At 39.1% G+C, this 57,671-nt stretch carries 46 protein-coding genes (2 of these 46 cut by a window edge); 22 read left to right on the top strand and 24 right to left on the bottom strand.

Annotated features, from left to right (window positions below):
- The 5 genes from ABS766_RS00480 to ABS766_RS00460 form a co-directional block, all read right to left on the bottom strand.
- Positions 1-1,106 carry the beginning of an efflux RND transporter permease subunit gene (locus tag ABS766_RS00480; protein WP_408083107.1) on the bottom strand. The gene continues 2,092 nt to the left of window position 1, outside the view, so 1,106 of the gene's 3,198 nt are visible here — the first part of the coding sequence; it begins with the start codon at positions 1,104-1,106; its stop codon lies off the left edge, out of view.
- A 23-nt stretch (positions 1,107-1,129) separates the two neighbouring features.
- Complete coding sequence (locus ABS766_RS00475; protein WP_408083106.1) at positions 1,130-2,212, bottom strand: efflux RND transporter periplasmic adaptor subunit; 1,083 nt, start codon at positions 2,210-2,212, stop codon at positions 1,130-1,132.
- A 162-nt stretch (positions 2,213-2,374) separates the two neighbouring features.
- Entirely contained in the window at positions 2,375-2,782 is a 408-nt protein-coding gene (locus ABS766_RS00470) for a hypothetical protein (protein WP_408083105.1), read from the bottom strand.
- Positions 2,783-3,056: 274 nt separating this feature from the next.
- Positions 3,057-4,526: a carboxypeptidase-like regulatory domain-containing protein gene (locus ABS766_RS00465; RefSeq protein ID WP_408083104.1), complete on the bottom strand. Its 1,470-nt coding sequence runs from the start codon at positions 4,524-4,526 to the stop codon at positions 3,057-3,059.
- A gap of 211 nt (positions 4,527-4,737) precedes the next feature.
- Complete coding sequence (locus ABS766_RS00460; protein WP_408083103.1) at positions 4,738-5,484, bottom strand: DeoR/GlpR family DNA-binding transcription regulator; 747 nt, start codon at positions 5,482-5,484, stop codon at positions 4,738-4,740.
- Between the two features lie 262 nt (positions 5,485-5,746).
- Between ABS766_RS00460 and ABS766_RS00455 the strand changes: the two genes are divergently transcribed.
- Positions 5,747-6,160, top strand: a complete 414-nt coding sequence (locus ABS766_RS00455) for a 5' nucleotidase, NT5C type (protein WP_408083102.1) — start codon at positions 5,747-5,749, stop codon at positions 6,158-6,160.
- A gap of 15 nt (positions 6,161-6,175) precedes the next feature.
- Here the strand turns inward: ABS766_RS00455 and ABS766_RS00450 are convergent, their stop codons facing one another.
- A complete protein-coding gene (locus ABS766_RS00450) occupies positions 6,176-7,174 on the bottom strand; it encodes a GntR family transcriptional regulator (RefSeq protein WP_408083101.1) in 999 nt (332 codons plus the stop codon).
- 103 nt (positions 7,175-7,277) lie between these two features.
- Between ABS766_RS00450 and galK the strand changes: the two genes are divergently transcribed.
- Together galK and ABS766_RS00440 are read left to right on the top strand one after the other, a co-directional pair.
- Positions 7,278-8,462: a galactokinase gene (galK, locus tag ABS766_RS00445; RefSeq protein ID WP_408083100.1), complete on the top strand. Its 1,185-nt coding sequence runs from the start codon at positions 7,278-7,280 to the stop codon at positions 8,460-8,462.
- Positions 8,449-9,504, top strand: a complete 1,056-nt coding sequence (locus ABS766_RS00440; RefSeq protein ID WP_408083099.1) for a UDP-glucose--hexose-1-phosphate uridylyltransferase — start codon at positions 8,449-8,451, stop codon at positions 9,502-9,504. Before galK ends, ABS766_RS00440 begins: the two co-directional genes overlap by 14 nt.
- 75 nt (positions 9,505-9,579) lie before the next feature.
- Here the strand turns inward: ABS766_RS00440 and ABS766_RS00435 are convergent, their stop codons facing one another.
- From ABS766_RS00435 to ABS766_RS00380, 12 genes are all read right to left on the bottom strand, one after another.
- Positions 9,580-10,980 (bottom strand): efflux transporter outer membrane subunit, encoded by a 1,401-nt coding sequence (locus ABS766_RS00435; protein WP_408083098.1) that lies wholly within the window; start codon positions 10,978-10,980, stop codon positions 9,580-9,582.
- A 5-nt stretch (positions 10,981-10,985) separates the two neighbouring features.
- Positions 10,986-14,156 (bottom strand): efflux RND transporter permease subunit, encoded by a 3,171-nt coding sequence (locus ABS766_RS00430; protein ID WP_408083097.1) that lies wholly within the window; start codon positions 14,154-14,156, stop codon positions 10,986-10,988.
- Positions 14,157-14,187: 31 nt separating this feature from the next.
- Positions 14,188-15,327 (bottom strand): efflux RND transporter periplasmic adaptor subunit, encoded by a 1,140-nt coding sequence (locus tag ABS766_RS00425; RefSeq protein WP_408083096.1) that lies wholly within the window; start codon positions 15,325-15,327, stop codon positions 14,188-14,190.
- 171 nt (positions 15,328-15,498) lie between these two features.
- Positions 15,499-16,086 carry a TetR/AcrR family transcriptional regulator gene (locus ABS766_RS00420; protein ID WP_408083095.1) on the bottom strand — a complete coding sequence of 196 codons (588 nt, stop codon included), beginning with the start codon at positions 16,084-16,086 and terminating at the stop codon, positions 15,499-15,501.
- A gap of 103 nt (positions 16,087-16,189) precedes the next feature.
- Positions 16,190-17,095, bottom strand: coding sequence for a leucine-rich repeat domain-containing protein (locus ABS766_RS00415; protein WP_408083094.1), 906 nt, complete (start codon positions 17,093-17,095; stop codon positions 16,190-16,192).
- Between the two features lie 60 nt (positions 17,096-17,155).
- Positions 17,156-25,276 carry a LamG-like jellyroll fold domain-containing protein gene (locus ABS766_RS00410; protein ID WP_408083093.1) on the bottom strand — a complete coding sequence of 2,707 codons (8,121 nt, stop codon included), beginning with the start codon at positions 25,274-25,276 and terminating at the stop codon, positions 17,156-17,158.
- A 358-nt stretch (positions 25,277-25,634) separates the two neighbouring features.
- Positions 25,635-27,596 carry a cytochrome-c peroxidase gene (locus ABS766_RS00405; RefSeq protein ID WP_408083092.1) on the bottom strand — a complete coding sequence of 654 codons (1,962 nt, stop codon included), beginning with the start codon at positions 27,594-27,596 and terminating at the stop codon, positions 25,635-25,637.
- Positions 27,597-27,598: 2 nt separating this feature from the next.
- Entirely contained in the window at positions 27,599-29,431 is a 1,833-nt protein-coding gene (locus ABS766_RS00400; protein WP_408083091.1) for a cytochrome-c peroxidase, read from the bottom strand.
- Positions 29,432-29,595: 164 nt separating this feature from the next.
- Entirely contained in the window at positions 29,596-30,210 is a 615-nt protein-coding gene (locus ABS766_RS00395; protein ID WP_408083090.1) for an alpha/beta hydrolase, read from the bottom strand.
- A 5-nt stretch (positions 30,211-30,215) separates the two neighbouring features.
- Positions 30,216-30,509 carry a GNAT family N-acetyltransferase gene (locus ABS766_RS00390; protein WP_408083089.1) on the bottom strand — a complete coding sequence of 98 codons (294 nt, stop codon included), beginning with the start codon at positions 30,507-30,509 and terminating at the stop codon, positions 30,216-30,218.
- 168 nt (positions 30,510-30,677) lie between these two features.
- Positions 30,678-32,840: a catalase gene (locus ABS766_RS00385; RefSeq protein ID WP_408083088.1), complete on the bottom strand. Its 2,163-nt coding sequence runs from the start codon at positions 32,838-32,840 to the stop codon at positions 30,678-30,680.
- Between the two features lie 34 nt (positions 32,841-32,874).
- Complete coding sequence (locus ABS766_RS00380) at positions 32,875-33,351, bottom strand: ankyrin repeat domain-containing protein (protein ID WP_408083087.1); 477 nt, start codon at positions 33,349-33,351, stop codon at positions 32,875-32,877.
- A gap of 191 nt (positions 33,352-33,542) precedes the next feature.
- Between ABS766_RS00380 and ABS766_RS00375 the strand changes: the two genes are divergently transcribed.
- Both ABS766_RS00375 and ABS766_RS00370 read left to right on the top strand, forming a co-directional pair.
- Positions 33,543-35,075, top strand: a complete 1,533-nt coding sequence (locus ABS766_RS00375; protein WP_408083086.1) for a DEAD/DEAH box helicase — start codon at positions 33,543-33,545, stop codon at positions 35,073-35,075.
- 50 nt (positions 35,076-35,125) lie between these two features.
- A complete protein-coding gene (locus ABS766_RS00370) occupies positions 35,126-36,499 on the top strand; it encodes a DUF2252 domain-containing protein (RefSeq protein ID WP_408083085.1) in 1,374 nt (457 codons plus the stop codon).
- Positions 36,500-36,612: 113 nt separating this feature from the next.
- On the opposite strand, the gene ABS766_RS00365 is transcribed toward ABS766_RS00370, so the two are convergent.
- Both ABS766_RS00365 and ABS766_RS00360 read right to left on the bottom strand, forming a co-directional pair.
- Positions 36,613-36,882, bottom strand: a complete 270-nt coding sequence (locus ABS766_RS00365) for a hypothetical protein (protein ID WP_408083084.1) — start codon at positions 36,880-36,882, stop codon at positions 36,613-36,615.
- Between the two features lie 163 nt (positions 36,883-37,045).
- Positions 37,046-37,342, bottom strand: coding sequence for a hypothetical protein (locus ABS766_RS00360; protein ID WP_408083083.1), 297 nt, complete (start codon positions 37,340-37,342; stop codon positions 37,046-37,048).
- 142 nt (positions 37,343-37,484) lie between these two features.
- Between ABS766_RS00360 and ABS766_RS00355 the strand changes: the two genes are divergently transcribed.
- Genes ABS766_RS00355 through ABS766_RS00340 form a run of 4 tightly spaced genes read left to right on the top strand, consistent with a single transcriptional unit; the run spans position 37,485 to position 38,582 of the window.
- A complete protein-coding gene (locus ABS766_RS00355; protein ID WP_408083082.1) occupies positions 37,485-37,709 on the top strand; it encodes a hypothetical protein in 225 nt (74 codons plus the stop codon).
- Positions 37,710-37,726: 17 nt separating this feature from the next.
- Positions 37,727-38,095 (top strand): SpoIIAA family protein, encoded by a 369-nt coding sequence (locus ABS766_RS00350; protein ID WP_408083081.1) that lies wholly within the window; start codon positions 37,727-37,729, stop codon positions 38,093-38,095.
- Position 38,096: 1 nt separating this feature from the next.
- Complete coding sequence (locus ABS766_RS00345) at positions 38,097-38,372, top strand: SemiSWEET family sugar transporter (RefSeq protein ID WP_408083080.1); 276 nt, start codon at positions 38,097-38,099, stop codon at positions 38,370-38,372.
- 60 nt (positions 38,373-38,432) lie between these two features.
- Positions 38,433-38,582: a hypothetical protein gene (locus ABS766_RS00340; protein WP_408083079.1), complete on the top strand. Its 150-nt coding sequence runs from the start codon at positions 38,433-38,435 to the stop codon at positions 38,580-38,582.
- Positions 38,583-38,606: 24 nt separating this feature from the next.
- On the opposite strand, the gene ABS766_RS00335 is transcribed toward ABS766_RS00340, so the two are convergent.
- The 3 genes from ABS766_RS00335 to ABS766_RS00325 form a co-directional block, all read right to left on the bottom strand.
- The gene (locus ABS766_RS00335) at positions 38,607-39,323 is read right to left on the bottom strand and encodes an SRPBCC family protein (protein WP_408083078.1); all 717 of its coding nucleotides are present in this window, start codon (positions 39,321-39,323) and stop codon (positions 38,607-38,609) included.
- 127 nt (positions 39,324-39,450) lie between these two features.
- Positions 39,451-39,627, bottom strand: a complete 177-nt coding sequence (locus tag ABS766_RS00330) for a hypothetical protein (protein ID WP_408083077.1) — start codon at positions 39,625-39,627, stop codon at positions 39,451-39,453.
- A gap of 104 nt (positions 39,628-39,731) precedes the next feature.
- Entirely contained in the window at positions 39,732-40,094 is a 363-nt protein-coding gene (locus ABS766_RS00325; RefSeq protein WP_408083076.1) for a hypothetical protein, read from the bottom strand.
- A gap of 352 nt (positions 40,095-40,446) precedes the next feature.
- On the opposite strand from ABS766_RS00325, the gene ABS766_RS00320 reads away from it, so the two are divergent.
- The 7 genes from ABS766_RS00320 to lipB all read left to right on the top strand — a co-directional run bounded on the left by ABS766_RS00320 (position 40,447) and on the right by lipB (position 46,022).
- The gene (locus ABS766_RS00320; RefSeq protein ID WP_408083075.1) at positions 40,447-41,064 is read left to right on the top strand and encodes a hypothetical protein; all 618 of its coding nucleotides are present in this window, start codon (positions 40,447-40,449) and stop codon (positions 41,062-41,064) included.
- A 3-nt stretch (positions 41,065-41,067) separates the two neighbouring features.
- Positions 41,068-41,718 (top strand): hypothetical protein, encoded by a 651-nt coding sequence (locus ABS766_RS00315; RefSeq protein ID WP_408083074.1) that lies wholly within the window; start codon positions 41,068-41,070, stop codon positions 41,716-41,718.
- Positions 41,719-41,917: 199 nt separating this feature from the next.
- Positions 41,918-42,604, top strand: coding sequence for a hypothetical protein (locus ABS766_RS00310; protein WP_408083073.1), 687 nt, complete (start codon positions 41,918-41,920; stop codon positions 42,602-42,604).
- 186 nt (positions 42,605-42,790) lie between these two features.
- On the top strand, positions 42,791-43,543 hold the full coding sequence (locus ABS766_RS00305; RefSeq protein ID WP_408083072.1) for a sensor histidine kinase: 753 nt from the start codon (positions 42,791-42,793) through the stop codon (positions 43,541-43,543).
- The gene (locus tag ABS766_RS00300; protein ID WP_408083071.1) at positions 43,540-44,208 is read left to right on the top strand and encodes a response regulator transcription factor; all 669 of its coding nucleotides are present in this window, start codon (positions 43,540-43,542) and stop codon (positions 44,206-44,208) included. Before ABS766_RS00305 ends, ABS766_RS00300 begins: the two co-directional genes overlap by 4 nt.
- 391 nt (positions 44,209-44,599) lie before the next feature.
- The gene (locus tag ABS766_RS00295) at positions 44,600-45,193 is read left to right on the top strand and encodes a hypothetical protein (protein ID WP_408083070.1); all 594 of its coding nucleotides are present in this window, start codon (positions 44,600-44,602) and stop codon (positions 45,191-45,193) included.
- Positions 45,194-45,308: 115 nt separating this feature from the next.
- Positions 45,309-46,022, top strand: coding sequence for a lipoyl(octanoyl) transferase LipB (gene lipB / locus ABS766_RS00290; RefSeq protein WP_408083069.1), 714 nt, complete (start codon positions 45,309-45,311; stop codon positions 46,020-46,022).
- A 14-nt stretch (positions 46,023-46,036) separates the two neighbouring features.
- On the opposite strand, the gene ABS766_RS00285 is transcribed toward lipB, so the two are convergent.
- Positions 46,037-46,651 (bottom strand): ribonuclease HII, encoded by a 615-nt coding sequence (locus ABS766_RS00285; RefSeq protein WP_408083068.1) that lies wholly within the window; start codon positions 46,649-46,651, stop codon positions 46,037-46,039.
- Positions 46,652-46,837: 186 nt separating this feature from the next.
- On the opposite strand from ABS766_RS00285, the gene ABS766_RS00280 reads away from it, so the two are divergent.
- From ABS766_RS00280 to ABS766_RS00255, 6 genes are all read left to right on the top strand, one after another.
- On the top strand, positions 46,838-48,730 hold the full coding sequence (locus ABS766_RS00280; RefSeq protein ID WP_408083067.1) for a S8 family serine peptidase: 1,893 nt from the start codon (positions 46,838-46,840) through the stop codon (positions 48,728-48,730).
- 271 nt (positions 48,731-49,001) lie between these two features.
- Entirely contained in the window at positions 49,002-52,085 is a 3,084-nt protein-coding gene (locus ABS766_RS00275; RefSeq protein ID WP_408083066.1) for a SusC/RagA family TonB-linked outer membrane protein, read from the top strand.
- A gap of 11 nt (positions 52,086-52,096) precedes the next feature.
- Positions 52,097-53,587: a RagB/SusD family nutrient uptake outer membrane protein gene (locus ABS766_RS00270; RefSeq protein ID WP_408083065.1), complete on the top strand. Its 1,491-nt coding sequence runs from the start codon at positions 52,097-52,099 to the stop codon at positions 53,585-53,587.
- 18 nt (positions 53,588-53,605) lie between these two features.
- Entirely contained in the window at positions 53,606-54,451 is an 846-nt protein-coding gene (locus tag ABS766_RS00265) for a hypothetical protein (protein ID WP_408083064.1), read from the top strand.
- Positions 54,452-54,577: 126 nt separating this feature from the next.
- On the top strand, positions 54,578-56,539 hold the full coding sequence (locus tag ABS766_RS00260) for a putative porin (protein ID WP_408083063.1): 1,962 nt from the start codon (positions 54,578-54,580) through the stop codon (positions 56,537-56,539).
- An 81-nt stretch (positions 56,540-56,620) separates the two neighbouring features.
- Positions 56,621-57,671 carry the 5' portion of a pyridoxal-phosphate dependent enzyme gene (locus ABS766_RS00255; protein ID WP_408083062.1) on the top strand. 311 nt of this gene lie beyond the right edge of the window, so the window shows 1,051 of its 1,362 coding nt (coding positions 1-1,051); the start codon lies at positions 56,621-56,623; the stop codon falls past the right edge of the window.

Here is a 57,671-nt window from a genome sequence, read left to right as displayed (position 1 = left end):
GGAATAAGCGTAGAGCGCCAGTCTCCCAAAAATATGAATACCACAAGGGCAACCAGTATAAAGGCATCCCGTAGCGTATCAATTACCTGCTCTATAGAGGCATCAAGAAACTTAGATACGTCATAACTTATTTTATAATCAAGCCCCGGAGGGAACGATTCTTTAAGCTCATTAAGCTTTTCTTTTACGTTTTCAATTACCTCGGTTGCGTTACTACCGTAATTTTGTTTTAATACAATAGAGGCAGAAGGGTGTCCGTCAAGGTTAGAGTAAATATCAAAAAATTCACTACCCAGCTCTGCGCGGCCTATATCTTTAAGGCGTATGCGCTCCCCTTCGGCATTTGCGCGTATAATTATGTTATCATACTCTTCAGGCTCGCTGTAACGGCCTTTATAGGTAAGCACATATTCTAATGACTGCGCCTCTATACCGGAACTCTGGCCAATACGCCCCGGACGCCCAACAATACTCTGCTCGGCAAGGGCATCCATAACCTCGTCTACCGATACGTTGTAGGCACGCATACGTTCCGGGTTTAACCATATACGCATGGCGTAGGTACGGCTACCCAATATCTGGGTACGGGCCACACCGGGTATACGGTTAATTTCGGGTATCATTTTTACGTTGGCATAGTTATACAGAAATTTTTCATCCATATTCTTGCCCTTTGCGTACAGGTTAACGTACATAAGCATACTGGGCTGTATAGGGGTAATAATAACCCCTTCACGCTGCACCAGTTCGGGCAATAGCGGCATAACCTGGTCTACCCGGGTTTTTACCCTGATAACCGCCTGGTTTGGGTCGGTACCCGGTTCAAAAATAAGCCTTAAAGTGGCCTCACCCGCACTGGTTGCATCGGTAGCCATATACCTCATACCCTGTGTACCATTTATGGAGTTTTCCAGGGTTATAAGGGTAGACTTAACCAATACATCGGCGCTGGCTCCCGGATAGGCTATAAATACATTGACCGTTGTTGGCGCAATGTCCGGGAATTGCGATGTTGGCAATGTTGTGATTGCCAGTGAACCCATAAACACAATTATAACAGATATTACAATTGCAAATACAGGTCTGTGTATAAACTTAGTAAACATTTTTTCTCTTTTTAGTTATCAGACTATTCTGCATACAACCCTAAGTTCGATAATACTTTTTCAGGTTTTTCGAGCTTATATTTAATTTTTTCATTTTCCCTCACAAGGCGTAAACCTTCAAGCAGTACCTTATCGCCTGTAGATAAACCGCTTTTAATAATAAATATGTGAGGCAGTTCTGCAGCTATTTTAATCTCTCTTGATTTTACCCGGTTATCTTTATCAATAACAAAAACATACTTTTTATCTAATACTTCAAAAGTTGTTTTTTGTGGTATCAGCATAGCATTTTTGTGGGGTATACTCATGCGGATGTTACCTGTTTCACCGTAACGCAGTAAGCCATCGGGGTTAGGGAAGGTTGCCCTAAATGGAATGTTACCTGTTTCATTATCAAAATCTGCCTCGATGGTTGACACAATACCCGGCTGAGAAAATATTTTGTTGTTTGCCATTAAAAGGTTTACGGTTATTGTGCTGTCTTTTTTTACCTGCGTTTTGTAATCAAGATATTCTGCTTCGGGTACATTATAATATACCCACATTTTGCTGTTGTCAGAAAGGGTTGTAAGCAGGTCTCCCTCGTCTACAAGGCTACCCTGCCTAACATGAAAACGGTCAATTATACCGTCAAACGGTGCCCTTATTTCTGTAAATTGAAGGTGCACCTGGTTTAATGCCATTTCAGCCTTGGCTTTATCAAGTTTTGCTTTTGCCATAGCCAGCTCATTAGGCGCTACTACATTTTTATCGGCCAGCGCCTTGGTATTTTTATATTCAATTTCGGCAAATTCTGCCTCTGCCTGTGCTTTTTGTAAATCGGCCTGATATAGGTTAGGCATTATCTGAAAGAGCAATTGCCCTTTTTTAACTGCCTGCCCTTCATCTACATAAATTTTCTGAAGGTACCCTTTCTCAAGAGCCCTTAGCTCAATATGCTGTATTGAACGGATCTGGCACACATAATCTTTATTAATTACAGTGTCTTTTACAACAGGATTAGTAACCAGGTACTCTGTTTCTTCTTCCTTTGTTTCTTTGTTGGATTGGCAGCTTGTATGGCATAGCATAACAGACAAGCCCATGAGCATGAAAATTCTCTTCATAATAATTGCTTTTAAAGCGATGTAATTTTTGGGATTTTTTTTAAGTGGGCCATAGCCCATAAACGTGCATGTTTACTAGCATTTATGCTAAACTACATGCAGCTTTTTAATAACTCTGTGGAAAACAGGCAATATGTAAATATTGTCCATATAAGGTTTAAATCAAATCCGTATAACCCGGAATATGATAAACCGCCTTTGGGGTGGGAAATTTATAAAGTGTTTACTAAAGGGTAAACGGCTTTTAATGCAATGTGAAAAGTAATTGGGAGAATGTGAAAAAAATACAGAGCTGAAGTAATTAGCCGCTTCAAAGGATTTTTTTAAAGATGTTATGTCATCTTCTTCATTCTCACTTTCGTTATCGGTAAAATCTACTTTGTCGTCTTTTTCAAACGCAGGGGTAGGTTTTACAATAGATGGGTCTAACTGTTGTAGATGTGCTACGCCAAAGTTTGTAGTTAGGTTAAAAGATGCCCTGCCTTGTAAAGTACTTGCATGCGATTGCTTGTAAGCACCTAAAAGGAAAATGCATAATGTTAAGTAAATCCTAATTAACAAACTTTTCATTGGGGAGCAAAATTAAGTAAAGTTTATTATCCCGCAAAACGTATTACATTATTTTTATGTGGCCTTTTAAAACCATGCGTTGCGCTAATTTATTACAGCACAGCTAGATTATTTGAAATTTTAACAAATATAATGCCAATAAAAACCTATGATTTGAAATAGTGTTGCTATAGCTCTGCTATAACGTTTTATATGGCTCTTTTTTAATAAAAATTTTTAAAATCAGCAGCAATAGAATGTAGAAAAATTAAACTTTACTATAATAGTTGCCGGGTTAGTCGTAATTTTTAATTGACTGAACCGGCGCAAGTATATTATACCCTTTCCATATTGCAGGGTCATATTTTGCAATGAATTCTTTTTTATAATACTTATTTTCGGCAAAGTTGTTAAACTCCGGCGTTGTGATAACCTCTTTATTTATTATAAATAATTCTGATGTAATAACATCATCAATCTCTGCCATAAGATCTACCTTAAGCATACGTTTTTCTTCATCTTTATCTTCTTTGTTTTTGGTAAATTTTAAAGAGCGGTTAATATAAAAGTATATTCCCTTTTGTTTTTTCACAAAATTTACGGCATAGTTTCCTTCCTCATTTTTGGTGTATGTGGCCGAAATCTTTATGCGGTCTTCCACTGCCTTAATGCCCAGCAACAGCTTTAAGTTTATATTATGCTCGGTTTTTCCATCAATCATATTATATTCCAGCTTAACTACAGCAAAATCCAGTGTGTTTACATAAATTTTACCTGAATATTTTGCCGAATTTTTTTTTGGCTGAAAATCTATGATATAAATGGTTTCATCGTTTAATGATGAATATCCTTCCAGGGTATAGTTATAGCGCTTAAATTCTGTTAAAAAATCAAGATCTTCATCTTTATAAAATTTGCTTAATGATGTAGTAAGCGAAGTTACACCGCTACGAAGTGATGCTGTTTCAAATTCATCTTTGGCCGTGCGGGGCTTATCTATCTGTAGAGAATCGTCTATAGGGAGTATGCCTGAGCGTACACTATAAGTAGCGCCCGGTTGCAAATGTTTTTTTATAATCTCAATTAGTTTATTGTTAACCTCATCGCCCGATATATCTTTCTCCTTGTTTTTTAATTCAATGGCTTTTTGTACAGATAGTTTTGTTTCGTTATTAAGCTGATATAAATCTCCGTAATATTCTGTAAAGTCTATTGAGCTTTTACCTTTTGCATTTTTAGAAAGGTTTTCAAGCTCTTTATTAAGCTCTTTTAAGGTAGAGCGGGTTTCTAGCGATGATTTTACCAGTTCAAAATGTGAATCGATTAATTTATTATTAGAAGATTCCCTAAGAAAAAAAGTTTCTTTTAACGGTTGCGGGCTGTAGTTTTTAGGTGCATTTTTAATTACTTCTTCAAGTATTTCTGTAGGTGATAATTGTTTGTTGGTAATAAACACATTATCCAGTTCGTTTATTTTTTCTTTAAGCACGTATGTGCCGCCTTTAAATTCTGATACCGGTATTTCCAGTGTTTCAAATCCAATACAGGAAATACTTACCGTATTGGCACTAGCCTGTTCTGGTATTTTTATTGTAAATACACCTTCAATATTACTTATAACCCCATAAGTAGTGCCAATTTGTATGGTGGTGTAGGCAACAGGCTGCTGTTGCTCATCTACCACCTGCCCGGTAATAGACTGTCCGTTTGTGGTAAGGGTAAATATTAAAAAGGTAAGAAGGCAGAGGGGCAGTATTTTTTTCATAAATGGTGTTTTATATAAAACGACGAATACGCTATTTTGTAACAGAAATAATTGATTGATTTTGTTTTGGTGTAAATATATTTAATATCACCTAAATTTTTAAGGTGAATTAGGCTTATACACTCATTTTTATTAAAAAGATAAATAATAAGCTTTCATTTCACATTATACATGTAAAAAGATAGTTTAAGTAGTATGCTGTAACAAAAAGTTATAAAATTTGTATACCAAGCTTATGATAGGCCTTTAGCTCAGGGCTTGTTGGGGCTGCTTCGGTTATTATGGCATTTACGTTAGTAACAGGGCATATGTAAAACGATTGTGTGGTGTTAATTTTTGCCAGGGTGCTTAGCGCAATTACCTGGGCAGACATTTCTGCCATAAATTTTTTTACCTGAACATCTTCATAACTTTTACCGGTAATACCAGATGTGTTTAGGCTGCTTATACCCATAAAATACAGGTTGGCCCGCACATTTTTTATAGTATTAATAGTTTCGTGGCCTATAGTGGTAAAAGCTGTTTTATAAAGCCTGCCCCCGGCAAAAATTACCTCGGCATTGGGGTGGTCTTCCAGCACATTGGCAACGGGGAAGCTGTTTGTAACCACAGTTACTTTAAGGTCTTTTGGCAGCATTTCTGCTACGGCAAGCACAGAGGTACCCCCATCCATAAAAATAGTCTGTCCGTTTTTTATAAAAGTCACTGCTTTTTCTGCGATACGTTTTTTTTGCCCTGTTTCATATTTTTCCCTGTCCCGGTAATGGTGGGGTACCGAAAAAGAAGATATGGCTCCGCCGCGCACTGCCTGTAGCAATCCCTGCTCATGCAGTTCTTTAATATCGCGACGCACGGTATCTTCCGAAACACTTAAAACAGTGCTCATTGACCCTAATTCAACTTTGTTTTCTTTTGCAAGATGTTCTAAAATGAGTTGAAAGCGTTCTTCTTTAACCATTTACATAAAATTTACGACAAATATACATAAATATAACTTGCAAAATATTGCATTAAATTGCTTTATATTGCAAAAAATGATGTATATTTGTTGCATAAAAAAGCGAAATATAAATTATGAAAAGCGAAAGAAAAAAAATTGGTATTGACATGGATGGTGTTATTGCCGATGCAGAAGCCCAATACTTAAATGGTATAAAAGGGATACAGGTATTACACTTACTAAAAAAGTCATTGAGGGTAAACAGGAACATGATGAAAGTGTGCCCGAGTTTAAAATTTTCAGGGAATACTTATACACACCGGGTTTTTTTCGTACATTACCCGTTATGGAAGGTGCTGTTGAGGCGGTTAGAGAACTTGCCGAAGATTTTGACATCTATATAGTCTCTGCTGCTATGGAATTTCCGCAGTCGCTTTATGAAAAACGCCAGTGGCTGGAAGAACATTTTCCTTTTATAAGCTGGAAAAATATTATTTTTTGCGGCGATAAAAGCGTTATTGATGTAGACTTTCTTATTGATGACCACTGCAAAAACCTTGATTTTTGTAAAGGCATACCGCTTATGTTTACAGCATGCCATAATGTGTTTCAAAACAAGCACCTAAGGATAAACCACTGGAATGATGTGCCGGGTATTGTGCGCGGACTGGCAGCGCAGCAAAAAGTAGCATAACATAAATGCATTATTTTATAACGACCCCCTTTCAATAAGACTGCTGGGGTTTTGTATTTGTTCCCTGCGCTGCAACAGTATCATTTCGGCAAGTGTTTTTCCCATCGCAGGGAAATCTGTTGAAATGGTGGTAATACCGTTCCCGGCCACTTTTTTAAGCGGAATATCATTATAAGATATTATCCCTATTTCGCTGCCTATGGTAAGTTGCTGCGCCCTTGCCTGCTCAATTACATTTACCAGGTGCCTGTCATTAGGTATTACATATACTTCTCCGGCTTTTATACTATTGTTTTCAAAATCATTTATTATTTCATACTTAAAATGATGCTCTTTACAAAACCGAGTAAAACCATCATGCATTCCCTGGGGTTGTTTAAAAAGCGGGAAAATTAAAATGAGTTTATTGTATTTTTCCAGCCTTTGTTTTCCCCTGCAAAGGGCATTATACATATCAGCTACAAAATTTTGGTGTATTGACGGGTAGCCTGCAAGCTCATCATTAGTCTGGTCCAGTATATAAACATCATTTTTGGGTAATGTTTTTATAATGGTTGCGGCTCCTTTAAGGTTAGTAGGCATTATAACATATTTACTATACGCTCCATTGTTTTCATTAACCAGCTTTTTAAACACCTCCGGGTTAAAATAATGAAAAAAAATGTCTATCCGTGCGCTGTTGCCCATGGCCTTTTTAAATGAACTGTATAACTCCTCTTTAAAAGAATTGAACTCGTCAAACAATAAAAAAATACGTTGCTCTACGGTATATTCTTCACTTTTAATAAAATAGCCTTTTCCGGGGCGGGCATATATAAGCCCCCTTTTTTTAAGGTCGTCATAAGCAGTAAGCACCGTATCGCGGGATAACCCAAACTCCAGCGCTATTTTATTTATACTGGGCAATTTATCGCCGCGAGATAGCATTTTCTCCCTCAGGGCGTTTTCTACGCCCAATATAATTTGTTTGTATTTGGGCAGGCTTTCATTATTGTTAATATGAATGATCTTCATTATTCAGCATATTATAACTGGTGGCTAATGTACAAAAACTGGTAGGTACTGGTATGGTTGCTTATAATGTTTTTATACTTTTGAATTTATATAATAACCTATAATGAAGAAAGAATTAGTAAAGCAGGTTAAAGAGTGCTTTAAAGAACAGTTTGCTACTACACCAAACTATATTTTCCTTTCGCCGGGGCGTATTAATATTATTGGTGAACACGTAGATTATAATGACGGTTTTGTGCTGCCGGCAGCAATAAATAAATATGTTTGTTTTGCCATTGCAGAAAACGGTACCGATATTATAAACCTTTATGCTAAAGACTTAGGTGAAAGCTATAGCTTTAACCTTAACACTGCTCTGCAGCCGGTAGGTGCCATGTGGGTAAATTTTTTCCTTGGGGTTGTGCAGCAGTTAAAAAACCGTGGTTTTGTATTTAAAGGTTTAGATGTAGCCTTTAGCAGTACGGTGCCCATGGGGGCAGGTTTATCATCTTCGGCAGCTATAGAATGTGGTTTTTGTTTCGCAATTGATACAATTTTTAACCTCGGCCTGAGTAAGAAAGACATTGCACTGATAGGGCAGAAAGCAGAACATACTTTTGCTGGTGTAAATTGTGGTATTATGGACCAGTTTGCCAGTGTTTTTGGTAAAAAAAACAGTGTTATAAAACTGGATTGCAATACACTGGAGTATGAATACCACAGTGCTGATTTTAATAATTATACCTTGGTTTTGTTAGATAGCAAAGTAAAACACACACACCTTACCTCCGGTTATAATGACCGCCGGAATGAGGTAGAAAAAGGCTTGGATATTATAAAGAGGGAGTACCCTGGCGTACAAACCTTTCGTGACCTTAATGAAGAGCAGGTTCATGCGGTAAAAGATAAATTAGGAAACATAATATACAAACGCTGCCTATTTGTAGTGCGTGAGATTCAGCGTGTGCGGGATGCCGTAAAAGCCATTGAGGCAAATGATTTTGAAAAGCTTGGACAGTTAATGTATGAAACCCACCAGGGGCTGAGCAAAAATTATGAAGTAAGTTGTGAAGAGATAGATTTTTTGGTGGATGCAGTACATACGGATACCAATGTACTGGGTGCCCGTATGATGGGCGGCGGCTTTGGTGGTTGCTCTGTAAACCTGGTAAAAAAAGATGCCGTTAAGGCACTTGTAGAGCGCGTAAGCAGGGAATATAAAGAAAAGTTTGCTATTGAGCTTGAAGTTTATAAAGTAAAAATATCTGAAGGCACAAGCCTCTATACCGAAGAACATGCAGGCATTTGATAATAACGAACATCCGCACAGGAGGTATAATCCCCTAATGGACGAATGGGTACTGGTATCACCACACAGGGCAAAGAGGCCCTGGCAGGGCCAGCAAGAAAGTACGGTTACAGATAACAGGCCACAGTATGACCCCACTTGTTACCTGTGCCCCGGTAACGAACGCAGTACAGGCGTATTTAATGAAAAATATACCAGTACATTTGTGTTTGATAATGATTTTCCTTCACTACTTACAGATGAGGTACAAGCGCCTGAGACAAGTCCGTTATTTCAGATAAAAACAGAGCGTGGCATAAACCGCGTAATATGTTTTTCGCCCAGGCACGATGTAACGCTTCCTGAAATGGAAACAGCCGATATTCTTAAGGTGGTTGAGCTTTGGGCGGCCCAGTATAGTGACCTTGGCAGCCGTGATTTTATAAACCACGTGCAGATTTTTGAAAATAAAGGCGCAGTAATGGGCTGCAGCAATCCGCATCCGCATGGCCAGATATGGAGCCAGGGGTCATTGCCCACTAATGTAGACAAAACGCAAAATAACTTAAAAAAATATTTTGATGCACAGGGGCGCAGCCTGCTTGCCGATTATCTTGCCGAAGAAATGCAACGCAAAGAGCGTATTGTACTTGAAAACAAACACTTTGCCGTTTTGGTGCCGTTTTGGGCTATCTGGCCTTTTGAAACGCTTATTGTCAGTAAAAGGCATTTTGGCAACATTACACAAATGACGGCAGAAGAGCGCTATGCCTTTGCCGATGCTATAAAGCGTATTACCATAAAGTATGATAATCTGTTCAAAACCTCATTTCCATATTCATCGGGCATACATCAAACCCCTACTGACGGGCTTTCGCATCCGGAGTGGCATTTTCACATGCATTTTTATCCGCCTTTATTACGCTCTGCTACAGTAAAGAAATTTATGGTAGGGTATGAGCTTATGGCCGAAGCCCAAAGGGATATTTCTCCCGAGAAAAGTGCTGCCATGCTAAGGGATTTGCCTGAAGTGCATTATAAAAATGACAATTTTAAAATTTAAGGCTTTATATTTCTATAAAAAAAGAGGCTGCCCCTTATGGGGCAGCCTCCTGATAGAGATAATTATAACACCTTTTTATTTCCAGCCCCCGCCAAGCGCTTTATAAAGTTTTACTTCGGCGGCAAGCTGGTTTCTTTTTATAGACGCCAGGTCCAGTTCGCCCTGTAACACATTGCTTTGTGCAGTTATAACCTCAAGATAGCTGGCAAGCCCGCTGGCAAACAGTTTGTCAGAGTTGCTTACCGCTTGTTGCAGGTTGTCTACACGCTCCTCTGCAAAGGCTACTTCTTCTTTAAGCTTTTCAATTTCAGCCAGCGCGTCAGATACTTCACCTACGGCAATCAATACCTGTCGTCTAAATGCAATAACTGCCTTTTCACGATCGGTTTTGGCCACTTCATATTGGGCTTTTAGTTTTCTGCCCTGTAGTAATGGCTGTGCTATACTGCCGGATACCAGCCCAAATAGCGAGGTGGGCATGTTAAACCAGTTGTCTGATTTAAAAGAGTTAAGCCCCCCGCCTGCTGTTATATTAAGGGCTGGGTACATATATGCTTTCGCAATGCCAACGCGGGCATTGGCCGCATTAAGCTCATATTCCTGCGCTTTAACATCGGGCCTGTGGCTTAGCAGGGTAGCCGGTAAGCCGGTAGGCAGCTCATTGTGTAGTGCTTCCGTTGCCAGGCTGCCTGTACGCTCTATTTCCCCCGGGGTTGTACCGGTTAATATGCTTAAGGCATTTTCCTGTATGATAATCTCTTTTTCAAGCTGTGGCACAATCTGCGCTGCCAACAGCCTTTGCCCTTCTGCCTGCTCAACCGCCAGGTGGGTAACCTGCCCGGCATTAAACTGGCGTGTAACCATATCCACAGTATTTTTACTAAGGTTGCGGTTTTTTATGGCTACTTCAAGCTGGGCGTCAAGCATTAGCAGGTTGTAGTAGCCCTGTGCCGCAGTAGCTACAAGATTTGCAGTTACCAGTTTTGTGGCTTCCTCGGTTTCAAGGTAATTGGCAAGCGCTTCTTTTTTACGGCTGCTTATCTTGCCCCATATATCAGCCTCCCAGGAAAGGGTTAGCCCGGCATTATAATCTTCAATATGGCTTGTGCCAAGAAAGTTATTTATGCTAAGCCCATTAAGGCTGTTTTTACTGGGTATTGTGGTGCTGGCTGTTATATTGGCGTTTAGCTGCGGCACCTGGCCCCATTTGCTTTGGCGCAGCAACTGCCTTGATGCTTCAATGTTTTTAATAGCCGTTTGCAGGTCATAATTACCGGAAAGCGTACGGGCAATGAGTTCCCGTAATTGCGGATCGGTAAAAAAAGTATCCCACTCAATAGTAGCTATAGAGGTAGTATCGGTAGCAAATGCGTTGCGGTAGGCATTGGGGAGTTCCGGCTGGGGCAGGGGAGTATCTTTAGATACGCTGCACCCGGCCAATGCAACGGCAAGGAGTATATAACTAATTATTTTCATTTGTTTTATTTTATAAGTTCAGGTTCAAGTGCTGTTGCAGGTTCTTCTGCCTTGCGCGAAACCCGTTCCTGCAGGTATTGAAATACTATAAATAATACGGGTATTACAAACAAGCCAAGTATTACGCCCGAAAGCATACCGCCTGCTGCGCCAATACTGATAGAATGGTTACCCTGAGCCGATGGCCCTGTGGCACTCATCATAGGTATAAGCCCCACAATAAAGGCAAGCGATGTCATGATAATGGGCCTTAGCCTTAGCTTGGCTGCCTCAAGCGCGGCAGAGAGCAGTGATTTACCCGCACGCCTGCGCTGTACGGCAAATTCTACAATAAGTATGGCATTTTTTGCCAGTAGACCTATAAGCATTACCAGCGCAACCTGCACATAAATGTTGTTGGATATACCTGTAATGCCAATGGCAGCAAACACCCCGAAAATACCTGTTGGAATTGAAAAGATAACGGCAAGCGGCAGTATATAGCTTTCATACTGTGCAGCTAAAAGAAAGTACACAAATATGAGGCTAAGGCCAAAAATTACGGCTGACTGCCCCCCTGAAGATATTTCTTCACGGGTCATGCCCGAAAATTCATACGAGTATCCTTGTGGTAATGATTGTGCTGCCACTTCTTCAACGGCTTTAATGGCATCTCCGGAGCTGTATCCCGGCTGCTCTATGGCATTAATACCCATAGAATTAAAAAGGTTATAGCGGGAGGCATTTTCCGGGCCGTAAACCCTTACCAGTTTAACAAGTGTGTTTACAGGTACCATTTCACCATTTTTGTTTTTTACAAACACAGCGTCTAATGATTCCGGAGTGGCACGTGTACCTTTATCAGCCTGTACCATAACCCGGTAATATTTACCAAACCGATTAAAGTCGCTTACCTGGGCGCTTCCGTAGTAAGCCTGTACTGTTTGCATCAGTTCTTTTATACTTACGCCAAGCTGCCCGGCTTTTACATCGTCTACTTCCATTTCAAACTGTGGGTAATCGGCCCGGAAAGAGGTAAAAGCCATGGCTATTTCAGGGCGTTGCATCAGGTCGCCAATAAACTTGTTACCCACTTCGCTAAACTTGGCAAGCGAGCCGCCGGTGCGGTCCTGAAGCACAAAATCAAGCCCGTCTACATTACTAAAGCCCGGTACGGTAGGGAAGGTAAACACAAAAAAGTTGGCGCCTTTTATAGCGGCAAGGCGTTGGCGTGCATCATTCATTATGGCATTAATATCTTTTAGATCACCACGTTCATCTGATGGTTTTAGCAATATAAAGGCTACACCGAATGAGGGGCTTGAAGACTGTGTAAGGATATTAAATCCTGATAACCCCATAAGGGTGCGTTTGGCCTGCATAGGGGCAAGGGCATCTTCGGCCTCTTTCATTGCTGCGGTGGTACGGTCTAAAGAGCTACCGGCAGGCATTGAAAGTGATATAGCTATAAACCCCTGGTCTTCGCTGGGTATAAACCCTGACGGCGAACGCTTAATCATAAATACAGTAAGTACTATAACCCCGGCAAGGGTGGTAAGTGTAGCCCACCTGTAGCGTATTAAAAAGCGAAGGCTACCCAAATAGCGGTTGGTAAGCTTATCAAAATTGGCATTAAAGCCTGCAAAAAAGCGCTCTTTATAGGTTGGCTTTTTATACGTTTCAGCATGTTTTGGCTGATGCTGCTTTAAAAATAAAGCTGCCAGTGCAGGGCTTAAGGTAAGCGCATTTACTGCCGATATAATAATGGCTATGGCCAGCGTAAAAGCAAACTGCCTGTAAAACACACCTGTGGAACCCTGCATGAAACCTACCGGAAGGAATACGGCAGACATAACCAGTGTGATAGAAATTATGGCTCCTGTAATTTCGCTCATGGCAGATGTGGTAGCTGCCTTTGGCGGCAGGTGCCGGTGCTCCATTTTAGCGTGTACAGCTTCTACTACCACAATGGCATCATCTACCACAATACCAATGGCAAGCACTAGCGCAAACAGAGTAAGCAGATTTATGGAAAATCCAAATATTGACATGAAGAAGAACGTACCCAATAACGCTACAGGAACAGCTATGGCAGGTATAAGTGTTGAACGGAAATCCTGCAAAAACAGAAATACTACAATAAACACCAGTATAAAAGCCTCGATAAGCGTATGCTGTACCTGCTCTATACTGGCATCAAGCATGTTTTTGGTGTTATATAATATCAGGTATTTTACATTTTTTGGGAAGCTTTTAGAAGCCTTTTGCATCAGCTTATCTATGGCGATCTGTATTTCGTTAGCATTAGAGCCGGGCAACTGCATTACAGCTATGTTAATGCCCGGTTTGCCGTTTACACGCGTAAAGTTGCTGTAGCTGTAGGCACCAAACTCTATACGTGCTACATCTTTAAGAAGTAGTATGCTGCCGTCTGGGTTAGAGCGCACTATAATATTTTCATAATCTGCAGGTTTATTCAGCTTGCCTTTATATTTAATAACATATTCAAAAGACTGCGAACTGTTTTCGCCAAATTTACCCGGGGCGGCTTCAAGGTTCTTGTCCTGTATAGCAGCCATTACCTCAGTGGGAGTAATGTTATACGATGCCATTTGAGAAGGGTTTAGCCACACCCGCATAGAATAGTCTTTATTACCGCCAAAAATTATAGATTGCCCCACGCCGGGTATACGCTTAATTTCGGGTATAATATTTATCTGCGCATAGTTGGCTAGGAAAGTCTGATCATACTGCGATTCGTTTTCGCTGTACATATCAACTACCATAATAAGGCTGTTTTGTTGCTTGGCAGTGGTAACACCTGCCTGCACCACTTCGCTGGGCAGCTGGTTGGTGGCTTGCGCTACACGGTTTTGCACGTTTACAGCAGCCTGGTCCGGGTTAGTGCCCAGTTTAAAATATACAGTTATCACCAATGATCCGTCATTACTGGCGGTAGAGGTCATGTAACTCATATTTTCCACCCCGTTTATAGATTCTTCCAGAGAGGGTGCTACCGAACGTAATACTGTTTCGGCATTGGCACCGGGATAAAGTGCTGTAACCTGAACTGCGGGGGGGGCTATATCAGGAAACTGCCCCAGGGGTAGGGAGGTAAGGCCAATAATCCCTAAAATAGACAATAGGATGGATATGACCGTGGCCAGGACCGGCCGGTCTATAAATTTTTTAAACATGTGTTGGAGATGTTAAGTCGTTTTGATATAATTATTTAGAGGCAACTTCCGGTGTAATTTTTTCAGGAGTAATGGGGGTGCCGTCCTGCAGGCCTTCAAATCCTTTGTACACAATACGGTCGCCGGGTTTAAGGCCACTTTTAACCAGGTAATCGGTACCCGATTTGCCCACTATAGTTATAGGCACCTTGGCTACCTTGTTTGATTTGTCTACTATATAAACAAAAATTTTATCCTGCAATTCTACCGTACAGGCCTGTGGTACAAGTACTGCACCGGCATGTGGCAAACCCATTTTTACCTTGCCTGTATTGCCCGAACGCAATAACCCTTTATCATTAGGAAAGCTTGCCCTTAGCGTAATGGCACCCGTATTTTTATTAAACTGCCCGTTTACCATATCTATATGCCCTTTTTGACTGTATTCGGTATTGTTGGGCAACATTAAAGACAGGGCAGGAAGGTGGCTTATTTTATCACTTAATGTGTTGCCTTCATATGTGTCACGCAGGGTGATAAAATCGGACTCGCTTATTGAAAAATAGGCATGCATTTGGGTGTTGTCTGATACGGTTGTAAGGGGCTGCGGGTCAGTAGCTGAAATAAGGCTGCCCTGTTTTTTAGGGATCCGGGTAACATAGCCGCTTACGGGCGCCTTAATAAGCGTAAAATCAAGATTAATTTTTGCCGAGGCCACTGCCGCTTCTGCCTGTTTTTTATTGCCTTCAGCTATTTTTAATGCAGCTTTAGCCGATTTTAGCTGATATTCAGATATTACTTTTCCGTCTACAAGCGGCGCCAGTTTTTCTACTTCTAAACCGGCATTAATAAGTGCAGCATCTGCTACATTCAGGCTTCCAGTTGCATTGTTCAATGCTTCTCGATAGCGATGGTCTTCAATTTTAAACAGGGGTTGCCCGGCTTTAATAAACGCACCTTCATCTACAAAAACGGTTTGCAGGTATCCGTCTACCTGTGGCCGTATCTCTACATCGGTGCGCCCTTCAAGCATTACAGGGTATTCCTGCCAAGTTAAGGCATCTTTTTGGGTTACATCATACACCGGTACCGGCATTGCCTGTGCAGCGGGGGCTGCCTGGCCCTGGTTACCCGAACATGCAGTTATGAGTGTAAGTAATGCTATGAAAAAGAATGAATAAATTGTTTTCATAAGGGTATTAAATTATTTAATGACGTTAAGTTTAATGTAAAAAAATATTTAGTTAATGTTATAAAAGTATTTAACGGTGTTAAGTAATGTGCTAAAAAAATATGCCTTCTAAGGCATTGCTATAATCATATTAAATGGTTTAACAGTGTTAAGTATAGTGGTAAAAAAAATCTAATTGTGTAGTGTCCGTGTTATGCCGATAATGGCATCTTTAAGTATTTGCTTGTTCATTTTATCCCCAAGGCCTTCGTTAAGCATATTAATAGAAATGAGTCCGTGGATTATAGAAAAGAAGGTAAAGTATTTTTGCATTACAATATCTTCATCGTCTGTTTGCATTATTTTGCCAATAACATTTGTTATAAGGTTATAAGGATGGTCGGTTTTAGGTGTTGTTTGAGAGCAACACGTCATTTGCACCCCATACATAAGCTGGTACATTTCTTTGTTCTTGTGGGCAAAATCCCAGTAGGCCATCCACATACTTTCCAGTTGTTCATCTGGGGCATCGTGTTTTTTTCTGGCTTCTTCAAGGTCTTTTGATAAAAGCTGGAAACCTTTACAGGTAAGTTCCTGCAATATCGCTTCCTTACTCGAGAAATACTCATATATAATGGGCGCGGTATATTCTATTTTATCGGCAATTTTGCGCATACTAAGCCCTTGCCATCCTTCCTGTTTTACAATTTGCCTTGCGGCTTTCAGGATGTTGGCGCGGGTTTGTTCTTTCTGCCGCAAAATTCGTTCTTTACTTCCCATGTTTTTAAGTGTTTTAATCACTTAACACCGTTAAGCAAATTTACGGCAATTAAATTTTAATTTGCAAGTTTTATGTGTATATTTTTTTTCAGTGTAAATGGTATCAGAAATATATACTACAGCCAGGCAGGTATTTTTTTATTTTTTCCTGTTCTTTTTTTGAAATTGGGTTTCCGGTAAGTATAAGTGTTTTAAGTTTTTTTAAAGCAAAAATGCTTTCCGGCAGGCTTCTTAATTCATTTTCTGAAAGTGAAAGCAATTGCAGTTCCTGCAGGTTACCAATAGACTCTGGCAGGTTTTTAAGTTTGTTGTTGTTTATAATAAGGGTTTTAAGGTTTGTTAATACCCCTATATTATCCGGTAATGTTTTCAGGTGGTTATATTCCAGGTTTAAATCGGTTAACGCAGCAAGGTTAAGCCATTCGCCCTGTATCTCATTAAACTGGTTGTAACCCAGGTCTAATGTTTTAAGATTTTTTAATTGCGAAAATTCATCCGGCAGGTAGCTCAGTTGGTTATTATCCAGCTGCAGTGCTTCAAGGTTCTGGCAATTACCAAGCGTATATGGTACCGCTGTAAGGTTATTATAAGAAAGGTGTAAAAACCTGAGGTTTCGCAATTTCATAACATCCTGTGGCAGGGAATGGATTTCATTATCAGAAACATCAAGCCGTATAAGGTGTTTAAGATTAGAAATACCTTCGGGAAGGTATTTAAGCGCATTAAGTTTTAAATTGAGTACTTCAAGCTTTTTAAGGGTAAAAATATCCTCCTCAACATACTCCAGGTTATTGCCCATTAGGTTTAAGAAAACAAGTTTTTTTAATTTGCCTAATTCTTCCGGCACATGAAAAATACCCTGATCCCTAAAGTTTAGCTGGGTGGCTGTTTGCTTATTGGCAACAGCATCGGCTATATTGTTATACACGGCTTGATGTAATGGATCCGGGTTTTGGGCCGAAGCCAAAAATGTTGCTGTTAAAGCTGCTGTTATTATATATTTTTTCATATTGTTATAAATAATAAAGGGCAGGTAATGCATACCTGCCCCTTATAAAATTAAATTAACCTATTTAACTTTCAACAATTTGTAAGTGCCTGTAGTATCGCCCACTTTTAACTGGATGATGAATACCTGCTCACCTGCAAAACGTGTTAAGTCAAGCTCTATTTCCTGTTTTCCGGATACCGTCTGTATATTATTCATTTCAGTAATTTTCCTTCCAAGAAGGTCATATACTTCTACCGAAACATCTTTACCTGCTGCATCATTACTTAGTGCTATAGTTACTTTGCCCTGCGTTGGGTTAGGGTAAAGTTTTACAGTACCCGCTGCAATAGGATTATCAACGTTAAGCACTTCTTCTACAACAATGTAATCTGTTTTAGTTTCTTCACCGTTACCGGCTACGTTCTCGGTAACAAGTGTTACATCATACGTGCCAGCAGTTTGGTAAGTAACTGTTGGGTTTTGCTCTGTTGATGTAGCCGGGTTACCGCCTTCAAACGTCCACTGCCATGTGGTAGGGTTGTTTGTGGTAAGGTCCGTAAAGGTTACTGTTTGCCCTTCACTTACGGTTACCTGGTTTGCAACGAAATCAGTTATCGGTGCCTGTGGCCCAAGAAACTGGTCAAGCGAGAATACTACTGTAGACGATGCATTAAAAGTAACATCAGTAAAGCTGGCATCTTCCTGCGGTGTATTACTGCCGCTTGGGTGTTGTACCGAGAAGAAGCCATACTTATAGTCTGGTGTAAAGGTAAGGCCTGTAGGTTCTGCACCGGCTGGCATAGAGGCAAACAATTTAACATTCGGCGCATCCTGCCTGTGGTCTGGCCTTACTACCCAAATGTAGTTTAACCCACCATCCTGGCATACCCATAAGTTACCTTTATCATCAAACACAAGGTTGTCATTACCATCGGCCCATGCCTCAGTTACGGTGCCCGAAGCTGTTTCTAGCGGATAGTTTTTACCGCCTACAAATACTTCAAAATCACTTACTGTGTCATCTCCGTCTACAAATCGGTAAACGCGGTTTTTACCTTTAGATGTAAAGTATATCCTGCCATCAAGAGGGCTGATTTCAACATCTTCAACACCGTTAAAGTTAGTACCACCAAGAGATGATGCTATGGTATTTAGATTATTACGGTCAGATTGTGTAGTATTTGGTACCTGTATCCACGTACCTGTAGAAGAGCTCGGCTCATCTGAGGCAAGGGGCAGGTCAAGGTGCAATACATATACATTACCGGAGTATAGGTTACCCGCCACAGTCGGCACATATTTATATAAACAATGTGTACCGCCATCTTCGCCATAATACGCTACGGCTCCATCCTGGCGCACCACTACGTTTTCGTGGTTCATACGGCCCATCGCCCATAGTTTTTCCTGTATACCGTTACCGTATTCTTTTACTTCTGCGGTTTCAGGGTCTATTTCTACAAGCCATCCTACATCCTGGTAGCCATCGCCGTTAACATCACCGGCATCAGTAGCTTCTTCAGCAGTAATTACGGTTCCCCATGGTGTAATACCTCCACTACAGTTTCTGTTAGTGGTAACCAGGTTATCGTTATATAAATCAACAGCCTGAGACTGGTCTACCGTCCATAAGTTATTGTTATCAGTATCAAGGTGAATGTTAAGCATACTCACACCACCCGGGTTATTTTCATGATTTACCGAAAGGTGTCCTAACTCACTACTGCCATTTATAGGCACATAAGCAGTAAAGTCATTATTACCCGGTACGGTACCATTACCTATAGTGTAATTATCACCTTGTTTAAAGAACAACTGAAAACGGTGTTCTGTAGGTATAATAAGGTGTGGCGTTTGCCCTGTAGGATTTATAGAGGTAAAACAGGCAATATGTGGCTCATCGCAAGTTACACTAAGGTCAACCTGGTTGCGGATGTACATATCAAACTTAAGGTCTGAGCTTGACCCATCGCGGTTGTGTACTTCTACTGATACCCTGTTAACACCTTCGTTAAACATTGTTTTAGGTACAAAGTGTACAAAATACCTGTTTTCGTCAGCGCCGTCTACAATAGTAGCAGAATGGGTAAGGTAGTCTATATCACCTTCCGGCATATTTTCCCTAAATGCCTCTACACCGTTTATATACACCACGGCACCATCATCACGCTTAACACCAAACTCTACCATATCGCTCACTTCCGAAAGGTCTATGTTAATATCCCTGTAGAAGTATGAGGTAATGTATTTGTTAGATGAATCGCCGCCATAACTTACAGTTGTATTTACAGGGTCACCATATCCAAAAGGCGCTTTTCCTGAAAGCCATCCGGGTGCATAAGTGGTAACGCCCCATACTACATCATCAAGGCTGGTTCCGTTATCAAGGTAATGCCATTCAGAGTCTTTAGGCAGCGGATAGTTAGCTGCATCAAGTTCCGGCGGCAATGCCCTTAAATGCATATCAAAACTTAGGTCAGAACTGTTGGCAGCACCCTGGTGCAGCTCTACAGCAATCACATTTTCACCATCCTGAAGCAGGTTTGGTGTAATGTTTTGTACAAAAGTGGTTTCGTCAGCACCACCTATCTGAGATAGCGCATACGTGTTATAAGTAATATCACCTTCGGGCATATTGCTGCGGAAAGCCTCTATACCGTTTACATATACTACAACACCGTCATCCCTAAGGGTTTCAAACAACAGCGAAGCATATTGTGAAGCATCTTCTACAGTAAATGTATGCCTTAAGTAAGTGGTTGGGTATTTATTCTGGTCATCGGTACCATAGCTAAGTACGGTACTTTCGTTGTTGTTGCCATAACCCAGTATGCCATTGCCAAATAACCAGGCGCTGTCATCATAGTTACTGTTTTTCCAGTCAGTACCCAGGTTAGCACCAGTGTCATTATACTTCCACAGGCTCTCAAGTTCCACAGGGAAAGAACCTATCGGATAGGTAGTATCGGTTAACCAGGCAAGATATACCGGCTGGTCATTAAAGGTAATCTGAGAGAAAGTAACAATGTTGTTTTGCTTGGTACCTGTAGCAATAATGTTATATGTGCCCTGAGGGTCGCCCTGTAACAGGTAATATTCATTAGCCAGTACCTCTACATTGTTAAGGTTGCTGAAAATATTGGCAAGCTTAACCTGTGGCGTACCGTTTTCTATATAAAGCGATTCAAACTTCCAACGGCTGTTAAGGTATTTCATATCGTTGTTGTTGGTATTAGGCAGCGCTAAAATTTCATCGCCGTCTTCTTTACCTATAACTACGTTTTGGTCTTCAGACGATATTACATCCTGAAGGTACATACCGTTGCGGCTGTCATTCATAACGCTCCAGTTACCGCCTACATTATAGCGGAAAGGATCTTGTATATCCCTTACAGGATCTGTAGCAGGTATTATGGCAGCATTGGTATAGGCTACTTCTACCGGAGTAGAACCACTGTTTACAAGATAACCGCTGTTATCCTGGTTAAAGGTATAGTTGTAAGAAAGGTTTTCGGTACCCTCTGGCATAGTAAGATACATATCCCTGCGGATATCATTAACCGATTTTGCCACAGTCCATATCCTGAATTCATCAATATCACTTTGGGTAGGTGAATTGTTGGCTATGTTTTTACCAAAAGCAAGGTTATTGGCGCCTGGGTAAAATTGGCCTACCGGCATACTGTCGGCAAGTTCACCATTAACGTAAAATTTAAATTCGCCATTAGGCACAAACGTTACCGCAACGTGGTTCCATTCGCCATGTGTCCATACATGCGATGAGTTTAGCGTGTTCCAGCCTCCCGAAGGGCCTTTGCCTGTAATGGTTTGCAGTGTCTGGTTACCCAAAAACTCCATTTCCCAACCATACTCACCACCACCAAAGTTACTAAAGCCAACCAGCTTGGTATTGGCTCCTGCGGTTTCGGTAAGGCGTGCCCACATTTCTATAGTAAATTCACCTGAAAGGGCTTCGTTAACCCCTTCTTTAGGCACATAAACTTCATGTCCCTGCTCAAGGTGCAGTGCACCGCCTTGTTCTGTAATTACAGCATCCACATCCGTTTCAAAAGCAAGGTAATAGTTACCCAGCGCTGTATTTACGTTTTCAAAAGTTACCATAAGTCCTTCTGCCGTACCTGTAGCTACTATCTGGTAGTTACTTGCAGGGTCTCCTTTTAGTAACATGTATTGCTCTACAGTGGCATTGGTTAGCTCGGCATTATCAAATACTTCTTCAAGGTTTACCTGTAGGTTGGCATTTTCTATCCCTAATGGGTTAAGGTGCCACCCACCGGCAAGGTAAGAGGTGTCTTCTACATCGGCAAGCGGTAGTATTTCGTTATCAGTATCACGGCTTATTACTACATTTTGTATAAAGCTGTTAATGTTGGTAGCAAGGTACAGCCCATTAGCAGTTTCGTTAGTAACGCTCCAGTTACCTGTCATATTATCAGGAAATGCCGGTTCAATCTCCGCAACCGGGCTGGTAGCATCAATAATAGAAGCACTGCTATAGGCAATATCACTGTTTACGCCATTGTTGGTAAGCGTACCGTTATCTTCCTGGTCAAATGTAAAGTTGTAAATAAGGTGCTCATCATCCTCAGTTACTATTTCGTGCATTTGCTCTACAATCTCTTCCTGTGTTTTTGCTATATCCCAAATACGAAATTCATCCATAAGGGAATAGGTTTGCCCGCCATAGTTAAGGCTGGTACCCAATGCAAGGTTCCAGTTGGTGTTTGCCACATAAGTACCATAAGCAGCGCTGGCTTTAAGCTCGCCATTTATGTATAGCTTAATAGCACTATCCGGCGTAGCGGTAACTGCTATGTGGTTCCACTCGCCAACAGTAAGTGGCGTGCCGGAGTTTATACTATTCCAGTTACCTGTATTGGTGCCAAATACAGCGCTTACTGTATTGTTATCCGGCATTTCTATTGCAAACCCTGTAGAGTTTCCGTTTATTTTACCGTGGTTAGATAAAAGCTTGTCATTATTACCCGGATCCTGGGTTACATTTACCCAAAATTCTACGGTAAAGGCTCCGCTGGCAACTGCATTCATATCAGCATATGCAATTTGTGCCTGATGCCCGCCTGCAAGTGATAAGGCACCGCCACGCCCGGCATTAAAATCGCCATCAGAAAATGCCATATAATAGGTGCCTTCTGTAATGCTGGTATTATAGAAAGAAGCATTTTGTCCATCATAGCTACCTTCAGAAACAATATTGAATTCGCCTTCTTCACCTTCTTTGATAAGAAAGAACTGCCCGGCAGTATTACTTATTTCATTAAAGTTGCTAATGGCTTCTTCAAGGTTTATTTTTATAGTAGCAAACGGTGCATTTACAGGATCTATTCTCCATCCGCCTGTCAGGTAAGACATATCTTCGTTACCCGGTACTGTAGCAATTTCTGTAGCATTTTGCTTACCTACTATAATGTTGCTGCTATAGTTTGTAATAGCATCAGGAAAACTAAGGCCTGAGTTACTAACGTTATTGTTTTTGCTCCACTTTCCGCTAACTACATCCCTGTGCGATGCGTCAAGAGCGCTTACCGGAGAAGTAGCAGGAGAAAGCAGCCCACCGTTAAGTACCACATCTTCGTTAGCAGTACCAAGGTCATCAGCTACTGTAGTTTCTTCTTCTTCGCTATTAAAGTTATAATAATGGGCAAGGCCTTCTTCGTCACCGTTAAGTGTTACGTGCATACCCTGCTGAATTTCTTCAGCAGTAAGTGCTTTGCTCCAGATGCGTACCTCATCAAGTTCTCCGTTTATACCTCCTGAATAGGCAGGGCTTTTACCAAAGCCTAATCCCCATGAGTTAGGTATGTATGCTTCAAAAGGTATTTCGCTAACCTGTGAGCCGTTTATAAAATATTTAATAGTACCATTTTGGGTAGCGCTTACTGCCACATGGTTCCATTCACCAACATTCCATGAATCTCCCTGCTCGGTTATAGTATTCCAGCCGGTAGTATTATTTCCTATTACTACATTTAGCTTATTGCTGTCCGGATATTCAAATGATATACCTGTAGTAAGGTTGTTTATACGGCCGTTGCTTGCAAATATTTTATAATTTGTGCCGGGGTCACCATTAAGCTTAGCCCAGAATTCTATAGTAAAATCATTAGCAAGGGCGCTGTTAACAGCACTGCCCGGAATAGCCATTTCTGGCGCTCCACTCATTTTTAATGTACCGCCACGGCTGGACTGTACATCGGCATCCATAAGTATTTGCTGGTCTGATATTATTCTTCCGTAAAGGGTAAGGTTATCTATAAGGCCGCTAAATTGCTTGTTTTGGAAGTTGTTTCCTATCCTTACATCAGCAGTAGATGCCGATGGGCTTACCACATTATTCCATGCCTGTATAAGGAATCCGTTATAATATAACGAAAGTTTTCTCCTAACGTTGTCATATTTCCAAACCACATTACTCCAGGTATTTGGCAATATACCATACTGGCTTGTATAAGTGGTATTTGTATTATGGTTAGTAAAAGTTAGTTTACCAGAGCCGTCAAAACCTAAACTTATACCATTTCCGGCAGCACCGTTGCTAAGTATAGTAGCACCGTTTGCAGGTATGTTGTCCGGGTTTATCCATGCAGTAAGGCTAAATGGCCTGTCATGAAAATCAAGAGACAGATCTGCAGCTGCGTGCAGGTCTGTAGCAGTGGTAAAATGTAAAGCCCCGTTTGCGTCGCCTTCGCGGCCTTCAGCAAAAGTATAGCCTGTAGCATTTAAATCATGTGCATACTCAGATGCATCGGCTACATCATTATTTATACCAAGAGCCAGTTTTAAGGCATCGCTATTCTGGCTGGTAAGCATATCTTCGTGAATGATTTCCTCAAAATACGGCTCACCGTCAAGGCCTACATATTGTACTTTCATCCTACGGTCATCTTCCGGGCCGTAAACACTTACTTTAAGATATGTTTGCTTTACACCGGTAAGTATATAATCAGAAGTATAGTTAACGTTTGTAATACCGTTGCCTATATCTGAATTAAGGTTGCCTGAAAGCACATCGTATAACGGATAATTGGTATCACCCTCACGTATCATGAATTTTTGCTCATGGATATCTGCGCTAAGCGAAAGGATACCATTTATGTTGTTATCCTGTATAAACTGTATAAGCTCTGTGCTTTGCTCTGTATTACAAAAGTTACGCCCACCGCAGTTACGCTCAAAAGAAGGGGTTCCGTTTATAATTACCTTAAATGTAGCAGTAGAGTTTAAAAGTCCTTGTTTTAACCATGCAAGCTGATCCGGGCCATAGTGTTGTGTGGTGCCGTCCCTGTAGCTGCGGTTATCTGTTAAAAAGTATTCAACATCTTTATATACATAAGACGAATAAAGCCCTTGCCCTTCGGGAGTACTTAAATACTCGGGGTTTGGCCACCAGTCCATAAATATTTCGCGGGTTTCCGCAATAGTAGGCATGGTTTTGTTAAACTCATTCGGGCCAAGGTCGTGGTTATCGGTAATAGCCAGTTGCGGCATGGCCGAAATAAGCTGGTCATGAAACTGACGGAAAAATAAATAACGGTCAAAAGCCATATCTTTATTAGCCCAGTCATCTACACCATCGGGGCACTGCCCCATAGCATGCTCAAGTCCAAGTAAGTATACGGCATCGCCCAGCCAAACCATAAGGTCGCTGTCTTCCTGTGCCATAACATTAAACATTTCGGGGTCACCATTTACGTGAAACTGAGACTCCGGGGTATCTATACAACGGCTAAGGTCGTATATCCTTCCGCACCCCCCGGAAAGGAAACTGAAATCACCAAGCGTATTTTGCCCATTGACAATAGTTGCTGTGCGGCTTCCTGCCTCGCCATTAGTTAAAACATTGGCGGTGTACGTTACACCTTCCTCAAGGCCGGTATACTCAAAGGAGCGCAGGCTATAGCCCAGGCGGTCATCCTGATTGTACACGGTTCCTGTAAGATTGGTGCCCGGGGCGTTATCCCCGGTAAGGGCAATGCTAAGCGCATTACCAGAGCCTGTGTTGTTTTTGGTTAGCACCCATACACGCACACTGTTGTTATAAACAGGGCTGAACATGGGGCCATGAACAATGGAATCGCCGGGTATGGACTGGGCTTTTGCCCCAAGTGACATACAAAGCGAGACCAGTAAACTTAAAAAGAGTAAGTTCTTTTTCATTTAGCTGTTGTGTTTGAAAATTATAAGATGAATGATTATCCAGCTAAATTACTCCGGCATAGTAGTCTGTACCCTTATAAAAAGTTATGTTTGTTTTAAGCAAAGATGAAGTGCTGTAAGAAAAACAATCTTGTAGAAAACGATTTTGTTATAATTTGAGATGCTTTTTATAGTATGGCTTTGCAGGTGTACTAATAAAATAGTAAAAGTGTTGTTATATGTTTAAGCAGTATGCTTTTTTGATGAGTGATTTGTATTTAAAATCTAAAAAAATACATTTTAACTTTTAGTTAATGTAGGCGTATTTATTAAATTGGGGTTAAATGGCTCTTAACATAAACGCTGAGAAAATTATTTTTTAAGGAAAAGGATTGCTGTTAAGCGATTTTATAAAGGCTATAATAGCCTTTTTTTCTTTGTTGCTAAGGTTAAGCGCATCCGGCGCCAGTGTCTGGTTTGGTATTTCATATTCAAACCCCATACCGGCAGCGCCACCCTGGTCATAAAACTCCAGTACTTCTTCTAATGTCTTATATCCGCCGTTATGAAAATAAGGTGCTGTAAGCGCTGCATTACGCACTGTTGAGGTTTTAAAAGACCGCCTGTAAATATCTTCTTTGTCCTGCGGTATGCCACTATTGTAACGCCCCAGGTCATTATCAGGTACTTTCTCATCAGCGCTTTTAAGTACACCCAATACTTCGGTTTCACTTTCCTCAAAAAGCGGGGGCACCAGCCCGCTAAACGTGGGAATATAATGGCAGGTAGCGCAGGCCGCTTTACCTGCAAAAAGGTTAAACCCATCTTTTACCTGTTTGGGCAGTTGGGTGCTTTTACCCTGCACATATCGGTCAAATTCACTGTCAAAAGAACGTAACGAAAGCACATACGATGACAAAGCCTGTGCAAACTGGTAGCGGTTTATGGGTTTTTTGTTTCCAAATACCTTATAAAAGAGATTTTTATAAGTGTCATTTTTATTTAATTGCTTTTCTATATTAGCAAAACTGGTATTAAATTCCAAATGGTTTTCTACAACGTGTTCTGCCTGTTCTTCCAGGTCATACGCACGCAGGTCATAAAAATAACAATCAGAAAATACTGCGTTTATGAGGGTAGGGGCGTTGCGTAATACATTTTTTCCTTCCACACTGGCTGCCGAGGTAGGCAATCCGTCAGTAAAAGCCAGCTTTGGGTCATGGCAACTGGCACAGCTCATAGTACCACTATTGCTGAGCAGGGGTTCATAAAAAAGCTTTTTGCCCAATGCACGTAGCGAATCGTTATCTTTTTCCTGTGGGAGGAGACTGTAATAGTAAGGGTTCAAAAAATCTTCTGAGAAGATGTTTGTGCTTGCTGCATTCCAAGCCGGTACTTTACCCCAGCGTTCTGCCGAGCTTGGAAGGTGAAGCTGCTGTTGCACTTCACCAAGTTTTTTGTAGAGGGGATTAATATAAACGGTAAGAAACTCAAGGCGGTCAAACGTATTAAAATTATTGTGTTTGGTAAGGTAAGCTGCCGCACCCAATGCCAGACCCTGCACCTGGCTGCCCAATACACCGGTTGTTTTATTGGTTAATGGTTTTATGAGTGATTGTAATGAGGCTAATGCCACGGCTGATTCTGGTAGGGCCTGTAATGACCCTGGCGTATCAAAACCAGTAATGCCAAGGCTTAGTATGCGCACTACCTCCAGGCGTGCTGCTTCAATAATTTCAAAGTCATAAAAAAAGTTGCGCTTTTGTAACGCAATTTGTATGGCGGGTACTGCATTTTCCAACTGGTAAGCAAGTTCGGTAATCCTTCCGGCAGACTGCGTAGCTTCTTCAGAAAATACCAGTTCATCCAGCGCCTGTAGCCCAACGGGATCAATAATTTTTCGTTCACCTTTATAGTGTTCAATGTCAAGATAATCAAGCGGCTGGTCTTTACTGTATTCTTCCGGTGTTACGCCATAATAATTCTGGCTGCTGTATTTTTGGTTTACCGGGTAGGGGTCAGGGTGCTTTAATGGTGCGCCGTTTAGGTATGCCTTGCAATGCTGAGGGTAATAATACTCGGTTATCGTCTCAATATTTTTATAGGCAAGGCGTGTTTTTGCGACCTCATTTTGCAATTGTTCAAGTGTAATGGTGCCATTTTTAAAATCGTCTGATGCTTTTTTAAGCTGTTCGCACTCATCCGCAAAAGCATTGGCACCTTTTATAATATATGCCCTGAAATCATCGGTATAATAGGTTTCACTTTTTGGAAGTGGCAGGGTTTTTAAAGCAATAAAGCAAAAGATAAAAATAAAGGGCAGGGCATAGAGGTTTTTCATTATTAATGGTGCTGTGTTGCGGCAGATGTATCTGTAAGCGCTTTAATAAAGGCAATCAGTTCTTTCTTTTCTTTTTCGGTAAGGTTAAGCTTATCGGGTGCCAGTGTTTGGTTTTTTACAGTAAGTCCCATCCCGGCGCCACCGCCTTCATTATAAAAATCAATTACTTCCTCTAAAGTTTTATAAGCACCGTTATGAAAATAAGGCGCTGTTTTTTCGGCATTTCGTACAGTTGAGGTTTTAAATGATTTTTCATAAATCCAGGCATATTCAGTATACACTTCATTATCTATACGTCCACTATCTGAGTCTACACTTTTACTGCTTGGGTCTTTAAGCACACCAAGTATTTCACTTTCGTTCTCGTTATAAAGCGGCGGTACGAGCCCGGCAAAGGTGGGGGCAAAGTGGCAGGTGGCACAGGCCGCTTTACCCATAAAAAGGTTAAGGCCATTTTGCGCTTCCTGCGAAATATACTGAGTTTCGCCACGGAGAAATTTATCCATAGGACTGTTAAATGATTTTAGTGACATTACATATGATGCAAGCGCCTTTGAAAAATTTTCGCGGGTTATACCTTTTTTGCCAAATGCTTTTTTAAACCGCGAAACATAGTCTTGATTTTTCTCTAATTTTTTAAGGATAATACTATAGGCCGTATTAAATTCTTCAGGATTAAAAATAACATGTTCTGCCTGCTGCTCCAGCGTAAAAGCACGTAAGTCATAAAAATAACGGTCTGCATAAGCTGCATTTAATAATGTAGGCGCATTGCGCAGTACCGTTTTGCCCTGTATGTTACTGGCCGATTTGGATAATCCGTCTGTAAATGCTTTTTCGGGCTGGTGGCAAGTGGCACAGCTTACAGTGCCTTCTTCGCTAAGTGCGGGGTCATAAAAAAGGCTGCGCCCAAGCGCCCTTATTTCTGTATTATCTTCTTCCTGTTTCAGGTTGGTAAAAAAGTATGGGTTTAAAAAATCTTCGGCAAATACAGAGGTGCTTTTACTGTTCCACGCACTTTCATTACTAATAAAACCGGGAACCTGCCCGTTAACTTCGCCCAGTTGCTTATACAGCGGGTCAATATATTTTTTAAAAAACTCCAGCCTGTTAAACGTGTCAAAATCAGTATTGTCACCCAGATAACCTATAGCTTCATTAAACAGCGTATTAACCGGGCCTGATTTAGAAAACTGCTCTTCATAAAAAAGTTGCATGGCTTGTAACGATTCCTTTGCTTCTGTAAGGCCGTTAAGGGAGCCGGGGGTGTCAAATCCGGTAATGCCAAGGCTAAAGATCCGTATAAGCTGTAAACGCATTGCTGTAGCGCCGTTAACACCAGTCATATCCGGGTTTCCTATACCGTCATACAAATCAATATAAGCGCCGTGCAATTTTTTGCATAATGCGCCAATCTGTACTTTTTCTTCCGGTGCGTCATCGCTGTACACAAGTTCATCCAGTACCTGCAAGCCTTCTGGGGTTACAACTTTTGGACGGGTACCTTCTTTTTCAATCTGCAATAGTGGGGCGCCGTTAAAATGGTCGTTTGTATACTCAGGGAAATAAAAAGCCAGATAAAACTCTGCCCGCTTGTAACTAAGGCGTGTTTGTGATACCGTTTTCTGAAGCGTATCCAACGGAATTTTTCCGGCCTTATACAATTGGGCAACCTCATCAAGGTGAGTTATATCGGTATTGAGGCTTGTTATAAGGGTTTTGAGTGTGCTGGGTTGGGTATATGTTTCTCTGGAGGAAAACGAATATAAAAAAAAGACTGTTGACGCTGTTAAAAACAGGGTGATATATTTAAGTTGCCGGGAAATCATTTTCATTTTGCTGCTAAAACATGCAAAATTAAACCTCAACACAATAATTGTATTAAGTGAGTATTACTAAATCATGAATTAAAAATGTAAGGATTTGTGTATACTACTTTAAATAGCGCCCGTAGTTATGGTTCAGGCTTGATGATTTTTTTTATAAATGCTAGATAATTTTACTTTTTAAAAACCAGTTTGTTAGCATTGTCAATTTCATCCTGGCTTATGGTGTGCGGCATATTTTCATATATTTTTAAGGTAACATGGGCACCCATTTTTTTAAATACTTCTTCAGTAGCTGTAACCCGCGCTACAGGAACATGAAAATCAGGATTACTGGTGCCTATAAAAACCGGTGTGCCTGCAAAATTGCCCTTATAGTTTTCGGTATAAAGGGTATCTCCAATAAGTCCACCGGTAAAAATTACAACACCGCCATATTTTGCGGCATTCCGTGCTGTAAATTCTGCTGTAAGGCAGGCTCCCTGAGAAAATCCTAAAAAATATATGTTGTTTTTGACAATTCCATTTGATTCAATATCAGATACAACATCAGCCAACAGAGAAAGTGCATTACTCAGGTAAGGCTCATTTTGTTGTGGCGTAGCTAAAAAGGAAAGCGGGTACCATGTATTGCCTGCAGCCTGGGGTGCCACAAGAGCAAAATTTTCTACATCCAGATAGTTAGCAATACTTAGTATATCCTGTGCCGCTGCACCGCGGCCGTGTATCATTATGAGCGCTTTTTCGGCTTCAGCCAAAGATACCCCTGCGGTAATTACGTTTTTCATACTACTTATTGCTTTAGCCAGATATCATTATATACATCGGGATGTTTTTTAAATTGTGCATGTACATAGGGACACAGCGGTTTAACCTCCAATCCGTTTTCACGGGTGTAGGCAACCATAGTATCTAACAACTGTTTAGCATAGCCTTTCCCTTCCGCACTTTTATTAACCTCTGTATGATAAACGGTAAGTACAGGGTCTTTAACGCCTATTACCATTTCTCCAATTTCACTTCCGTCTTCATATACCTTAAAGGCTCCGTGTTTTTTATCATCAATTTCTAATTCTATAGTTGCCATAAGTAACTTGTTTATGTAAATTGTTAGGTACGGTTTCTTAGCCGGTTTTTAAAAAAAACCGATTCACGAAAATACAACAAATTCAGGTAAATTGCGAATAGTAAACAGGGTATATATAAAAAGGGAAACGAATCCGTTTCCCTTTCTGTGTAAATATAATCAGAATACTTATTCTGAAATTTTAGATTCTCTTTCCCAAATACGGTGCTTACCCATTTGTGTGGTAAAATCATCAGTAAATGCTTTCGCTGTACCGTTGTTAATAATTATGCCCGGCATAGATTTATCTTTACCGGCTTCACGTTTATTACCAATAGTAGTTTTTTCAATCAGCCCGTCAAGGCCTTCATCAAAACCAATTACCTTACAATGCCTGTAAGCATCATTAATAAACTCAATAATATTATCATTTTCTTCCAGCATGGCATTGTTTTTTGATTTTAGTACATATACCGCATCAAACAATACCGAAGATGATGAAAAAGAAGCAAAATCAACTTTAATTTGAGTATCGGCATCACCTTTTATCATGCCAGCATGTGGCGCTACAACTTTGGCCATAGCACCTTTTGCCTCCAGTGCTTTTTTAAGCGCATTAAATGATTTTTCACTTACACCGTCAGCACATATAAAGGCTACCTGGCGTGTTTCAATACTATCGGTAGTTGCCGGGTTTTTTATCATACTAAGTGCCGGAGAGGGCTCATAGTTTTTTAACGGCTTTGGTTCGTGTTTATCAGGGTCAGCATCAGCGCCAATACCATGGTTCATCGGCTTTTCAGGCTTAGATGGTTCTTCAATTCCTAGTCCTTCAGCTACTTTTTGCGCCAGTTTTTTATCAACCTCATTCAGCAGCCCTACCATACGTTCACGTATAGCAACAGTTTCTACCTTACTCAGTTCAAACCGCAAAGCCTTTATTATATGATTTTGTTCCGGCTCTGTCTGGCTTTTAAAAAACAGTGCTGCCTGGCTAAAATGGTCGGCAAAGCTCTCGCTGCGTTCCCGCACTTTATGCGCTTCAACCCTTTCATAATGGCTTACAAAACCACCTTCATTTTCTTTAGCCTGTTCAGGATAACCATTGTTTAATGAATTTGGGCTGTAATGGGTTTTTCCCACGTTTATTTCCTGCCTCATATGGCCATCGCGCTGGTTGTTGTGCATGGGCGAAATAGTCCTGTTAATAGGTATTTCATGAAAGTTAGGGCTTCCCAGCCTTGAGAGTTGCGTATCAGTGTACGAGAATAATCTTCCCTGAAGCAATGGGTCGTTGGTAAAATCAATACCCGGAACCACATGCCCCGGGTGAAAGGCTACCTGCTCTGTTTCGGCAAAAAAGTTATCAGGGTTGCGGTTAAGTACCAGCCTGCCTATTTTAGTTACAGGTACCTGCTCTTCCGGTATAATCTTGGTAGGGTCCAGCAAGTCAAAGTCAAACTTATGTTCATCTTCTTCCGGTACTAACTGTACACCGAATTCCCATTCCGGAAAATTACCCATCTCTATAGCATCATGTAGGTCCCTACGGTGAAAGTCAGGGTCATTACCAGATATTTTAAGAGCCTCATCCCAAACTACACCATGTATACCCAGTTTTGGTTTAAGGTGGAATTTTACAAATGTAGATTTACCTTCTTTATTAATAAAACGGAAGGTATGTATGCCAAATCCTTCCATCATACGCAATGAGCGTGGAATGGCACGGTCACTCATAGCCCACATAATCATGTGCATACTCTCGGGCATAAGCGATATAAAATCCCAAAACGTATCATGTGCCGATGCTGCCTGTGGTATCTCATTATGGGGTTCGGGTTTTACAGCATGTATAAGGTCTGGAAACTTCATGGCATCCTGTATAAAAAATACGGGCATATTATTACCTACCATATCAAAGATACCCTCCTGGGTATAAAATTTAATAGCAAAGCCACGCACATCACGTGCAAGGTCTGTAGAACCGCGGAAACCCGCTACAGTAGAAAAACGTACAAAAACAGGGGTTTTTGTAGTGGTATCGTTTAGGAAATTAGCTTTTGTGTAGTCGCCTACGTTTCCAAAAGCTTCAAAATAACCATGTGCCCCAGAGCCACGTGCATGTACAATACGCTCAGGAATTCGCTCATGGTCAAAATGCGTAATTTTTTCACGCATTATAAAATCTTCAAGTAGTGACGGGCCTCTTTCCCCGGCCTTTAATGTGTTATGGTCGTTATTTATTTTAACACCTTGGTCGGTAGTTATAAACTGGTCCTTGCTGTATTCCCTGTTTTTTTCCAGGTCCTGCAGTTTAGCATTGTCATTATCTGGTTTACTATTTTTTTCCATTATAAATGTTGTAAGGTTAAAATTAAGGTTTGTATTATACCTGCTGTAGTTTTTGCACAGCTTCAGTGTTTCTTTGTTGTACTGCAAGATCAGCGGCAGTAAATCCGCGGGTATCAGTTATGGTTATGTCGGCACCACTTTCTATAAGCAAATCCACAAGGTCATTACGGCCAAACATACTGGCAAACATAAGTGCTGTGCCACCATTACCATGCTGTGCATTAATATCTGCCCCGTGGTTTATAAGTATTCGGGCAATATTGGCATATCCTTTAAAAGAAGCACCCATTAGGGCCGTATAACCGCTGTTATCAGTGGCGTCTATATGGGCTCCTGCATGTAAAAGGGCTCTTACAGCTTCGGGCTGGTTGTTATAAGCAGCAATTATTAAAGGGGTGTAGCCGTGGTCATCTTTAATGTCAAGGTTGTGCAGGTGTGTAAAAATTTCCTGCAATACAGGTACATTTCCCTGTCTTGAGGCTGCAAAAAGCGCGTTTTCAATTTCAGTCATAGGTGTTGTTTTAAGCAAGCTCAATTTACGAAACCTGTAATTGCCAAATACTTAATGTTATCCTAAAACTTTTATTAAAATATTGTAAGGCTGGTATTAAGAGAGATTTATATATTTTGCCTTATAAATTATCTATACGTTAAGAAAAGCGGATTGTGCTTACCTGTATCTTCGGTTTAAATAATTTACTGATGGAAACGCCTACAGAGCGGGCTGCAATATCGTTACGCCCAAAAAAACTATACTCATATCAGGTTGATGATATTAATACTATATTTAGCCGTATAGAACAACAGCCGGCAAACTACAGGCTGTTGTACCAATTGCCTACCGGTGGTGGCAAAACCATTATATTTAGCGAGCTTGCCAAACGGTTTATTGAAAAGTATAATAAAAAAGTGATTGTGCTTACCCACCGTACAGAACTTTCTAAACAAACTGCCGGAACGCTTAAAAGATCAGGCGTGCAAAATAAGCTTATCAATACTACTATAAAATCAGTGCCGCGTAATGATAAGCATCATTGCTATGTAGCTATGGTAGAAACCTTAAAAAACAGGTTAAAAAAACGGGCAATTGCAACAGATAGTGTTGGACTGGTAATTATAGATGAAGCACACAATAATTCTTTCCAAAAACTCTTGGGGAATTTTAAAAATGCATTTATTATAGGGGTAACGGCTACACCGCTGAGTTCTGATGTAAACTTGCCAATGAACAAAAATTATAATGAGCTAATAACAGGTAAATGTATAACATCGCTTATAGAAGAGGGGTTTTTGGCAAAGCCCAAAACCTGGCGTTATGATGTTGAACTTAATAGTTTAAAAACAGGCGTTCACGGCGATTTTACAGTAAGGACATCAGACGAGCTTTATAGCTCACCAGCCATGCTTTCGCTTTTGCGCGATGCGTATGAGGCACACTCTAAAAACAAAAAAACACTCATATTCAATACAGGTATATTTACATCAAAAAAGGTATGCCAAATGTTTACAGAGGCGGGTTATAATATACGCCACCTTGATAATAAAACCCCGGCAGAAGAGCGGAAGCAAACCCTGCTTTGGTTTAAAAAAACAAAAGGGGCCATACTTACATCAGTATCTATACTTACTACGGGTTTTGATGAGCCGAGTGTGCAATCAGTCATACTTAACCGTGCTACCACCTCTTTAACCTTATACCATCAGATGATAGGACGTGGATCCAGGAGGTTGTCATCTAAAAAAACATTTATTATTACAGATCTTGGTAATAATACCGAACGTTTTGGGCATTGGCACGAACCGGTAGACTGGGAGTTTGTGTTTGAAAATCCTGAAGTTTATTATGAAATGATGAGTGCCCGGTCTGCATCAGAGGCACATAACATCCCCTCTGATATAAGGGCTAAATTTCCAAACAGTAAAGAGGTAGCTTTTGATATAGAGCAGGCGCACCACGATGCTATAGTGCAAGGGCTAAAACCAAAAACTGTTATACAGGAGTCTATCCGTCAGCATGCGCTTATGTGCATGTCTAATGCATCTTCAATTACCGAAGCACTGCATCTTAGCGATGAGCTGGATGCTGAAATAACATGGAGGATAAAACAATATGCCAAATGCCTGGGCAATACCACTAAAAATTATAAAGAATGGCTTATGCAGGATTATAAACAGCGCCTGCAGACATTGATTAAAAAATGGATGAACAGGCACGATATGCAGAAAACAGCTTAAGGTTTTTATACAAACAAAAAAGCATTGAATTACAAGGCAATAATAACTAAATGAAAAGTAAAAAAGCATATACCGGTAAAAAGCCTTTTGAAGGTATAGTGCCTAAAGAAAAGCGGTATGCCCACGGAAATTTTTTAAGGCAAAAATTTCCGTTGGAAATGCATGCAGTTGCACATATTGAAAACAGGCCAGATCCGGTTGCTATTTTTACTGAAAGCTCAAAAAACAGGATAAGCAAATTAATGCCCCTGTTACATGAGCGTGTATTAGAGTCACCTTTTACATTTTATAGAGGTAATGCCGGTATAATGGCATCAGATCTTTCGCTGCTGCCATCTACCAATATGAAAATACAGGTGTGCGGAGACTGCCATCTTCTTAATTTTGGCGGTTTTGCTACACCGGAACGCAAGTTGATTTTTGATATAAATGATTTTGACCAAACTGCGGTAGCCCCATGGGAATGGGATGTTAAACGCCTTGCGGCAAGTTTTGTAATTGCTGGTCGTGACAAGGGTTTTACTGAAGAGCAGTGCACGGAGGCTGCCCGGAAAGCCGTACGGAGTTACCGTAAACAAATGGCAGTATATGCCGAAATGTCGGCACTTCAAATATGGTATCACCACATTGAACTTACTGATATTATAAAATCGGGAAAACTGGAAGATGCAAAGCAGTTTAAAGCAAAAGAAGCTAAAAGAGCACTTTTGCAATTGCCACACGAAAAAGATTTTGCAAAACTTACCTACAGGAACAATAAGCAGCCTAAAATTAAAGACCAGTTACCACTTATCTTTCATGCCAGCCCGGAAAGTGAGGAAGAATTTTATAATCAGGCAGAACTATCCTATACACGCTATCTAAAATCCCTGTCTCAGGATCGCCGGGCACTATTGCAACGTTATAAAATACAAGATGTAGCCCTTAAGGTGGTGGGTGTGGGCAGTGTAGGTACTTTTTGTGGTATAACATTACTCATGTCTGCCACGGGAGATCCACTCTTTCTGCAATTTAAAGAAGCGTGCCAAAGTGTGCTGGAACCTTTTACAGGGCGTAGCCGCTACTTAAACCATGGCCAGCGTGTGGTAGAGGGGCAAAGATTGATACAATCTGCATCTGATATATTTTTAGGATGGACAACCAACGATTATGGCCAGCACTTTTATGTGCGCCAGTTGCGCGATGCTAAGGTAAAACCTGCGCTGGGCAGTATGAGTCTGGATACATTTATGTTATATGCCAAATCCTGCGGCTGGGCGCTTAGCCGTGCGCACGCACGCACGGGTGACCCTGTCATATTAAGCGGGTATATGGGTACTGATAAACTTTTTGATGAGGCCATAAGCGCTTTTGCAACGTCTTATGCTAACCAAAATGAAAAAGATTATGCGCTTATGATTGAGCATCTAAGTAAAAAAGCATGACAGCTTATTCACCCTTACTAGCCAGCTTCTCGCAACTATTAATTTTTAGCAATAATTAGTAATAAAAACAGGCCGGCAAATTTTCCCGGCCTGTTTTCTAATTTTTGATGTTTTTAATTTTCCGCAGTTTCTTTTCTGCTGTTAACTGCTACACCAGTATTTGGTGAAGTTGCAGCTTTATTTGCTGACGGGGTATCTTTAATTTCAGTATCATTTTCTTCAGTTGTAGCTTGCTGAACTTTAGTGTTTGTAGCTTCAGTTGCTGCTTTGCTATAATTATCTTTAACAACATAGGTTTTAGGATCGGGCTGTTTTGGGTATGATTGTGCCGAAGCTATGGTTAATGCTAATAAGGCTATTGAGGTAAAAATACTCTTTTTCATAATATTGATTTTTTGATTATCAAATCCTTTTTTTGTTCTAATTATACATCAAAATTAAGAAGTATATTATAGGGCGTCAAGTAGTTTATAGTTGTGTTAACAGGTAATTAAATGTTAAAAACAGGTACATAAAACATTTGGTAAAATGTTTATGATTAATGTGTTATGATTTTCTGGCTTTAATTGTTCTTTTCTTCACTACAGTATCTTTTACACGGTCTGAATCAGGATAACTTTTTACATGCTCATCTTTAGCCGCATCTTTATTGTATGGGGTAGGCGCAACTTTATCATTTCCCGTTTCATCAATAATATTATCAGGAGCCTGGGTTTCTTTTTTTGCATCCTTAATTACTTCAGGCTGCGTTGCAGATGTTTTATCGGTCTTACTTTTAGTATCTGTTTGCGCCTGGGCTAACACAACGGTTAGCATTGCGGCAAGTAAAATCATCTTTTTCATAGCGGTTATATTATTTAGTTTATATAACAGCAAGTTAGGGTCAATGTCTTTTTTTTGATGTTAATCCATTGTTAATCAATGGTTAAAAGTCTGTTGATTTATTTGTAGGAGCTTTATCTTTATAAATGTAATCTTGGTAAAGATGGAACGGTATAAAAACAAGCAGGGCCATTCTGGTGTAACTGCTTATAACATAGCAGCTAAAAGTATAACGGTAACATTTAACAACAACACATCATACTGTTATACGTATGGCAGCACTGGTAAAAAGGCAGTTGAGCATATGAAAGAACTTGCTAAAAATGGGCGTGGCCTCAGTACATACATCAGCCGTTACGTCAAACAAAAATTTGAAAGGAAATTTTAAAAATTAAATATTGTATTATGATTGAAACGTTAACTAATGTGCCTAAAAATGTTGCAGCATTTAGGGCAGTGGGAGAAGTAACAAAAGAAGATTATGAAAAAGTACTTGTGCCCAAGGTACAGGAAGTAGCTAAAAATAATGGCGAAATAAATTTTATGTATGTGATAGACACAGACCTGAGCGATTTTACCCTGGGGGCATGGCTACGGGATGCGCTTTTAGGCCTGGAGGAATTCAGTAAATGGAACCGTGCCGCTATTGTAACTGATTCTGATACTGCTGTAAAATTCACCAATGCATTTAGTGTAATAGCTCCCGGAGAATATAAGGGCTTTTCTAAAAACCAAATGCAAGAGGCCCTTTCGTGGGTTGCGGGCAGCAACTAGTATGGATTATATTGAGATACTTGGGCTGGTAGCTGCTTTTTTTACTACCGCTGCTAACATACCCCAAACTATAAAGGTGCTAAAAACACGTTCCACAAAAAGCCTTTCATCTGTAACCTATTCTATGCTTTTTACAGGAATGTTGCTATGGGTATTTTACGGTATAGAACGTGATGATGTACCTATTATACTTGCCAATGGCATAGCAGCAGCTTTATGCGGGATTATATTAGTTGTTAAATTATTAGCGCTATTAAAAGGCAAAAGAGGGGAGTGAAAATATTTTTAATGCTAACTAATTTTGTAACCAGGTTTATAATAATGATGAGATGTTATCATGGGCAGAATATTATTACGGTTAGGGCTTGCGGCTATTTTCGGTGCGGGTATTGAAGTAAAACTAGCTAAGCCAGGCAGTACTAATCTGGTAAAATTTATAGAAAAGTTACAATATGCACCAAGTATAAAAAAAAATAAGCTGGAGTAAATAACCTCCAGCTTTACAATAAATTTATGAATAAATTTTTACGGTTTCCTGTTGCAGCCTTTGCGATGTTCCCGTTTCCATATAACGTTTAAAGCCCATAATGTCTTTACGCACAATATCTTCAAAAACAGGTGTGAGTAGCTTGGCTACTTCTTCTCCCGCATGCCCCAGTGGCGCATGATATGATATTATTACATGTACCAGAGTACCCATTTCGCCTGCATCTTTAAATTGCACCTTACCTGCATTGCGTATAGATGATCCCGGTAAAGACTGCCATCCTATAAACTTATTAGGTTCTTCACCCACTATTTCTGCTTTCCAGCTAATAGTTTTATTTAATGCCGGTAATTTTGCTTTCCACTCAGAGTACACATCATCTATTACCCGTACCTCCTCAAGGTGCTCCATAAAAAGTGGCAGGTTAGCTAAGTGGCGCCAAAAAGTATATACCTCACTAACAGAGCGGTTAATAATAAGGCGTGTATGCACGTTTACATTAGAATCTCTGCGTTTGCGTGGTTTTTTAAAAAGGGCTTTCCCCAAATCGCTCTCGGCAAAACCTTTTGCGCCCCGGTATATCATAAACCCTGCGGCAGCTATTTCAAATAGGTTTCTCTTCTCTCTTTTAATAGCATCATACAACAGGTATACTCCACCGGCTAATGATACTACCCTTTCTATATCACCTATATTCTTATTAAGTTCTTCGCCTGTTATTTTATCTATAGTAGATTTCATTTTTGAGGTTTTATATTATTCATTATAGCTTTTAAAAATACTAAACTCCCCTATAATTATAAATCAATTTAACAATACGTTATTAAAAATCCCCTGCAGTAACAGGGGATTGTAGTATATAGTATAATTATTGTTTTGGCCTTGCAGGTATTGTTGTAGCCGGGTTGTTGTCAACTTCAGTATCCGTAACAGTACTTTTCTTCTGCTTTCTGGTTTTAAGTGTTTTTTTGTCTGTGTAAGCAGTATCCTTAGTTTGCTCAGGCGTAATCTGTGTACGGTCAATACGTTCAGCTCTCACAGGCATACTTTGTGTTTTACTACTTGTAGTGTCAGTTTGGGCCGAGGCTACAGTAATACTAAGAAGAAAAGTTAGTGTAAAAAAATCTTTTTCATGATACGGGTTGCTGTTTAAGGATTAGTAGGATATGTACCCGTTGGCGATGTAGTTGTGGGTGGGTTGGTTACAGGCGGCGGTGTAGCTGGGTTAGAAGGTGTGCCAGACTGTGTTGGTGTACCTGTAGTAGGTGTTGGCGATGTTGCCGGAGGCAACGTATTAGTAGGCATAGTTGTATTAGGTGGTGTAGTAACAGGGGTTGTTACCGCCGCTTTACGCGCATTTCTGTTCGGGGCACCATCTGTAGCAGGTGTTGCGGGCAGTGTAGTACTGCGGGGCGTGTCAATTGTAGTACGGTTTGTGCGTGTACTATCTGTTTGTGCTGCTGCTATACCCGATACAAGTACGGCAGCAAATGTTATAACTAATTTTTTCATTTGAGTTTTTTTATTTAAAGATAAGCCGTAAATCATTTATAATACGCTGTTTATAATAATATTAACCTGATGTTAACCCTCTTTTTAGAAGATGTGCCAATACATTGTTAATTAATGGTATTATAATGAAGCATAAAGTTTATTAGATTATAATTATTTCAAAAATTGATTTATTTTATTATAAATAATAAAAATGAATGAGAGTTTGTGTAGGCTTAAAATGTTTTAATTGCGTTGTTTATGTTAATTAATTGAAATTATTACCAATCATATTGGAGATTAACTTTTTTTACCCTTAATTTTGTTAAAGAAATATTAAACCAGTATGAACCAATTTTAAATTGCTTAAAAGATGACTAGATCAGCAATTATCGCTGCAATGCACAAATGGCAAAGATATAAAACAGACACTAAGGTTATAGTGAATTTATTTAATGCGGGCAACCATTTTTTTTATGAATTACCGTCAGATTATGATATTACCGATTCAAATTACATACATGCATATCCGGGTATAATGAATGGAAATTTATATTTCTTTCTTATCCCTTCACAATATGATAAACCTACATGCCAAAATACATTTGAGCAGTATACAACAGCGTGTATAGTTACTAATGCAGTGGGTGGTGGCCAGACTATGCCTGCGCCTGAAGCACAGGCAAGAATTGACCGTTGGATTTTGGAATATCCAACCTGGATTCCGGAACAGATAGCCAGGCCTGATGGTATTTTTATGGGCTTTGCTATACCAAGAACTGATTTTGGTACTATTGGCGAACAAGGTACGGTGTATATGGCCTTAAGGCCCAATGACACTGCGGGTGATCCTGATATAGCCGATATGGTTATAGCTACTACTAGTTCAACCGGTTCGCTGGTATATGATGATTCAAGTATGCCTGTGCCTCCTTTTATTCCTGACCCATCTCCATTTTCTCAATCAAGTTTTTATTTATTATCCTTATAATTAATGACACTTGTTAATTTTATATGGTATCTGGCACATATTCCACCAATAATTTCAGGCTCAGGTTTTATAATGGGCCTGATCTTTTATAAAAAACTTCCTGGCTTTTATAGGAGTTTGGTAGTCTTTTTGGGTTTGATGCTTTTGGTAGAAAGAATAATGTTTTATATTGCTAATTCAACAGGTTCTAATTATGTAGTACAACCTTACTATGCGCTAATTGAGCTTGTTTTTTTTGTCTTTTTGTATAAAAAATACATGCTGAATAAAAACTATACTTTACTACTTATTTTAGAAATAACATCAATTGCATACCTTATATATGAAATAATTTATTATAGTCTAATTACAACCACTGCTGAACAATTTCAATCATATGCCAAACCTCTTGATAATTTTATTATAATTTTATTATCACTATGTTATTTATATGAAAATACTAATTCATTCGATGCTTCACGCTTCAAGTATTTATGGTTTAATATTATAGTGCTGGCATATTGCAGTTTAAGTACTTTTATTTTTTTACCCTTTAATTTTATGATCAATCAGTCAACAAATTTAATATTTGTTTTTTGGCTAATAAATATAATTGCTTTAGTTGTTTTTTACGGTTTCATCACATATAAAATCTGGAGGGCGGCAAGAAATTAATGATTTTTAATGTATAGTGAATTGACGTTGATTGTAGAATAGTCTATTTATTATAATATTAATTCCTTAAAATTACTTTTAAACCGAAATCACCTCAAGCATATATATAGCAGTTTTAAATTTATAACACTCACAATATGGAATAGAGTAAAAACCCTTAAAAACAGCATAAAACACCTTACACCCCAAAATAAATAGAATGACAATTATTGAAATTTCCAAGTACATTGGTAAAATGTCTCCTTTGCTTTCAGGTACAGGGTTTTTTATAGGTATGCTTTTTTACAAGCGCCTCAATGGTTTTTACAGGAGCCTTTCCATTTTTTTAGGCCTTATGCTTATTATTGAATTAGCCATGAGGTTATTAGGTAATATATTGGGTTATAATTACATCTTTCAGCCGTATTATGCCATCACCGAAATAGCCTTTTTTATATACTTCTATAACAAATATCTTCTTAGCAAAAAATACAAAGCACTTTTAGCATTGCAGGTATTCATTTGCGTTTATGATATGGCCGAAATATTGTATTATGCTTTTAATCCGGTAAGCCCTGCCCAATTTCAGTCGTATGGAAAGCCCTTAGGTAATTTCCTGGTTATTATTATGGTGCTTACGTATTTCTATGAAAAAATAAATTCTTTCGATGCGCATAGGGCCAAGCATATTGGATTCAATCTTATGGTTTTTCTATATTTTTCTTGTAGTACCCTTGTTTTTTTGCCCTTTAATTTTATGTTAAATGAGTCAACCGGTATAAAGTTTTACTTCTGGACATTTAATGCAGTGCTTATTTTTATTTTTTATAGCTACTTATGCTTACAAATAATAAAGAACTTACTTATGGCCAGAGACTTAAAGCTACACACCAACATGAAGCTTTAAAAACAAGTATATTTCTTGCGCTATTATAACAAGTTTTGTTAAGAAGTGTTATTAGGGGCAGAGTATGAAATAACCCGGTTTCTGTAAAGCTTCGTGTTTTTGGAGCATTTATTAAATTAACCTTACAGAGCTTTTTTTTGAAGCTGAATACTTACTTTTGTTTTTATATTTGGTTAAACGGGTAAGATGGAGAAATGGCAGGACCCAAGGGTCATAGCATTATGGATTGCTATAATTATAGTAATTATACTTACTATACTTTGTTTTGTAGTATGGATAGTTTATACGGGTTATAAGCGGATGACAGAGGCTAACCTGCGTGAGGCGCGCATGCAGGTAGAACACCAAAAAAGCATGCTGCAAAACAGCCTCCAAACCCAGGAGAGTGAACGTGAGCGTATTGCTGCTGATTTACATGACAGCCTTATAGGTAAACTCACAATTATAAAACTTAAAAACCAAACTGCTTATAACGAAGAACAGATGGATGTGCTGTTGGAAGAAAGCATTGCCGAAGCCCGTAGGATATCGCATGACCTGAGCCCCCCAATGCTTGATTTTATATCGCTGGATGCTTTATTGTTGCAGGCACTAAATCCTTGGAAAGTCAGGCTTAAAGTTACAGAGTATTTTGATGTGCGTACCCAGCCGGAAATTGCAGTATCAGTAAAAATACAGCTTTTGCGTATAATACAGGAAATATTTGTAAACATAAACAAACATGCAGCAGCTACAGAAATAACCTTTAATTACAGGCAAACTACCAAAGGATTAGCAATTTATATAGCCGATAACGGAAAAGGTTTTGATGCCGCTTTACTAAAAAAAGGGCTTGGCCTTAATAATATTGAAATCAGAATTCAGTATCTTGGTGGAAAATATAAAATAAAATCAGCTCCCGGTAAGGGCACGGCAACATTAATGGTACTACAAATATGAGTGAAATAAAAGTAGCTATTACAGATGACGATAGCCTGGTAGTTTCATTACTTGAAGACTATCTTCAGCTTCAGGAAAATATTAATATCATTTTCACCGCGCAAAGCGGCGAAGAGCTGCTTGTAAAAATTGAAGAGGGCCTAATGCCGGAAATATTGCTGTTAGATCTTAAAATGGAGGGTATGGATGGCCTTGAGGTAATTGAGCATCTAAAGGCTGCTAATACCAATATTAAAATAATTGTAGTATCATCCCATTACCAAAATGTATTTATGGGCTTTATGTTAAAAGCAGGTGTAGCTGCTTTTTTGCCCAAAGGAGTGTCTCCAAAAACACTTGTTGAGATAATACATGCCGTAAAACGCCAGGGCTTTTATTTTTTAGATGACCAGTTAAGCATCATCCGCACACAAATATCAGGCAAATCACCTAAGCCTGAACTCGAAGAAAATATACTCTCCGAAAGAGAAGTAGATGTGCTCAGGCTTATTTGCCAGCAAAAAACAGCTAAAGAAATCGGCGAAAAATTATTTATTACCCAACGTACTGCCGAAGGCCATAAAAACAACCTGTTTGCTAAAACAGGCGCCAAAAATATAGCAGGACTTGTTATTTATGCGCTTCAGCATCAAATAATTAGTATAGACGAATTACCTATTATTTAAATACTTTTCTATTTATAATTTAAATATGTAAAAATACCTGTTTTATGTAAACAGGTGTTTTCTACCTGTGCTGTGCTTGGTGATGTAGCTACTTTTACAACATCAAACTAAACAAACGCACAAAACATTAACAAAGAAACCAACCGATTTTTTATTTAATATTTAAATTAAGCTGGCGGGATAATATTTTAAAGTTCAACCCTTTTTGTTCCCCAAAATACAATCCTATTGCTACAATATAAGTCCCGCCTGCTTTTATTATCTATGAGTTTAAGATAGTTCTATTTATATTTTGAGGTGTGGAAGCTATGCTGGGTCTTTTGACCCGCTGGCTTCCTTTTTTTGGAATGTTCTGCTATTTGATTTTGGTATTAGTTTAATTATTGAAATAATGGATCTCTTTTTTTTTGAAACACTAAGCAATTCTACATACATCCTTATGGATGGAATGCTAAGACGCATTACAGAAAACACATTTTATAACCTTTTTGATAAGTTGATGAATCCTTCCGGGTATATTCATTTTAATCTTGAAGAATCACCATATCCTATTGGCTGGCCCCTGCCGGACAATGCAAAGCTGGTAAAAGAAAAAAGTATTGTTTTTTTAGAAGATGTTTATCCGTGGGACACATATAAAATAATACTACGCCCGGTAATCAGGCCTGTAAAAGAAGTTAATATAAACTGGGATTTTGTAAAGTTTGTTCCCGCTAATCCGGTATATGGCGTGCCGCTATCCATAAACAATAACCACAATATAAAAACAGCACAAGAACTGGCAGGCCTGCAGGAACTATACAAGCATTTTGTAGATAAAGAGCATCTAAACCCTTTTTTTTATTATTTATTGCCAAATTATCCTGGAGAGGATAAAAGTGAATATGAGTCTATATTAAAACTGCAGATAGAAGAAGTAGAAAGAAAAATGGTGCAGTTAATGCTGAATGATGCAGGGGCTTATATGTCTGAAATCACACACTAGTAGATATTAATTGTTTTTTAATATGAATAAATACAGCCGGGTCTTACCTGGCTTTTTGTATGTTGAAGGCTCAGGTTAGTTTTGTAAATTTGTAATAAATAAAGGAGGGTACATTATGAATAAAGAGGTAATTGTTAAAGAACTTGGTATCAGGGATTATAAAGAAATTTGGGAATACCAGGAAAAACTTTTTGCGCAAACCCTGGATGTGAAAATCGCGAACCGCAGGGAAGGCAAAGAAAACGAAACGGCTAACTACCTTTTATTTGTAGAGCACCCTCATGTTTATACACTTGGAAAAAGCGGTGATTTTTCTAATTTACTAATTAATGAAAAGCAGCTTGCAGAAAAACACGCCAAGTATTATAAAGTAAATAGGGGAGGCGATATTACCTATCATGGTCCCGGCCAGATAGTAGGCTATCCTATATTAGACCTCGAAAATTTTTTTACTGATATACATAAATACCTGCGCCTTTTAGAAGAAACTATTATTAAAGTTTTGTCAGATTATGGTCTGGTTGCCGGGCGTAGTGATGGCGAAACCGGCGTGTGGCTTGGTGTAGGAACGCCCTTTGCCCGAAAGATATGTGCTATGGGTGTAAGAGCCTCTAGGTGGGTAACCATGCATGGTTTTGCTTTTAATGTAAATGCAGATCTCGGCTATTTTGATAATATTATTCCCTGCGGCATACGGGGCAAAGCAGTAACCTCATTACACGTTGAACTTGGCAGGAAAGTTAATGAAGAAGAAGTTAAAGAAAAGATATTACAATATTTTTCTGAATTATTTGAGGCAAAAATTATCTCTGCGCCAAATTTTGTTTAAAAACCACATAAATTTTATCTGTTTGCCTGATCAAATTCAAATTCAAGCTGATCAGGCAATTGACGGAATGAAAGACGGTGATACTTGGTAAGACCGTATTTTCGAATAGCGGCACGGTGCTCTGTAGTAGGATAACCTTTATTACTCTTCCAGTTGTACATTGGGTATTCTTCGTGCAGGCGGCACATGTATTCGTCCCTGTACGTTTTTGCAAGCACAGAAGCTGCAGCAATGCTAAGGTACTTGCTGTCTCCTTTTATTATACAGCTATGCGGAATATCATTTACCGGTTTAAAACGGTTACCGTCAACTATAATATATTGTGGAACCGGTGTAAGGTTAAGTATACACTCCTGCATGGCGCGTATAGAGGCGTTTAAAATGTTTATCTCGTCAATAATATCAGGATCTATATGTGTAACGTGATAACAAATGGCTTTTTCCTGTATTAAAGGCCTTAATTCTTCGCGTACTTTTTCCGAAAGTTGTTTTGAATCGTTAAGTAATTTCAATTCAAAATTATCGGGTAATATTACTGCAGCGGCAGTAACAGGGCCGGCCAGGCACCCGCGGCCGGCTTCATCGGTGCCGGTTTCATACTGAAAAGTTGAATAATTTAATGAAAGCATAAACCGTAGTTGTTATTTATGCGTAAATACACAGGCAAAGGTAAAAGGTATAAGTTAAAATTAAAATTAATATTATATTATTTGTTATAATTCATATTTTTGCAAAACTACATTAGATAAAACATTAATTTTGTTGCCTTTTGTATCATATCTTTATAAAATATTAATAATAACTATCAGTTTATCATGAAAAAAAATACTGTAAAAGTATTAGTCTTTTCTGCCTTTTTTATGGGGAGTGCGGCTATGGTTGCACAAACCCCAGAACAAAGGAAACAAATAACAAAAGACTATGATCACGAATTGCTTGCCAAAATTTCAGCCGAATTAACTGAAAAAGCAAGTAAAGATAAGGAAGAAGCGTACAGGCTTGCCGAGCTTAATGGCTGGCCAATAAAATATGTTACTGAAAGAGGTGCTCATGCAGAGCTTATGAGTGTTTCTGCTTCTGGGAAGCCTCAATATTATGTTACCGATAATGTAGGTGCAGCGTTTACCTCGGGTATAAATACTTTAAATACAGGAGGGAGCCTTGGCCTTGAGTTAGACGGGCAGAATATGTATGTAGGTATGTGGGATCAGGATGGCCCCAGGGCTTCGCACAATACATTTGGAGGCAGGCTTACTATTGCAGATGCTTCTACAAACCAGGCTACCCATTCCACCCACGTTATGGGTACCATGATTGGTAGCGGTGTAGGTTCAATAAATGACAATGCAAAAGGGATGGCTACACAGGCAAATGGTTTAGCATATAGCTGGACTAACGATACTGGCGAAATGGCTGTAGCAGCAGATGAGATAGGTTTGCTGGTTTCTAACCACTCATATGGTGCTATTCCAGGCCAGCTTGCCGAATGGCAGTTTGGTGCTTATTCAGGCGCTGCATATAATTATGATCTTGTAGCGTTTAATGCGCCTAATTATCTTATTGTACAAGCTGCCGGTAATGACAGGGGAGAGGGATTTAACCCTAATAAAGGAGGCTATGATCTTATTAATGGTACCAAAACAGCCAAAAATGCGGTAACAGTAGCTGCGGTAAACGGTTTGGTGGCTCCTTATAGCCAGCCAAGCAATGTTGTAATGTCTACTTTTAGTAGTTATGGCCCTACAGATGATAACAGGGTTAAACCGGATATTGCGGCAAAAGGCGTTTCTGTATATTCTTCAACTAATGACTCTAATTCAAGTTATGCGTCTTTAAACGGTACCTCTATGGCTTCACCCGTGGTTTCCGGAGGAGCAATATTGCTTCAACAACTTTATAACCAAGAAGAAGGCACTTATATGCGTTCGGCTACTTTGAGGGGGCTTATTTGTCATACTGCAGATGAAGCAGGTTTATGGCCTGGCCCTGACCCTAAATTTGGTTGGGGATTATTTGATGCAAAAAAAGCTGCACAAGCAATTTTAAATAATGGTACTAGTTCTATAATAGATGAAAGGTCGCTTTCTCAAGGCCAAACTTACACTAAACAAGTAAACGCTGTTGAAGGAGAATTGCTGCAGGTGAGTATTTGCTGGACAGACCCGGTATCTCAATCTACAATAAATAATGGAACAATTGATGATACTGACCCTGTGCTGATTAACGACCTTGATGTGAGAGTTACTAAAAATGGCGTAACCTACTACCCGTGGAAACTAGGCGCCGGATATGAAGAAGATGCTATACAGGGCGATAATACTGTAGATAATATAGAACGTATTGATATACCAGAAGCTTCAGGAACTTATACTATCACGGTTGGCCATAAAGGCGGTATTTCTTTTGGACCTCAAAAATACTCTCTAATAGTAACCAATGCTTCTGAAATACTAGGTGTTGATGCTAATACAGTTAATTTGTTTTCTGTATGGCCTAACCCGGCAGGTTCTTTTATAAATATTTCCTTAAATAATAGTGCAGAAAATTCTAAAGTTGCAGTTTACGATGTTCAGGGCCGTAATGTATTGTCGGCAGATATTTCTGGAACACAAACAACTTTAAATACTAGTAACCTAACCTCAGGAGTTTACATGGTTAAAGTTTCGCAAGGAGATAGGAATCAGATTAAAAAAATAGTTATCAAATAGTAATTTTAACATTTATTATTTAAGATTCTAACGCAACCAAACATGTTTTTAAGCATCTTAAATAATAAATGTTAGTTATGCTATTCTTTTTAATATGACGAAGTTTTTTTAGGATATCCGGAATGAATAAAAAGATTAATGTTAAAATGTTGAAAATAATTTATTTAAGCAAGAATATTGATGTGTTTTTTTTATAATGCCAACGTTAAAAGTTTGTTATATAAAAATAAATTAATAGATTTGCGGCTTAACTAACTCAAATTAATGTAATATGAAATTAAAGTTTACTTGGATTTTTACGCTTTTGTTAGCGTTTTTTATTCAGTTTTCCTATGCGCAGGAGAAGACTGTTACAGGTACTGTAAAAGATGACCAAGGTCTTCCTTTGCCAGGTGTTATTGTAAAAGTGCAAGGGGCTTCTTCTCAGGGAGTGGTTACTGACTTTGATGGAAAATTTTCCATTCAGGCTGCACAGGGTCAAAAATTAGTGTTTAGCTATGTTGGTTACCAGGATGCTGTTGTTACTGTAGGTGCTTCAAGCACTGTGCCTGATGTTGAATTGCAGCCAGGTAGAATGCTTGATGATGTTGTTGTGGAAGCATACCGTACAACATCAAAAAGAAAATCAACTGTAGCGGTAACTACAATAACGTCTGAGACTATAGAGAACAGGCCAAACGTGTCGTTTATACAGTCACTTCAGGGTCAGATACCGGGTCTTAATATTTCTACAGGTTCTGGTTCACCGGGTTCAAGTCAGACTTCAGTTCTTTTAAGGGGGCTTGGTTCGATAAATGGTAATACAGATCCATTATATGTTATTGATGGTGTGCCTTCAGATTTTGCAAACTTCAGGACTATTAACTCTAATGACATCGCTTCGGTTTCTGTTCTTAAAGATGCTGGTGCTACTTCTATTTATGGTAATAGGGGTGCAAATGGAGTAATTGTTGTGAAAACTAAAAGAGGTAGTTATGATGGTAAATTTTCTGTTCGTTACTCTGGGGTAACTGGTTTTACTACTTTACAGGATAATAATTACAACATCATGAATGGCCAGGATCTTTTAAGGTTAGAAAGAGAACGTGGTTTGGGTGAAGGTGCTACGGGCGGTGTAGGTGGTACGCCACTTACTGATGCTGAAATAGCACAATATCCAAATACCAACTGGAAAGATTACTTTTTCAGGACAGGTGTTACCCAACAACACAATTTGAGTTTTACAGGAGGTAGTAAATTACTAAACTCTTTTGTTTCTCTTGGTTATTTTAAACAGGAAGGTATTGTACCTAGTACTGATATTCAAAGAATCTCTTTAAGATCAAACTTTACAGGTAAAAGTAATAATGAGCGTTTTGATTATACTGTTAACGTTTATGGTGGTTTTTCAAGGCGTAACCAGTTAGAGGCAGAAACAAGGTCACAAACTGATCCTGATTTTGCGGGTAACATTCTTCAAAACCCGTTGCAGGGTATGCTTTCTTCGCTGCCTTATCTTGATCCTAATGCTTATCCGGCTGATAACGGTCAGGATCTTTATGATTTAATTGGAAATCCTTCATTCCGTAATACCCCATATATGCTAATGGATTATATAGACCATATGTATAACAGGTATGACGAAATAAAATTGTTATTTAATGGTACTGCCAATTACAAAATTACTGAAGATCTTACCTTTGGTGTTATAGGTGGTGTTGATTTTACAGATTATAACCGTGTATTTGCTAGAACTCCGGAATCATACCTTGCAGTAGTTGCTGCTGCGCCTGCAGGATGGAGGGAATTTGCCGGTTTAGAACAAATTACAGATTACCGTAACTTTGGTTTTAATGGTAATACAAGGTTAAGTTACAGCAAAATATTTGGTGAGAAACACGGTTTGGATATTTCAGTAATGACTGAATATTACAAAGCGCATAATTCATATAATATATTCCAGACTTCAGGTTTGAATCCTAAAACTTATGAGCCGGGTGCAGGTACAGGTTATGTTCCGTTTGACCCTTCTAATCCTAATTTATTTCAACGTACTGTATCTGCATATAAAGCAGAAGCAGGTTTGTTTTCTTACTTTGCTACTCTTGATTATGATTATAATTCAAGATTTGGTCTTGGTGCTTCAATCCGTAGGGATGCGAGTTACAGGTTTGTTGCAGACAACAGGTGGGGTACGTTTTGGTCTGTTTCCGGTAGATGGAATATAGATCAGGAGCCTTTTATGGCAAACTCATCAATAACAGAACTTAAATTAAGGGGATCTATTGGTACTACAGGTAATCAAAATATAGATGGCGACAGTCCTTATGCTGCTGGTAACTATACCAGAACATTATATGGTACGGGTAGTGGTTATAACAACCAATCTGGTCTTGCTCAGATTCAGTTAGGAAACCCTGGTTTAAAGTGGGAAACCATAATGCAGGCTAACATAGGTATTGATTTTGTTTGGAACAGAAAAGTTAGTGGTACGATAGATGTGTACAGAAAATATACTAAAGACCTGTTCCAGTCTGCTCCTGTTTCTGCTGTTTATGGTACTTATGGTGCTTTTGGTAACACAGGTAATCTTGAAAACAAAGGTGTGGAAGCGTTGCTTAACTATGACGTTTTTCCTTCAAGCAGTGATTTTACTTTAAGGTTAACGGCTAATGGATCATACAACCACAACAAAGTAGATAATTTTCCAGATGGAGCTACTTACTTAACAAGCCAGGCACACGTTAATGGTCAGGTTGCATATCAATATTGGTTATATAAGTATGCCGGTGTAAACCCTGTAGATGGTAATTTATTATTTTATACTGCTGATGGCGATCTTACAGAAAACCCTCAACAAGGAGACCGTGTGCTTACAGGAAAATCTCCAATACCAAGATATCAGGGAGGATTTGGTTTTGAGGCAAATTATAAAGGATTTTACCTAACTACCCAGTTTACTTTTGTAGCTGATGTTTACAGGTTTGATTATGATTTATCTAACTTAATGGATCCTAATAACTTAGGTTCATTCCCTGTTGCAGATGATTTCAATAATGCATGGACACCAGATAATCGTTCAACTTCTGTTCCTTCAATTTTTGCTACTAATGCAGCAAGTGCAAGTGGATCTGATAGGTTTTTACGTGACTCTTCTTATTTAAGATTGAAATTTACTTCAATAGGATATAATGTTCCGGCTAAATTCCTTGATAAAACATTCTTGACTAGTGCAAGGCTTTATGTTCAAGGTGAGAACTTCCTTACATGGACAAAATGGAGAGGTTTTGACCCTGAAAGTAATAATGCAGGCAGTACTTTTGGTGGCTATCCAACCCCTAGAGTATTTTCTTTTGGAGTTGATTTATCATTATAAAAAAAAATAATATGAAAAATATAAAAGTTTTATTTGCCTTACTATTGTTTGCGGGGATTTTTAATTCCTGTTCAGATGCGTATGAAATCGTGCAGCCTGGTGAGCTTTACCCGATAGATGCTATCCAGAATGTGAATGATATGAATTCTGCATTGATTTCACTTTATGACCAGGTGTATCCGGATGATGAAATAGCTTTTACCAGTTATTTTACTGATGAAACAGCTATCGGTATTGATAATGGTGGGCAATCGTTGCCAGAATACAGGTTTAACCTTTTAGCAACAAACAGCTATGTAAGGGCTATCTGGTTAAATAATTATAACCTGATTGTTTCTGCAAATCGTATCATACAACTTTCAGATAATGTTGTGCTTGATCCTGAATCTGCAAGTTTTGAAGATGATACTATAGAGAAAAATAGAATCTTAGCTGAAGTACGTACCCTTAGGGCATTAGGCTTTATTCAGTTGGAAGCTTATTTTTCTACTGATATGACTGATGATAATGCTCTTGGTGTTATGTTGTTAGACCATGTTCCTAGTGATCTTCCTAATAAGGAAATGTTGCCAAGGGTAGAAAATGGATTAATTTATGCGTTTATTAATGAAGATTTAGATTTTGCTGAAGATAATCTGCAAGCTAATAGCTCTGCTCTTGTTACTCAACAGCTAGTTACAGGATTAAGGGCTCGTTTAGCACTTTACCGTGCTAAATATGCCGAAGCGTTAACATATGCTGATGAGGTTATTAATCAATATCCTGCTACCTCTCAAGGTTTGGCTTCTGCTAATTCTTATCCTAGTATTTGGGATAATAGTAGTAGTTCTGAAATAATTTTTGGTCTTGAAAGGCCGAGTGGTAAACCAGGTATTGCTTCTAACTGGTATTTCAACGAAGTTTCTATTAGTGGAGGTGCTTATATGGAAGTGAGCAGATCTCTTTATAATGCTTATCCAAATAATGACGTTCGCCGTGGTGTTGTGGTGTTGGATGGAAGTGTTATTTCGCCCAATTACTCTACTGTTTTTGATTACAGAGGGCAGGATATATTACTTCCTGGTAAATATCCTGGTGTTGCACAGCTTCCTCTTAATAACAGGGTACCTGTAATGAGAACTGCTGAAATTCATTTGATTAAAGCGGAAGCCCAAGTTGGTCTTGGAGATCTTGATGGCGCTCTTACAACCCTTAATTTCTTAAGAAGCAGAAGAATTAGTTCAGGTTCAGCACTTAGTGCATTCACTACTCAACAAGATGGTTTTGCAGCTGTGCTTAAAGAAAGAAGGCTTGAACTTGCTTTTGAAGGCTTCCGTTATATAGATCTTCACCGTTTAGGTACTCTTGCAGGTGTATCTAGTGTAGACCGTTATGAGAGAGATTGCGAACCTTATGGTGCATGTACACTTTCTGTAACTGATTACAGGTTTACATTGCCTATCCCACAAGCTGAAATAAATGGTAACAATGTTATCGCCGATCAGCAAAATCCGGGTTATTAATAATAAAAAAACGAATCTATGAAGAATATATTTTTAAAATTTGCCCTGATAGCTTTTATTGGCTCTGCTATTACTGCTTGTGACAGGGATGAGTTGACACTTTCTGGTGACGCGCCAGAGATGTATATGTTTGCTGATAGCGAATCTGATGCTCCTATTAATGAGGAACAAAATGTAGTGTATGTTGAATTTGGTGTAACAACTAAAAGTAATCAGGACAGGACAATTGCTATTAGCGTTGATCCTACTTCTACTATTACTCCTTCTCAATATAGTATCCCCTCAACTGTAACTATACCTGCAGGATCTTTTGTTGGTGAAATACCAATTACTTTTAATGTAGATCAATTTTCTGAAGGACAGGATTTTGATATGATTCTGACTGTTGATGAAGCTTCTTATCCTATTTTAGATGATAAAAACTTTCATACATTAACAGTATTTAAATATTGTGGTACGGAAAGCCTTGCAGGGGTACATGATTATGTACAATATAATATGTTTAAAGGTGCAGGTGGTGGTACTGGTTCAGGTACACCTGTTGAAGGTACTATTGAAGGACAATTGGCATGGACAGAAACATCTACAGGAGTTTATTCTATTTCTGATTTGTCTTGGGGTCATTACGATTTTGTATGGGATGATGCTCCTGCTACTGATGGTACTGCTGCTATACAGTGGACATGTAGCGGCCTTGCTCTTGCAGGTACTGCTAAAGACCAATATGGCTTAACTTATACATATAACTTTATAAGCGTTGATGGGCCTGTATTGACATTTGTATGGACTAATAACTATGGTGACCAAGGTACTGTTGAAGTAACAAGGGCTGGTGGTGAAGACTGGCCTGATGGTTTACTATAATTAATTCGTTAATAGTTTAACATATAATTTTTAAAAGGGGCTTTTGTAAAAAAGCCCCTTTTTTATACTTTATCGTGTTATTTTGAGTTATGAAAAATAAGTACCTTTGCCAAATAAAAATTCAGGATGCTAAAGAAATACTTGTTGTTATTACTCCTGCTGCCTTTGGCAGTATTTTCCCAAAATAAAAAATTAAAGGGAAATACTATTAGGAGTAATGCCCTGAATGATACCCTACAACGGGCAGGGCGCCAAACTGCTACTGTAGCAACCGATAGCGTTGCTACTTTAGATATGTATAAGATAATTTCCCTTGAGCGGGATACTACTTATGTTGATACCGCTCTAATCATACAAAAAGAATATGCTGCAAATTATTTAAGAAAAGATAATTTTGGTTTACTAGCTTTTCCTAATGAGGGACAAACTTACAATATATTAGATTATGGATTAGTGGAACATAATCCATTTCCTGAGTTTGGTTTTAGGGCTAAACATTTTGCTTATCTTGAAGCTAAAGAGGTACCTTATTTTGAAGTAGCTACTCCATTTACAGACCTTTTTTATAAATCGGTGCTGGAACAGGGGCAGATTATGGACGCTTTATTTTCGGTAAATACCTCTAGAAACCTCAATTTGTTTATAGGTTATAAAGCCATACGATCAATAGGTAAATACGTTAATTCAATTTCAAGTAACGGTGTTTTTAGAATTGGGTTAAGTTATAATACTACTGATAAGCGCTATTTCTTAAAATTGCATTTTACAGGACAGGATTTTTCTAACCAGGAAAATGGTGGTATTACAGATATTTCTCTTTTTGAAGAAAGTGAAGAGCCTTATAGCCAACGCGAAAGACTTCCCGTATATTTAACTAATGCTAAATCTAAGCTTTTAGGTAACCGCTATTTTTTTGACCATACTTTCAGGCTTAGCAAGTCAAATCCAAACAGTATTGTTTTGCATCACCAGTTTAACTATGAAAATAAATTTTTCGAGTTTGAGCAACCCACACCATCATTACGTTTTGGTGAATTTTATGAATCTTCTATAAACAATAAAACCCGTTATAACCGTATGTATAACTTGCTAGGCGCTGCATACAATCATGAAAAACTGGGGTTGTTAGAGTTTTATGTTGAAGATTATAATTATAATTATTATTACCATACCGTAATTCTTGGGCAGGATAATACTATTGCTATTCCAAATTCATTGAGTGATAGGATAGATACGTACGGGGCAAAATATACTTATAAAAAAGGAAAGTGGAATGGTACAGCTTTATTGAGTAATTCTATCACAAATCAGTCTTTAGCAAACATAGATATAAAAGCACTCTATACTTTTAATGACAGCACTTCTGTGTCGGGCAGGTTTAATAGGATAAATAAACTACCCAACAATAATTTTGTATTATATCAAAGTGATTATAAAAATTATAACTGGTATAATGACGGGTTAAAAAACGAGAAGATAAACCGTTTTGAATTTGAATTTAAAACAAAATGGCTCAATGCTTCTGCTTCATACCAGGTAATGAACGATTATCTGTATTTTAAAGATTCAATTGTAGCTCCTGAAAGACCTACCGATATTGAGCAACTTTTTGTTACACCACAACAGGATGGTAATACTATTAATTATTTTTCAGTTAAAGCGAATAAAGAATTCAGGTTTGGTAAATTTGGCTTAGATAATACGGTGCTTTACCAAAATGTGCAGCAATCAGGTAATGTGCTTAATGTACCTTCTTTCCTTACCCGAAATACCGTATACTATACTGACAGGTGGTTTAAAAAAGCTCTGCTGATACAAACGGGTGTTACATTTCAATACTTTACAAAATATTATGCAAATGGCTACAGCCCTGTATTAGGCGAGTTTTATTCTCAGGATGAAACTAAAATCGGAGGTTTTCCACTAATGGATTTCTTTATCAACCTGAAAATTCAAGAATTCAGACTTTTTTTTAAGGCAGAGCATTTTAATTCAAGTTTTACAGGATATAATTATTATTCTGCGCCAAATTATCCTTACCGGGATTTTACAGTACGCTTTGGCGTTATATGGGATTTCTTTTCTTAATACCAAGGATTTTTTATTTAAATACTATAAAAGTATCTTTGCAAGAGTTATTTTTAATACCCGTAACCGGATTATATTGATATGAAATACGCACAAAATATATTGCAAACCATTGGCAATACGCCTTTGGTTAAAATAAACAAACTTGCTACCGGCATTGATGCGCTTGTATTGGCTAAGGTGGAAACATTTAATCCAGGCAATTCTGTTAAAGACCGTATGGCGGTAAAAATGGTAGAGGATGCTGAAGCCGACGGGCGGCTTAAGCCCGGAGGTACTATTATAGAAGGCACATCGGGAAACACGGGTATGGGGCTTGCCCTCGCAGCTATAGTAAAAGGATATAAGCTGGTATGTGTGATGTCTGACAAGCAATCTAAAGAGAAAATGGACATCCTTAGGGCTGTGGGGGCCAAAGTTGTGGTTTGTCCGACCGATGTAGAGCCAGATGATCCGAGGTCTTATTATTCGGTGTCAAAGCGCATGGCTGAGGAAATACCTAACAGCTGGTATGTAAACCAATACGATAACCTGAGCAATACGGCTGCACATTATGAGCAGACCGGACCCGAGATATGGGAACAAACTGAAGGCAAAATAACCCACTTTGTTGTAGGTGTTGGTACCGGCGGAACTATATCTGGGGTAGCAAAGTATCTGAAAGAGAAGAACCCTGATATTAAGATATGGGGAATTGACACGTATGGTTCGGTTTTCAAAAAATACCATGAAACAGGCATTTTTGATGAAAATGAAATCTACTCTTATGTTACCGAAGGGATTGGGGAAGATATACTTCCAAAAAATGTAAATTTTTCGCTTATTGACGGTTTTACTAAAGTAACAGATAAAGATGCTGCGGTATATACCCGAAAACTTGCCGTGGAAGAAGGGATTTTTGTTGGTAATTCTGCCGGGGCAGCTATAAAAGGCGTGTTGCAGCTAAAAGAGCATTTTAAGCCTGATGATGTAGTGGTAGTGCTGTTTCATGATAGTGGTAGCCGTTATGTAGGTAAAATGTTTAATGATGACTGGATGCGTGAGCGTGGTTATCTGGACGACACTATTACTAAGGCCGAAGACCTGATTAAGGATCATGTAGATAAACCTCTTGTAGTAGTACGAACTGAAG

The organism is Flavobacterium rhizosphaerae (assembly GCF_046000445.1).
Classification (GTDB): domain Bacteria; phylum Bacteroidota; class Bacteroidia; order Flavobacteriales; family Flavobacteriaceae; genus Flavobacterium; species Flavobacterium rhizosphaerae.
This window is presented reverse-complemented; position numbering and strand designations above follow the sequence as displayed.

Coding starts and splice junctions, on each gene's coding strand:
- ABS766_RS00375 (WP_408083086.1), top strand. CDS start 33,543: ATGGAAACGCCTACAGAGCGGGCTGCAATATCGTTACGCCCAAAAAAA.
- ABS766_RS00345 (WP_408083080.1), top strand. CDS start 38,097: ATGGATTATATTGAGATACTTGGGCTGGTAGCTGCTTTTTTTACTACC.
- ABS766_RS00460 (WP_408083103.1), bottom strand. CDS start 5,484: ATGGTTAAAGAAGAACGCTTTCAACTCATTTTAGAACATCTTGCAAAA.
- lipB (WP_408083069.1), top strand. CDS start 45,309: ATGAATAAAGAGGTAATTGTTAAAGAACTTGGTATCAGGGATTATAAA.
- ABS766_RS00400 (WP_408083091.1), bottom strand. CDS start 29,431: ATGAAAATGATTTCCCGGCAACTTAAATATATCACCCTGTTTTTAACA.
- ABS766_RS00465 (WP_408083104.1), bottom strand. CDS start 4,526: ATGAAAAAAATACTGCCCCTCTGCCTTCTTACCTTTTTAATATTTACC.
- ABS766_RS00435 (WP_408083098.1), bottom strand. CDS start 10,980: ATGAAAATAATTAGTTATATACTCCTTGCCGTTGCATTGGCCGGGTGC.
- ABS766_RS00260 (WP_408083063.1), top strand. CDS start 54,578: ATGCTAAAGAAATACTTGTTGTTATTACTCCTGCTGCCTTTGGCAGTA.
- ABS766_RS00315 (WP_408083074.1), top strand. CDS start 41,068: ATGACACTTGTTAATTTTATATGGTATCTGGCACATATTCCACCAATA.
- ABS766_RS00430 (WP_408083097.1), bottom strand. CDS start 14,156: ATGTTTAAAAAATTTATAGACCGGCCGGTCCTGGCCACGGTCATATCC.
- ABS766_RS00420 (WP_408083095.1), bottom strand. CDS start 16,086: ATGGGAAGTAAAGAACGAATTTTGCGGCAGAAAGAACAAACCCGCGCC.
- ABS766_RS00280 (WP_408083067.1), top strand. CDS start 46,838: ATGAAAAAAAATACTGTAAAAGTATTAGTCTTTTCTGCCTTTTTTATG.
- ABS766_RS00440 (WP_408083099.1), top strand. CDS start 8,449: ATGCAGGCATTTGATAATAACGAACATCCGCACAGGAGGTATAATCCC.
- ABS766_RS00450 (WP_408083101.1), bottom strand. CDS start 7,174: ATGAAGATCATTCATATTAACAATAATGAAAGCCTGCCCAAATACAAA.
- ABS766_RS00395 (WP_408083090.1), bottom strand. CDS start 30,210: ATGAAAAACGTAATTACCGCAGGGGTATCTTTGGCTGAAGCCGAAAAA.
- ABS766_RS00475 (WP_408083106.1), bottom strand. CDS start 2,212: ATGAAGAGAATTTTCATGCTCATGGGCTTGTCTGTTATGCTATGCCAT.
- ABS766_RS00285 (WP_408083068.1), bottom strand. CDS start 46,651: ATGCTTTCATTAAATTATTCAACTTTTCAGTATGAAACCGGCACCGAT.
- ABS766_RS00270 (WP_408083065.1), top strand. CDS start 52,097: ATGAAAAATATAAAAGTTTTATTTGCCTTACTATTGTTTGCGGGGATT.
- ABS766_RS00295 (WP_408083070.1), top strand. CDS start 44,600: ATGGATCTCTTTTTTTTTGAAACACTAAGCAATTCTACATACATCCTT.
- ABS766_RS00365 (WP_408083084.1), bottom strand. CDS start 36,882: ATGAAAAAGAGTATTTTTACCTCAATAGCCTTATTAGCATTAACCATA.
- ABS766_RS00320 (WP_408083075.1), top strand. CDS start 40,447: ATGACTAGATCAGCAATTATCGCTGCAATGCACAAATGGCAAAGATAT.
- ABS766_RS00370 (WP_408083085.1), top strand. CDS start 35,126: ATGAAAAGTAAAAAAGCATATACCGGTAAAAAGCCTTTTGAAGGTATA.
- ABS766_RS00330 (WP_408083077.1), bottom strand. CDS start 39,627: ATGCCTGTGAGAGCTGAACGTATTGACCGTACACAGATTACGCCTGAG.
- ABS766_RS00310 (WP_408083073.1), top strand. CDS start 41,918: ATGACAATTATTGAAATTTCCAAGTACATTGGTAAAATGTCTCCTTTG.
- ABS766_RS00405 (WP_408083092.1), bottom strand. CDS start 27,596: ATGAAAAACCTCTATGCCCTGCCCTTTATTTTTATCTTTTGCTTTATT.
- ABS766_RS00340 (WP_408083079.1), top strand. CDS start 38,433: ATGGGCAGAATATTATTACGGTTAGGGCTTGCGGCTATTTTCGGTGCG.
- ABS766_RS00275 (WP_408083066.1), top strand. CDS start 49,002: ATGAAATTAAAGTTTACTTGGATTTTTACGCTTTTGTTAGCGTTTTTT.
- ABS766_RS00335 (WP_408083078.1), bottom strand. CDS start 39,323: ATGAAATCTACTATAGATAAAATAACAGGCGAAGAACTTAATAAGAAT.
- ABS766_RS00300 (WP_408083071.1), top strand. CDS start 43,540: ATGAGTGAAATAAAAGTAGCTATTACAGATGACGATAGCCTGGTAGTT.
- ABS766_RS00410 (WP_408083093.1), bottom strand. CDS start 25,276: ATGAAAAAGAACTTACTCTTTTTAAGTTTACTGGTCTCGCTTTGTATG.
- ABS766_RS00380 (WP_408083087.1), bottom strand. CDS start 33,351: ATGACTGAAATTGAAAACGCGCTTTTTGCAGCCTCAAGACAGGGAAAT.
- galK (WP_408083100.1), top strand. CDS start 7,278: ATGAAGAAAGAATTAGTAAAGCAGGTTAAAGAGTGCTTTAAAGAACAG.
- ABS766_RS00305 (WP_408083072.1), top strand. CDS start 42,791: ATGGAGAAATGGCAGGACCCAAGGGTCATAGCATTATGGATTGCTATA.
- ABS766_RS00425 (WP_408083096.1), bottom strand. CDS start 15,327: ATGAAAACAATTTATTCATTCTTTTTCATAGCATTACTTACACTCATA.
- ABS766_RS00350 (WP_408083081.1), top strand. CDS start 37,727: ATGATTGAAACGTTAACTAATGTGCCTAAAAATGTTGCAGCATTTAGG.
- ABS766_RS00360 (WP_408083083.1), bottom strand. CDS start 37,342: ATGAAAAAGATGATTTTACTTGCCGCAATGCTAACCGTTGTGTTAGCC.
- ABS766_RS00415 (WP_408083094.1), bottom strand. CDS start 17,095: ATGAAAAAATATATAATAACAGCAGCTTTAACAGCAACATTTTTGGCT.
- ABS766_RS00265 (WP_408083064.1), top strand. CDS start 53,606: ATGAAGAATATATTTTTAAAATTTGCCCTGATAGCTTTTATTGGCTCT.
- ABS766_RS00470 (WP_408083105.1), bottom strand. CDS start 2,782: ATGAAAAGTTTGTTAATTAGGATTTACTTAACATTATGCATTTTCCTT.
- ABS766_RS00385 (WP_408083088.1), bottom strand. CDS start 32,840: ATGGAAAAAAATAGTAAACCAGATAATGACAATGCTAAACTGCAGGAC.
- ABS766_RS00390 (WP_408083089.1), bottom strand. CDS start 30,509: ATGGCAACTATAGAATTAGAAATTGATGATAAAAAACACGGAGCCTTT.
- ABS766_RS00325 (WP_408083076.1), bottom strand. CDS start 40,094: ATGAAAAAATTAGTTATAACATTTGCTGCCGTACTTGTATCGGGTATA.
- ABS766_RS00355 (WP_408083082.1), top strand. CDS start 37,485: ATGGAACGGTATAAAAACAAGCAGGGCCATTCTGGTGTAACTGCTTAT.